Source organism: Marinobacter sp. UBA3607, from assembly GCF_002375525.1.
In the GTDB taxonomy this organism is placed as follows: domain Bacteria; phylum Pseudomonadota; class Gammaproteobacteria; order Pseudomonadales; family Oleiphilaceae; genus Marinobacter; species Marinobacter vinifirmus.
Window position 1 is genome coordinate 1 of the sequence record NZ_DFLY01000015.1, and the last position, 57,671, is coordinate 57,671.

General features: G+C 60.7%; 52 protein-coding genes (1 of these 52 running past the window's edge). 25 read left to right on the forward strand and 27 right to left on the reverse strand.

The annotated features are described in order from the left end of the window. Positions 1-92: 92 nt before the first annotated feature. Positions 93-440 carry a DUF503 domain-containing protein gene (locus B2589_RS05240; RefSeq protein WP_058341978.1) on the forward strand — a complete coding sequence of 116 codons (348 nt, stop codon included), beginning with the start codon at positions 93-95 and terminating at the stop codon, positions 438-440. 182 nt (positions 441-622) lie between these two features. Beyond that, a complete protein-coding gene (gene panP, locus B2589_RS05245; RefSeq protein ID WP_286815850.1) occupies positions 623-2,317 on the forward strand; it encodes a pyridoxal-dependent aspartate 1-decarboxylase PanP in 1,695 nt (564 codons plus the stop codon). A gap of 202 nt (positions 2,318-2,519) precedes the next feature. On the opposite strand, the gene B2589_RS05250 is transcribed toward panP, so the two are convergent. Together B2589_RS05250 and B2589_RS05255 are read right to left on the reverse strand one after the other, a co-directional pair. Further along, a complete protein-coding gene (locus tag B2589_RS05250; protein WP_286815851.1) occupies positions 2,520-2,786 on the reverse strand; it encodes a hypothetical protein in 267 nt (88 codons plus the stop codon). A gap of 102 nt (positions 2,787-2,888) precedes the next feature. After that, positions 2,889-4,454: an inorganic phosphate transporter gene (locus B2589_RS05255; RefSeq protein ID WP_286815852.1), complete on the reverse strand. Its 1,566-nt coding sequence runs from the start codon at positions 4,452-4,454 to the stop codon at positions 2,889-2,891. Positions 4,455-4,648: 194 nt separating this feature from the next. Between B2589_RS05255 and B2589_RS05260 the strand changes: the two genes are divergently transcribed. The 3 genes from B2589_RS05260 (at position 4,649) to B2589_RS05270 (ending at position 8,931) form a co-directional block, all read left to right on the forward strand. Beyond that, on the forward strand, positions 4,649-5,752 hold the full coding sequence (locus tag B2589_RS05260; RefSeq protein ID WP_286815853.1) for a GGDEF domain-containing protein: 1,104 nt from the start codon (positions 4,649-4,651) through the stop codon (positions 5,750-5,752). A 69-nt stretch (positions 5,753-5,821) separates the two neighbouring features. Next, a complete protein-coding gene (locus B2589_RS05265) occupies positions 5,822-6,268 on the forward strand; it encodes a flavodoxin (protein WP_199452926.1) in 447 nt (148 codons plus the stop codon). 107 nt (positions 6,269-6,375) lie between these two features. Beyond that, a complete protein-coding gene (locus B2589_RS05270; RefSeq protein ID WP_286815854.1) occupies positions 6,376-8,931 on the forward strand; it encodes an EAL domain-containing protein in 2,556 nt (851 codons plus the stop codon). Here the strand turns inward: B2589_RS05270 and tesB are convergent. The 3 genes from tesB to rubA all read right to left on the reverse strand — a co-directional run bounded on the left by tesB (position 8,898) and on the right by rubA (position 11,190). Continuing rightward, positions 8,898-9,758 (reverse strand): acyl-CoA thioesterase II, encoded by an 861-nt coding sequence (gene tesB / locus B2589_RS05275; RefSeq protein WP_286815855.1) that lies wholly within the window; start codon positions 9,756-9,758, stop codon positions 8,898-8,900. The genes B2589_RS05270 and tesB overlap by 34 nt on opposite strands. A 90-nt stretch (positions 9,759-9,848) precedes the next feature. Next, positions 9,849-11,006: an NAD(P)/FAD-dependent oxidoreductase gene (locus B2589_RS05280; protein WP_286815856.1), complete on the reverse strand. Its 1,158-nt coding sequence runs from the start codon at positions 11,004-11,006 to the stop codon at positions 9,849-9,851. A 16-nt stretch (positions 11,007-11,022) separates the two neighbouring features. Further along, the gene (gene rubA, locus B2589_RS05285) at positions 11,023-11,190 is read right to left on the reverse strand and encodes a rubredoxin RubA (RefSeq protein WP_022988488.1); all 168 of its coding nucleotides are present in this window, start codon (positions 11,188-11,190) and stop codon (positions 11,023-11,025) included. Between the two features lie 191 nt (positions 11,191-11,381). On the opposite strand from rubA, the gene B2589_RS05290 reads away from it, so the two are divergent. From B2589_RS05290 to B2589_RS05325, 8 genes are all read left to right on the forward strand, one after another. Then, positions 11,382-11,939 (forward strand): hypoxanthine-guanine phosphoribosyltransferase, encoded by a 558-nt coding sequence (locus B2589_RS05290; RefSeq protein ID WP_094624938.1) that lies wholly within the window; start codon positions 11,382-11,384, stop codon positions 11,937-11,939. Then, entirely contained in the window at positions 11,920-12,471 is a 552-nt protein-coding gene (locus B2589_RS05295) for a chorismate--pyruvate lyase family protein (RefSeq protein ID WP_286815857.1), read from the forward strand. The genes B2589_RS05290 and B2589_RS05295 overlap by 20 nt, the downstream gene beginning before the upstream one ends. Before the next feature lie 77 nt (positions 12,472-12,548). Continuing rightward, positions 12,549-13,433 (forward strand): 4-hydroxybenzoate octaprenyltransferase, encoded by an 885-nt coding sequence (ubiA, locus tag B2589_RS05300; protein WP_286815858.1) that lies wholly within the window; start codon positions 12,549-12,551, stop codon positions 13,431-13,433. 134 nt (positions 13,434-13,567) lie between these two features. Continuing rightward, positions 13,568-14,260, forward strand: a complete 693-nt coding sequence (phoB, locus tag B2589_RS05305; protein ID WP_286815859.1) for a phosphate regulon transcriptional regulator PhoB — start codon at positions 13,568-13,570, stop codon at positions 14,258-14,260. Between the two features lie 50 nt (positions 14,261-14,310). After that, a complete protein-coding gene (gene phoR / locus B2589_RS05310; protein ID WP_022988493.1) occupies positions 14,311-15,627 on the forward strand; it encodes a phosphate regulon sensor histidine kinase PhoR in 1,317 nt (438 codons plus the stop codon). A 114-nt stretch (positions 15,628-15,741) separates the two neighbouring features. Continuing rightward, positions 15,742-16,968 carry a lytic murein transglycosylase gene (locus B2589_RS05315; protein WP_414673931.1) on the forward strand — a complete coding sequence of 409 codons (1,227 nt, stop codon included), beginning with the start codon at positions 15,742-15,744 and terminating at the stop codon, positions 16,966-16,968. A gap of 3 nt (positions 16,969-16,971) precedes the next feature. Then, positions 16,972-18,000, forward strand: coding sequence for a metal-dependent hydrolase (locus B2589_RS05320; RefSeq protein WP_286815860.1), 1,029 nt, complete (start codon positions 16,972-16,974; stop codon positions 17,998-18,000). Continuing rightward, positions 18,000-18,689, forward strand: coding sequence for a pseudouridine synthase (locus B2589_RS05325; protein WP_286815861.1), 690 nt, complete (start codon positions 18,000-18,002; stop codon positions 18,687-18,689). Before B2589_RS05320 ends, B2589_RS05325 begins: the two co-directional genes overlap by 1 nt. A gap of 6 nt (positions 18,690-18,695) precedes the next feature. Here B2589_RS05325 and B2589_RS05330 read toward each other — a convergent pair whose 3' ends face one another. Further along, a complete protein-coding gene (locus tag B2589_RS05330) occupies positions 18,696-19,193 on the reverse strand; it encodes an asparaginase domain-containing protein (RefSeq protein WP_232901176.1) in 498 nt (165 codons plus the stop codon). Between the two features lie 182 nt (positions 19,194-19,375). Here B2589_RS05330 and B2589_RS05335 point away from each other — a divergent pair, with 182 nt between their 5' ends. Further along, entirely contained in the window at positions 19,376-21,574 is a 2,199-nt protein-coding gene (locus B2589_RS05335) for an EAL domain-containing protein (RefSeq protein ID WP_286815862.1), read from the forward strand. Positions 21,575-21,673: 99 nt separating this feature from the next. Next, on the forward strand, positions 21,674-24,094 hold the full coding sequence (locus B2589_RS05340) for a xylulose 5-phosphate 3-epimerase (protein WP_286815863.1): 2,421 nt from the start codon (positions 21,674-21,676) through the stop codon (positions 24,092-24,094). Here B2589_RS05340 and B2589_RS05345 read toward each other — a convergent pair. Further along, a complete protein-coding gene (locus tag B2589_RS05345) occupies positions 24,075-26,810 on the reverse strand; it encodes a cation-translocating P-type ATPase (RefSeq protein ID WP_286815864.1) in 2,736 nt (911 codons plus the stop codon). The genes B2589_RS05340 and B2589_RS05345 overlap by 20 nt on opposite strands. Before the next feature lie 125 nt (positions 26,811-26,935). Continuing rightward, positions 26,936-27,547, reverse strand: a complete 612-nt coding sequence (locus B2589_RS05350; RefSeq protein ID WP_058341994.1) for a Yip1 family protein — start codon at positions 27,545-27,547, stop codon at positions 26,936-26,938. A gap of 191 nt (positions 27,548-27,738) precedes the next feature. On the opposite strand from B2589_RS05350, the gene B2589_RS05355 reads away from it, so the two are divergent. Beyond that, positions 27,739-28,542 (forward strand): dienelactone hydrolase family protein, encoded by an 804-nt coding sequence (locus tag B2589_RS05355; RefSeq protein ID WP_286815865.1) that lies wholly within the window; start codon positions 27,739-27,741, stop codon positions 28,540-28,542. 73 nt (positions 28,543-28,615) lie between these two features. Here B2589_RS05355 and B2589_RS05360 read toward each other — a convergent pair whose 3' ends face one another. The 5 genes from B2589_RS05360 to cysZ all read right to left on the reverse strand — a co-directional run bounded on the left by B2589_RS05360 (position 28,616) and on the right by cysZ (position 35,702). Further along, on the reverse strand, positions 28,616-28,822 hold the full coding sequence (locus B2589_RS05360; RefSeq protein ID WP_008939715.1) for a cold-shock protein: 207 nt from the start codon (positions 28,820-28,822) through the stop codon (positions 28,616-28,618). 263 nt (positions 28,823-29,085) lie between these two features. After that, positions 29,086-29,466 (reverse strand): fluoride efflux transporter CrcB, encoded by a 381-nt coding sequence (gene crcB, locus B2589_RS05365; RefSeq protein WP_094624925.1) that lies wholly within the window; start codon positions 29,464-29,466, stop codon positions 29,086-29,088. Positions 29,467-29,480: 14 nt separating this feature from the next. After that, a complete protein-coding gene (locus tag B2589_RS05370; RefSeq protein ID WP_286815866.1) occupies positions 29,481-31,928 on the reverse strand; it encodes an acyl-CoA dehydrogenase in 2,448 nt (815 codons plus the stop codon). A gap of 140 nt (positions 31,929-32,068) precedes the next feature. After that, positions 32,069-34,933 (reverse strand): RNA polymerase-associated protein RapA, encoded by a 2,865-nt coding sequence (gene rapA, locus B2589_RS05375; RefSeq protein ID WP_286815867.1) that lies wholly within the window; start codon positions 34,931-34,933, stop codon positions 32,069-32,071. A gap of 19 nt (positions 34,934-34,952) precedes the next feature. Beyond that, positions 34,953-35,702: a sulfate transporter CysZ gene (gene cysZ / locus B2589_RS05380; RefSeq protein WP_286815868.1), complete on the reverse strand. Its 750-nt coding sequence runs from the start codon at positions 35,700-35,702 to the stop codon at positions 34,953-34,955. A gap of 95 nt (positions 35,703-35,797) precedes the next feature. Here cysZ and B2589_RS05385 point away from each other — a divergent pair, with 95 nt between their 5' ends. After that, positions 35,798-36,202, forward strand: a complete 405-nt coding sequence (locus B2589_RS05385; protein WP_036219163.1) for a VanZ family protein — start codon at positions 35,798-35,800, stop codon at positions 36,200-36,202. Between the two features lie 466 nt (positions 36,203-36,668). Here B2589_RS05385 and B2589_RS05390 read toward each other — a convergent pair whose 3' ends face one another. Further along, positions 36,669-37,328, reverse strand: a complete 660-nt coding sequence (locus B2589_RS05390; protein WP_094624920.1) for a 50S ribosomal protein L11 methyltransferase — start codon at positions 37,326-37,328, stop codon at positions 36,669-36,671. Positions 37,329-37,703: 375 nt separating this feature from the next. Here B2589_RS05390 and mnmH point away from each other — a divergent pair, with 375 nt between their 5' ends. The 5 genes from mnmH to B2589_RS05415 all read left to right on the forward strand — a co-directional run bounded on the left by mnmH (position 37,704) and on the right by B2589_RS05415 (position 42,265). Beyond that, on the forward strand, positions 37,704-38,813 hold the full coding sequence (gene mnmH, locus B2589_RS05395; RefSeq protein ID WP_286815869.1) for a tRNA 2-selenouridine(34) synthase MnmH: 1,110 nt from the start codon (positions 37,704-37,706) through the stop codon (positions 38,811-38,813). A gap of 136 nt (positions 38,814-38,949) precedes the next feature. Continuing rightward, positions 38,950-39,780, forward strand: a complete 831-nt coding sequence (locus B2589_RS05400) for a mechanosensitive ion channel family protein (RefSeq protein ID WP_286815870.1) — start codon at positions 38,950-38,952, stop codon at positions 39,778-39,780. A 158-nt stretch (positions 39,781-39,938) separates the two neighbouring features. Further along, positions 39,939-40,487 (forward strand): aminoacyl-tRNA deacylase, encoded by a 549-nt coding sequence (locus B2589_RS05405; protein WP_058342002.1) that lies wholly within the window; start codon positions 39,939-39,941, stop codon positions 40,485-40,487. Between the two features lie 77 nt (positions 40,488-40,564). Next, positions 40,565-41,860: an FAD-dependent monooxygenase gene (locus tag B2589_RS05410; protein ID WP_286815871.1), complete on the forward strand. Its 1,296-nt coding sequence runs from the start codon at positions 40,565-40,567 to the stop codon at positions 41,858-41,860. Positions 41,861-41,899: 39 nt separating this feature from the next. Further along, positions 41,900-42,265, forward strand: coding sequence for a histidine triad nucleotide-binding protein (locus B2589_RS05415; protein ID WP_022988513.1), 366 nt, complete (start codon positions 41,900-41,902; stop codon positions 42,263-42,265). 50 nt (positions 42,266-42,315) lie between these two features. Here the strand turns inward: B2589_RS05415 and phoU are convergent, their stop codons facing one another. From phoU to B2589_RS05440, 5 genes are all read right to left on the reverse strand, one after another. Next, positions 42,316-43,038, reverse strand: coding sequence for a phosphate signaling complex protein PhoU (phoU, locus tag B2589_RS05420; protein WP_058342005.1), 723 nt, complete (start codon positions 43,036-43,038; stop codon positions 42,316-42,318). A gap of 30 nt (positions 43,039-43,068) precedes the next feature. After that, positions 43,069-43,956: a phosphate ABC transporter ATP-binding protein PstB gene (pstB, locus tag B2589_RS05425; RefSeq protein WP_286815872.1), complete on the reverse strand. Its 888-nt coding sequence runs from the start codon at positions 43,954-43,956 to the stop codon at positions 43,069-43,071. An 11-nt stretch (positions 43,957-43,967) separates the two neighbouring features. Beyond that, positions 43,968-45,245, reverse strand: a complete 1,278-nt coding sequence (gene pstA / locus B2589_RS05430; protein ID WP_232901161.1) for a phosphate ABC transporter permease PstA — start codon at positions 45,243-45,245, stop codon at positions 43,968-43,970. Then, entirely contained in the window at positions 45,238-46,626 is a 1,389-nt protein-coding gene (pstC, locus tag B2589_RS05435) for a phosphate ABC transporter permease subunit PstC (protein ID WP_286815873.1), read from the reverse strand. The genes pstA and pstC overlap by 8 nt, the downstream gene beginning before the upstream one ends. Before the next feature lie 158 nt (positions 46,627-46,784). Then, on the reverse strand, positions 46,785-47,831 hold the full coding sequence (locus B2589_RS05440; protein ID WP_414673932.1) for a substrate-binding domain-containing protein: 1,047 nt from the start codon (positions 47,829-47,831) through the stop codon (positions 46,785-46,787). A gap of 197 nt (positions 47,832-48,028) precedes the next feature. On the opposite strand from B2589_RS05440, the gene B2589_RS05445 reads away from it, so the two are divergent. Beyond that, positions 48,029-48,433: an acyl-CoA thioesterase gene (locus B2589_RS05445; protein WP_094624912.1), complete on the forward strand. Its 405-nt coding sequence runs from the start codon at positions 48,029-48,031 to the stop codon at positions 48,431-48,433. Here the strand turns inward: B2589_RS05445 and B2589_RS05450 are convergent. From B2589_RS05450 to B2589_RS05485, 8 genes are all read right to left on the reverse strand, one after another. Then, on the reverse strand, positions 48,427-49,521 hold the full coding sequence (locus tag B2589_RS05450; RefSeq protein WP_273133333.1) for a tRNA-queuosine alpha-mannosyltransferase domain-containing protein: 1,095 nt from the start codon (positions 49,519-49,521) through the stop codon (positions 48,427-48,429). The genes B2589_RS05445 and B2589_RS05450 overlap by 7 nt on opposite strands. A 40-nt stretch (positions 49,522-49,561) precedes the next feature. Beyond that, the gene (locus B2589_RS05455) at positions 49,562-50,737 is read right to left on the reverse strand and encodes an MFS transporter (protein ID WP_286815875.1); all 1,176 of its coding nucleotides are present in this window, start codon (positions 50,735-50,737) and stop codon (positions 49,562-49,564) included. Positions 50,738-50,815: 78 nt separating this feature from the next. Then, positions 50,816-51,613, reverse strand: a complete 798-nt coding sequence (locus B2589_RS05460; RefSeq protein ID WP_286815876.1) for an ABC transporter permease — start codon at positions 51,611-51,613, stop codon at positions 50,816-50,818. Beyond that, a complete protein-coding gene (locus B2589_RS05465) occupies positions 51,600-52,172 on the reverse strand; it encodes an ABC transporter ATP-binding protein (protein ID WP_414673928.1) in 573 nt (190 codons plus the stop codon). Before B2589_RS05465 ends, B2589_RS05460 begins: the two co-directional genes overlap by 14 nt. Before the next feature lie 43 nt (positions 52,173-52,215). Beyond that, a complete protein-coding gene (locus B2589_RS05470; RefSeq protein WP_286815878.1) occupies positions 52,216-52,887 on the reverse strand; it encodes an SDR family oxidoreductase in 672 nt (223 codons plus the stop codon). Next, entirely contained in the window at positions 52,880-54,091 is a 1,212-nt protein-coding gene (arsJ, locus tag B2589_RS05475; protein ID WP_286815879.1) for an organoarsenical effux MFS transporter ArsJ, read from the reverse strand. Before arsJ ends, B2589_RS05470 begins: the two co-directional genes overlap by 8 nt. Before the next feature lies 1 nt (position 54,092). After that, positions 54,093-55,097, reverse strand: coding sequence for an ArsJ-associated glyceraldehyde-3-phosphate dehydrogenase (locus B2589_RS05480; protein ID WP_286815880.1), 1,005 nt, complete (start codon positions 55,095-55,097; stop codon positions 54,093-54,095). A gap of 42 nt (positions 55,098-55,139) precedes the next feature. Then, on the reverse strand, positions 55,140-55,904 hold the full coding sequence (locus B2589_RS05485) for a metalloregulator ArsR/SmtB family transcription factor (protein ID WP_286815881.1): 765 nt from the start codon (positions 55,902-55,904) through the stop codon (positions 55,140-55,142). A gap of 93 nt (positions 55,905-55,997) precedes the next feature. Here B2589_RS05485 and arsH point away from each other — a divergent pair, with 93 nt between their 5' ends. Both arsH and arsB read left to right on the forward strand, forming a co-directional pair. Next, the gene (gene arsH, locus B2589_RS05490; protein ID WP_286815949.1) at positions 55,998-56,714 is read left to right on the forward strand and encodes an arsenical resistance protein ArsH; all 717 of its coding nucleotides are present in this window, start codon (positions 55,998-56,000) and stop codon (positions 56,712-56,714) included. A 10-nt stretch (positions 56,715-56,724) separates the two neighbouring features. Beyond that, on the forward strand, positions 56,725-57,671 hold the 5' portion of the coding sequence (gene arsB / locus B2589_RS05495; protein ID WP_286815882.1) for an ACR3 family arsenite efflux transporter. 124 nt of this gene lie beyond the right edge of the window; the window shows 947 of its 1,071 coding nt (coding positions 1-947); it begins with the start codon at positions 56,725-56,727; the stop codon falls past the right edge of the window.

The window sequence follows — 57,671 nt, forward strand, 5'->3', positions numbered from 1 at the left end:
GCGGAGCAGAAGCGCCACATGGAAGTGCCGAAGGAGCGGTTTTTGGAAAGCCATCCCCCGCCGGTTCCTGCACCAACACGCGGAACCAGACCATGTCAGAAGCCCTGAGAAAACTGCTGAAAGAAGGCAAAACCCCACAACAGCACCAGGACATCACCCCCCACGTAGGCGTCCTGACCCTGCACTTCCAGCTCTACGGCTGCGAAGACATAAAAGCCAAACGCAAAGCCTTCACCGCCATGAAAGCCATCTGGGGCAAAGAACCCGACCTGGCTGTGGCTGAAACCGCCGACCACGAAGCCCTCGACTGCGCCACCTGGACCATCGCCGCCCTCGGCGCCAGCGCCCAGCAAATCACCCAGCGCCTCGACCAGGTCGAAAAAGACATACAGGAGCGCATAGACGCCCCCATCCTCGACATCCACCGGGAAATCCTCTGAGCCACGCCCCGAAAGCCCCGGGGCATAGCGTCAAACCCGCACAGGCCTTATACTACGGCCCCTCAAGGAGTAGATGACCTGCCTGCCGGCGGGCCACCAAATTCAATGTCGGGCCCAGCCCGGCCCCGTCCGCCGGGTTTCCGGAACCGACCCGCGGACAACCCCTGAGTGTGTGTGGTGCTATGACCGGAAAGAAAAAATCCGCCCAGGCCTCGGTCGAGGCAATGTATCGCGTGTTCACGGTGCCCGAAGCCCCGGAATCCACGCTCAGCCGTATCGACCAGAATATCTCCAGCAACCTGGCCGGGTTCCTGCAGGAGCACATCGTTGCCGTTGAACGGGATCTCTCGGAAGTCGAAAAAGACTTCTCCGACTATGTGATCCCGGAAAAACCCGTGTTCGTCTCAGAACAGGCCCAGTTCCTGCTCGACAAACTGGTCGCCAACTCCGTACACACCGCCTCACCGGCCTTTATCGGTCATATGACATCGGCACTGCCTTACTTCATGCTGCCGCTGTCAAAAATCATGATTGCCCTGAACCAGAACCTGGTCAAAACCGAAACCTCCAAGGCCTTCACCCCCATGGAGCGCCAGGTACTGGGCATGATCCACCGGCTGGTGTACCAGCAGGACGGCTCCTTCTACCGGAAATGGATGCACGACCCCCGGCACGCCCTGGGCGCCATGTGCTCCGGCGGCACCATCGCCAACCTGACAGCCCTGTGGGTGGCCCGCAACCGCGCCTTCCCCGCCGAAGGCAGCTTCCGCGGCCTGCACGAAGAAGGCCTGTTCCGGGCCCTGAAATACTACGGCTACGAAGGCGCCGCCATCGTGGTGTCCAAGCGTGGCCACTACTCCTTGCGCAAAGCCGCTGACGTCCTCGGCCTGGGCCGCGACGCCCTGGTGCCGGTCGCAACCGACGAATACAACCGCATCCTGCCCGACGCCCTGCGCGACAAGTGTCTGGAACTGCAGAAACAGAAAATCAAGGTCATGGCCATCTGCGGCGTGGCCGGCACCACCGAAACCGGCAACGTAGACCCGCTCGACAGCATGGCCGACATCGCCCGCGAATTCGGTGCCCACTTCCACGTAGACGCCGCCTGGGGTGGCCCGACCCTGTTCTCCCGCACCTACAAACACCTGCTGCGGGGTATCGAACAGGCCGACTCCGTCACCTTCGACGCCCACAAACAGCTGTACGTACCCATGGGTGCCGGCCTGGTCGTCTTCAAAGACCCCAGCCTGGCCAGCGCGGTAGAACACCACGCCCAGTACATCATCCGTAAAGGCTCAAGAGACCTCGGCAGCACCACCCTCGAAGGCTCCCGCCCGGGCATGGCCATGCTGATCCACTCCGGCCTGAAAATCCTGGCCCGGGAAGGCTACGAAATCCTGATCAACCAGGGCATCGAAAAAGCCAGGACCTTCGCCGGCATGATCGACGAACAACCGGACTTCGAACTCATCACCCGTCCGGAACTCAACATCCTGACCTATCGCTACTGCCCGGAACCGGTCCAGCAGGCCCTGGCCATGGCCGACGAACTGCAGGCCGAAAAGCTCAACACCTGCCTGAACCGCATCACCAAGTTCATCCAGAAAACCCAGCGGGAACGCGGCAAAGCATTTGTGTCCCGAACCCGACTGGAACCGGCCCGTTACTACCACTTCCCGTGCATCGTGTTCCGGGTAGTGCTGGCTAACCCGTTAACAACGCCGGAGATCCTGGCAGACATCCTGGAAGAACAGCGGGAATTATCAAAGGATGAGGGTATTGCAGACGAAATGGCCATCCTGCATCAGATGGCGGAAGCGGTATTGAGCCCCAGGCCATCAAAGGCAAAGAACAGGCTTAAGTCAGCCCAGGGATAACACCGGCCAGAAAGAACGAGGCCAATTCCTTAAGGTGACATTGAAAACTGGCGGCATGACGTATGCCCGGGGCGGGGTGTGCGAGGAGCTGTTCAAAAATTTGCGGAGCCAGGGATGGCGGAGCAGAAGCGCCACAGGGATGTGCCGAAGGAGCGGTTTTTGAACAGCTCCTCGCACACCCTGCCCTGCACCTGGCTAAGCTTTAATACAGGGCCTCTTCGTCATCCAGCACCTCGTGCAGGATCTCCAGGAACATCTTGTCCGCCTCACTCCAGTTCTCCGGAATCCGGATCGTGGTGTTGGCACTGATCTCGCGGGCGATCAATTCATCGGAGTTCGGCTGCCCCTTATACTTACGGGCAATCTCCATGGATTTGACGGCAATCGTCGGCTCGCTCATGACCTTCTTGATAAACACCCGTAACTCTTCAATCATTCTGGCCTGACGGCTCTCGGAAGATGAACTCATTCCTGACTCCCTGAAAAATAGCGTTGAAGCAAAACGGCCCGCACAGGGCCTGATGCTCATAGTATGGCCAAACCGCGGGGCACTAACCAGCCCCGCCCGGCATTAAACCATCAAACCCCGCAGGGCGAAGAACAGGAATGCAGCCATCAGGGCAGACGCCGGCACGGTGATAATCCAGGCCGCGGCAATCTTCACCAAGTGGGAGCGCTTGACCATCTCTTCCTTGTAAATCTTCTTCAGGCGCTTGCGCTCGGACTTGGACAGCGGCACCTGTTCCTTTTTCTTCTTCGCTTGCTTGAGCAGCTTTTCCATTTCCTCCACAGAGGCGTTGCGGAAATCGTCCAGGAACGGCTTCAGGCGTTCCTGGTCCGCCGGGTCATGGTGCTCGATCATCTTGTGCAGCTGGCTGGCGTAGTTGGACTTCAGATACTCCCGCAGGAAGCCCACACCGAACACGCCACCGATAGCGATATGGGTTGAACTGACCGGCAGGCCCAGCTGGGACGCCAGGATTACCGTCAGTGCCGCAGACAGGGCGATACAGAAGGCCCGGGTCTTGTCCAGCTCGGTAATCTCGCTGCCCACGGTCTTGATCAGGCGCGGGCCGAACAACATCAAGCCAACGGCCAGGCCAAGCGCACCCACCATCATGACCCACAGCGGAATGCTGGCAGAGGTCACCACGCCACCACCGGCGCGAATAGCATCGTTGATCGCAGCCAGCGGCCCGATGGCATTGGCGACGTCGTTCGCCCCGTGGGCAAAGCTGAGCAACGCGGCGGCAAAGATCAGTGGCCAGGTGAACAGCGTGTTCACGCCCTTGGAACTGTTTTCCATGGTCGCGGCACGACGGCTCACCAGGTTGCGCATGATGAACCACACCACGGCAGCCACCACCAGGCCTATGATCGACGCCGACAGGAAATCCACCTTTACGATTTTCTTCACGCCCTTGAGCATCAGATAGGTTGTGAACGCCCAGGCCATGATCGATACCAGGACGGGCACAAAGGTACGGGCCGACGACACCAGGTTCTGCCGGTACAACACGGTTTTCTTGATGGCAAACAGGAACAGCGCCGCCAGGGCACCACCCAGTACCGGGGAAATCACCCAGCTGGCGGCAATCTTGCCCATCACGCCCCAGTCGGCAATAGCCCAGCCACCGGCCGCAATGCCGGCACCCAGCACGCCACCGACAATCGAATGGGTGGTGGACACCGGGGCACCCATCCAGGTGGCCAGGTTCAGCCACAGGGCGCCAGCCAGCAGGGCCGCGGTCATCAGCCAGACAAAGGCGCGCGGATCATCCAGGGTTGTCGGGTCAATAATGCCGCCTTTGATGGTCGACACCACGTCGCCACCGGCAATCAATGCGCCGGCCGCTTCAAACACCGCCGCCAGCAGCACCGCAGCTCCCAGCGACAGGGCACCGGAGCCCACTGCCGGGCCCACGTTGTTGGCGACGTCGTTGGCGCCGATATTGATGGCCATGTAACCGCCGATCACGGCAGCGGCCATCAACAACATGCTGTTGGGCAAGCCCTGGCTGAAGGAACCGACAATTAGCCAGACGCAGAGCAGGAAAAGTACGCTGAAACCGACCCTGTACCGTTCCGTGGAGGGGCTGCTGAGAAGGTTATCCAGAAAGCTGCTGGAACGGGCCATAAAAGAACATATCTCTTGTGAACAGAATAATGGAATCCGGCAATCTTGCCGCGCGCAAACTATAAAATTTTTATCATGAAATTGAAACCGGACTGTCATGAAGGCGAAAGGTCACAAATCGGACAGACATCACTCCAAAGTCGCGATTTTTTGGCGCATACTTCGCAAAAACCTGTCAAAAAGAACAACACAAGATGACGGATACACCCAGCGCCAGCCAGATCATATCCACAGACCATGAAGACCGGCAGATCTCCCGGCTACTGAACGGGTTGTCGGGCATGGCCCTGCTGTTCCTGACCGGCATCGGCCTGAAGGCCTGGTTTGCCGACCATCACAGCCACGCCATCGTGCTGTGGCTGTTCAATGTACCGGTGCTGGCCAATATGCTCTGGTATGCCCGGACCGGCAACCGGCTGACACAGAAGGTCGGGCTACTGACAACCGTTGCCCTGCTGTTCGCCTACCTGATTGCCTCGGGCGGAGAGGGCAACACCGGGCCCTTGTGGTTCTATGTATTCCCGCCCCTGCTGTTTTTCCTGACCAGCCTGAAAGCCGGCACAGCTATCCTGCTGTTCTGCTACCTGCTGGCGATCATTGTGTTCCAGTTCCCCGACCTGCCCGGGGTAACCGGCGAATACTCGACCGACTTCAAAATCCGGTTTTTCGCCACCCTGACCTTCGAATCCATTTTCTGCTTCGTCCTCGAAGCGGGCCGGCTCCAGACCCGAAACAAACTGGTCAAGCTGGCACAAAGCCACGAACAGGCCGCCCGCACCGACGAACTCACCGGCCTGGCCAACCGCCGGTATATGCACAGCCGCCTGACCGCGGAATTCTCGCGTTACCAGCGCTCGGGGCACCACTTCTCCGTGGTCCTGATCGACCTGGACCTGTTCAAGCGGATTAACGATAACTACGGGCACGATGCCGGCGACACTGCCCTCCAGCACTTTGCCAGGCTGGTGCGCCAGGTGATCCGGCAAACCGACGTCGCTGCGCGCTGGGGCGGCGAAGAATTCCTGATCCTGCTGCCAGACACCACGCTGCTGCAGGCCCTCAGCCTGGCCGAGCGACTGCGTACAGAAGTCGCCAGCGCAAAGTTCCAGCATCAGGGCCAGGAGCTTCCGGTCACCATCAGCGCCGGGGTTTGCTCCATTTCCAAGGCCGGTTCGGTGAACGAACTGCTCAAGCAGGCCGACCTCAACCTGTACAGTGCCAAGGGTGACGGCCGCAACCGGATTGCCCCAAGGGTACGCAGCCAGGACAGCCAGGTGCCAGAAGAAAGCCCGGCTTGAGCCCTGCCGCGGGCACCGCTAACATCGCCGCCAGTATTCCATGCACATTCACCAACATCAGGCAGTAACATGGCAGCAATTCGCATACTTACCGGCAGTGTTTACGGGGGCGCCCTGCTGACAGCGCGCCGTATCAAGCAGGAACTGGAACCCGAAGGGCACACCGTCACGGTTCTGGAAAATCCAACCCTGGCCGATATCACCGACAACCAGGACGCGTTGCTGGTGTGTACCTCCACCACTGGCCAGGGTGAAATCCCCGACAACCTGTTGCCGTTTTATCTGGACTTGCGCGAACAATTGCCTCAGCAGCCTGGCCGCCCCTTTGGCGTGATCGTGCTGGGCGACAGCTCCTATGGCGACACCTTTTGCGGTGCCGGAGACCTGATGGAAGAGGCGCTGTATGAAACCGGCGCCCGCAAGGTCGGTGACACCCTGCGGATTGATGCACTGGAAACCATGGAGCCGGAGGCCGAAGCCCTGCCCTGGGTCCGGGATTGGATTAACGGGATTTGACCAATAATTACACAAGTTACCAAAAGTCTGCAGGTTACGGCTTGAGCCGCCCCAGACGACAGGCCATACTCAGGCCATAACGACAAGAACGGTAACCTGTGATTCTGATGCAACTGGCCCGACCCCTGGCAGCCCTGCTGATTCTTCTGGCGCTTTCGCTTCCCGCCATGGCGGCCAGTGATGGCTATATTCCGGCCATTGAGTACCTGAGACTGGCGCCGGACGACCAACGCAGCCCGCAACAGGCCCTGGAATCCGGCGACTGGCAAATCCTGAACGGACAAACGCCCAATTTCGGTTACACCCGGGACCAGGTCTGGCTGCAGTTTCCGATCAGCCAGCCCGGAACCACCAATCTCCTGGAGATCGCCTACCCGCATCTGGATCGAATCGATTTCTATCTGTTGCGGGACGGCGAAATCCAGCTGAGCTATCAGACCGGCGACCGCATGCCGTTCTCGGAGCGCCCGGTGGAACACCCCCATTTCCTGTTCCCGTTCCAGCTTGAAGCTGATCACAACTACCGCATTTTGCTGAGAATCGACACCGACGGCGCCATGCAGGTGCCGCTCCGGCTCTGGAACAATCGCAGCTTTTTTGAGAAGAGCTCCGTTGAAAGCCAGGTTCACGCCCTGTACTACGGCATCCTGATTACCGCCATCTGCTTCAACCTGTTTGTGTTCCTGGCACTCAGGGAATCCATCTATCTTTATTACGTGCTCTCGACCCTGGGCTACCTGATCCTGATCGGCACCCTGAACGGTACTACCTACCAGTTCCTGTGGCCGACACTCCCTGCAGTTCAGAGCAACGCCATGGTGCTGTCGATACCATTGGCCATGCTGTTCACCCTCATGTTCTCACGGTCGTTCCTCAAGCTGCGCGAGTGCAGCCCCCGGCTCGACCGTCTCATGCTCGCCACTATCTTGCTGAACGGAGCACTGGCGCTGTCGACCATGGTGATTGATTACGGCACTGGTATCCGGCTAACCGTGGCCCTGGCAATTCCCAGTTGCCTGCTGCTTACTGTCGTCGGCCCCCTGCAATGGGCCCGAGGCAACCCACAGGCGGTGTACTACACCCTGGCCTGGGGGGCTGTGACCCTGGGCAGTGCCATTACCGCCGCCAACAAGTATGGCCTGATTCCCACCAGTTTCTTCTCGGTCTATGGCATGCAGCTGGGTTCTGCCTTCCAGGCGATCCTGCTCAGCCTGGCTCTGGCCATCCGGATCTATCACGAGCGCCAGCAGAAAGTGCTGGCCCAGGAGGCGGAACTCAAGGCACTCGAAGCTCGGCGCACAGCCGAACTCCGGCTGATGGACCAGGCCTTGCACCATCCGCTCACTGGCCTGCCCAATCGCAGCAGCTACGAAATGCGCCTGAACGAACTGATCCGGAGTCAGCGTGGTAAACGCTTTGGTGTCGTAATCATCCACCTGAACAACCTGTACCCGGTGACCAAAACTCTGGGCCACCGCAACACCGACCGCATTCTGGAGCTGGCCTCCAAACACTACAACGCGGTGATCAAGGATGTACCTGGGGCCATCTCTCTGGAGCAGACCGACAACCGAACCTTCTTCCTGGCCAGCCTCGACCCGCAAACCTTTGCCTTTGTGGTGGATGCTGACCAGGCGCTGTCGGTGCCCAGAATCGTGCTGCGCAGCATTGAAGAGATCCGCTACCCGGTAGATTTCCTTGGCATGCAGGTTCCCCTGAACCCACAGCTGGGCGTGGCTTTCTACCCAACTCACGGAAACGATGCCAACACCCTGATTCGCCGGGCGGTGATCGCCGAAGGTTCTGACCGCGCCCGAGACCGCGGAATTGCCTACTACAAATCCTCCCGGGACTCCTACAGCGCCGACCGACTGACTCTGGTCTCCGACCTGCGCCACGCCATCGATCACAATGAGTTGACTCTTTACCTGCAGCCCAAGCTGTGCCTGCGCACCCGCGCCATTACCGGACTTGAGGCACTGATTCGCTGGCCAAGGCGGGAACAGCCGGTTCGGCCCGATGAAATCATCGCGGTGGCCGAACAGACCGGGCTGATCAAACCCCTGACCCGATGGGTGCTGAAAGAGGCCCTGGAAATGCGGGGGCGGCTGCTGGAGATCGGCTGGGATGCCGGAATCGCCGTCAACATCTCGCCCAACAATCTACGGGAACCGGATTTTGCCGTGTTCGTGCAACGGTTGATGCAAAGCTACCAGATCCACTCCGGGGCCATCACCTTCGAGGTCACGGAGACCTCCATGATGCAGGACCCCACCAATTCCCTGCGGGCGCTGAACGCGCTTGATGCCGCGGGCATTCCGCTCTCCATTGACGACTTCGGGTCCGGCTATTCGTCGCTGTCCTACATCAAGCAGTTGCCGGCCGGCGAAATCAAAATCGACCGTTCACTGATTACCGATATAGTGGAACGGGAGCAGGATAGAGTGATCGTGCGCACCACCATCGACATGTGCCACAGCCTCGGCTACACCGTCGTGGCCGAGGGGGTGGAGGATGATAAAACCCTGTCGCTGTTGAAAGACATGGGGTGTGATATGGTGCAGGGCTACTTCCTCACCCGGCCGCTACCCTTTGATGACATGGTCGACTGGCTAAGGGGTTACAACCCTCAGGCCTTACGTTCCCGGATCAGTGCTTCCTGAGTGGTCGAAGCCACCAGCACGCCATCCCGGGTGAAGAAGTTACCGCGATTAAAACCGCGACCGCCGGAGGCGCTGGGGCTATCCTTATCGTACAGCAGCCATTCGTCCATGCGGAAATCCCGGTGGAACCAGATGGCGTGGTCCAGGCTGGCCACCTGCATGTTCCGGTTCATAAAGCTGCGGCCGTGGGGTGCCATGGAGGTGCCCAGGAACGAGAAATCCGAGGCGTAGGTCAGCAGGCAGCGGTGCAAGGCAGGATCATCCGGCAGGGGCCCCAGGGCACGGAACCAGTCCTGGCGGTAGGGCGGTTGCTTCTCCGGCTTGAGCGGGTTACCGGGGTTCACCGGGCGAATTTCGATGGGCCGCTCGCGGGTAAGCACCTCCCGAAGTTTCTCCGGCACCTGGTCAACCAGCAGCTGGCCCAGTTCCTGTTCGGATTTCAGGGTTTCCGGCGCCGGTGCCTCAGGCATCGGAAACTGGTGGCTGAGGCCTGCCTCGGCCTCCTGGAACGACATAGAACCGGTCAGGATTTCCTTGCCATCCTGGCGGGCAATCACCCGCCGCACAGAAAAAGAACCGCCGTCACGAACCCGCTGAACCTCGTAATCAATCGGCATGCTGTGATTGCCGGGGCGCAGGAAGTAGGCGTGCAATGAATGGCACAACCGGCCTTCAACGGTGCGGCTGGCCGCCATCAACGCCTGGCCTAGTACCTGGCCGCCAAACACATGGGGAAAGCCGAGATTCTCACTGTCACCCTGAAAATGGTCATCTCCGATGGGCGACAAATCCAGCAAATCAATCAGCTTCCGGGTTATTTCCAGCATGCACGCTCCTGTTGTTTTGGTCAGGAGCCAGCGACCAGCTCCTTAGCTTACGAAAGAATTTCTACCTCAGGTGAAACAATTTCGCAACGCTCAGTCACTGTGGATGGGCGGCACTTCCCGCGACAACGCCTGTTTTTCCACGGCAAACCGACCGGTCACCGCAAAGCCGAGCACCTCGCCCGATGGCGACAGGAAACGGGCCTTCACGTCTGAACCCTCCTGCTCGATGTCCCATTCGCCTTCGGCGCCGGCCGGTGCCGGACACACCGCTGTGGGACAACAGGGGGTTTTGATCATCACCGGCATGGCACCATAGCTCACCTGGGTGCGTTCACCGGTGAGGGTTTTCGCCAGGGCGCGGGCACAGGCCATCAGCGGCAACACATACAGCAGCACCTGGCCATCTACCTCGGCACAGTCACCCAGGGCATAGACATCCGGCGCGGAGGTCTCCAGGGCCCGGTTAACCAGGATGCCGCGACCGGTTTCAATACCGGCCGCCCGGGCAAGCTCGGTGCGCGGCCGCAGGCCGACCGCCGAGACTACCAGGTCCGCTGCCAGGGTATCGTCATTGGCGAGCAACAGCTTTACGCCCTGCCCGTCACGATCAACCCTCTGCACTACCGTGCCCAGATGGAAGTTCACGCCCAGGGCCTGCAACTCCTGCTGCACGGCGTTGGCGGCAGCTTCCGGCAACAGGCTTGGCATCACTTGGGTATCGGGGGCAATCACATCAACCTCGTAGCCGCCATTGCGCAGGTCGTTGGCGAACTCGCAGCCGATCAGCCCGGCCCCCATGATGGCCACCCGCTTGCCACCTTCCAGGGCCTTGCGAAACGCCCGGTAATCCAGCAGGTCGTTGATGGAATAGACCCGGTCCAGACCATCACCGTCCAGGCCCAGGCGGATCACATCCGCACCCCAGGCCAGCACCAGTTTGCTGTAGGCCAGCCGCTCGTCGCCCAGCACCAGTTCGCGGGCACCGGTATCAATACCGGTAACGGTGGTGAACGTGCGAATGTCCACCGACAGCTGTTCGGCCATTGCCCCGGTGTCGCCCTGGGCCAGCCCCTCGGCATCCTTACCCTTGGTAAAGCCGGTGGACAGCATCGGCTTGGAGTAATTCACGCCATCGTCTGCGGTTACCATCACCACCGGAGTGGTTTTATCCAGCTTGCGCAGCTCCCGCACCAGCGAGTATCCGGACAATCCGGTACCTACTATTACAATCGGTGCCTGGTCGGTCATAGTCCTGCTCCGTTAATCAGCCGATTTCGATCATCTCGAAGTCTTCCTTGCCCACGCCACAGTCCGGGCACACCCAGTCATCCGGCACATCTTCCCACTTCGTGCCCGGCTCGATGCCGTCTTCCGGCCAGCCTTCGGCTTCGTCGTAAATCAGACCACACACTACACACTGCCACTTCTTCATACTTGCTCTCCGTTAAAATCCCGGGCGCCATAATACCCTCCGCCCGGCCTGTGACCAATGCCGCGCGAGACGCCGGTTGCCCGGGTTTTGTGCCAATAGGCATGATTACAGATAGTCCGTTCACCATCAGCCCCTCCCTTCAGGGCAACCGGTTCGGTATAATCGCCGGTTTTACGACAGGACCGACCGTTATGACCGATACCGTCGCGGAAATGAACCAGGTCATGGCTGAAGCCGACTGCCTGGTGGACGAACAACAGGTAAGTGCTGCCATCGACACCATGGCCTCGGCCATCACCGATCGCCTGAAAGATAGTAACCCGCTGTTGTTCTGCGTTATGAACGGTGGCCTGATCACTACCGGCCAGCTGTTGCCCCGCCTCAAATTCCCGGTGCAGGCGGAATACCTGCACGCCACCCGCTACCGCCAGGAAACCACCGGCGGTATCCTCGAGTGGAAACTCCAGCCGGAATCCGACATGAAAGACCGCACGGTGCTGATTGTCGACGACATCCTGGATGAAGGCACCACCCTGTGCGCCATCGCTGACTACTGCCTGGCCCACGGCGCCCGGGAAGTGCTGACAGCGGTACTGGTCGACAAGATTCACGAACGCAAGGCCCGTCCGGGCCTGAAAGCCGACTTCACAGGCCTCTACGTTGAAGACCGCTTCCTGTTCGGCTACGGCATGGACTACAAAGGTTACTGGCGTAACGCCCCCGGCATCTATGCTGTCAAAGGACTCTGACCGGGAAAACAGCCTGAAGATCCCGCCTACCCGCTGGTACCGGTCGCTGGCTGCGGCCGGGCTGCGCAACCCGGAGGTTCACGGCCCGGCCCGCTACTGGCTGCAGGTGGAAGGGTCTTTCACCCAGGCCATGAAGCACCGGTGCCTCGAGAGCTTCCATGTGGAAGTCGCGCGCGAAGGCTACGCCACGCCGTTCCCGGAAGAGGTTCGCCGGCTCGGGCTGCAGCCCCGACAACAGGCCTGGATCCGCGAAGTCCGCCTGTGCGGCGATGGCCAGCCCTGGGTCCTGGCCCGCACCGTCATCCCCCACCACTGTTTTGAAGGCAAGGGCAGGCAACTGCGCCACCTGGGCAACAAGCCCCTGGGTGCCTTTCTGTTCAGCAGTCCGGACTGGTCACGGGGGCCGCTGGAAACCGGCCTGTGCCAGCCCGATCATCCGCTTCAGCCCCGGCTGGCCCGGCGCTCCCTGTTCCACCACGGCAAAAACGCCCTGATGGTGGGCGAATACCTGTTGCCGGTGCTGTACCGGTAAGCTTCGGTTTAACCCCCGGGCCCTGGCTGGCTATAATTCGGTGTTTGCCACGCACCTGACCCACGGAAGAGCGCACCATGTTGCAGAATGCCCTGCCAGACCCTGTCCAGGCACGCCTGGCCGACTACGCCCGCCTGCTTCGCATTGACCGGCCTATCGGCAGCCTGCTGTTGCTCTGGCCCACCTTCTGGGCACTCTGGCTGGCCGGCGACGGCAGCCCGTCTATTGCCAACGTCATTATCTTCACCCTGGGCGTGTTCTTTATGCGGGCCGCCGGCTGCGCCATCAACGACTTTGCCGACCGGGACTGGGATCGCCACGTAAAACGCACCCAGGACCGCCCCCTGACCACCGGCCGCATCCAGTCCTGGGAAGCCGTTGCCCTGTTTCTGGGCCTGTGCCTGGTTTCCTTCCTGATGGTAGTACTGTTCACCAACCGGCTGACCCTGTACCTGTCCTTCGGCGGCGCCCTGCTGGCGTTTATCTATCCGTTCATGAAGCGCTACACCCACCTGCCCCAGCTGTTTCTGGGGGCCGCATTCTCCTGGGCCATCCCCATGGCCTGGGCCGCCCAGGCCAACGAGCTGAGCCAGCTTACCTGGCTGCTGTTCACCGCCAACGTGTTGTGGACCGTGGCCTACGATACGCTCTATGCCATGGTGGACCGGGATGACGACCTGAAAATCGGCATTAAATCCACCGCCATCCTGTTCGGCGAAGCCGACCGGGCGATCATCGGCATACTGCAGGCGCTGGTGGTGCTGATCCTGGTAATTGTAGGAGGCCAGGCAGAACTGGGCGCGTTCTGGTATCTGGGCGTGGCGGTAATGGCAGGCCTGTTTGCCTATCACCAGTACCTGGCCCGCGACCGTGCCCGGGAAGGTTGCTTCAAGGCCTTCCTGAACAACAACTGGGCCGGGTTTGCGGTATTTGCCGGGCTGGTGATCGACCAGCTTCTCTGAGTTGCCAGCAGGCACGGAACCGCCGCCAACTCAACCGTGTCATATACTTGTAACAAAGACGCGTTGTAATGAGCCAGCAACATTACTGGGGAGCGCAAACCCTGCTCCCGGGGTTCTGACACAGGTTGAAGCACATGAATGGAAAAACTGTCCTGATCGTCGATGACGAGCCAGCCATCCGCGAAATGATCGCCGTGGCCCTCGAAATGGCTGATTACGACTACCTCGAGGCAGAGGATGCCCGCCAGGCCCACGCCCTGGTAGTTGACCGGCAGCCAGACCTGATCCTGCTGGACTGGATGCTCCCGGGCACCAGTGGTGTCGAGCTGGCACGGCGGCTGAAAAAGGAAGAGGCAACCGCCGACATCCCGATTATCATGCTGACCGCCAAGGTTGAGGAAGACAACAAGATCCAGGGCCTGGAAGTCGGCGCCGATGATTACATCACCAAGCCCTTCAGCCCGCGGGAACTGGTTGCCCGGCTGAAAGCGGTACTGCGCCGGGCAACGCCGGCCGGCGTCGACAGCCCGATCGAAGTGGACGGGCTGACCCTGGACCCGGTCGGCCACCGGGTAACCACGCCGGCAGGTGCCCTGACCATGGGCCCCACCGAGTACCGGTTGCTGCAGTTTTTCATGACCCACCAGGAACGGGTCTATACCCGGTCGCAGTTGCTGGACCAGGTCTGGGGTGGCAATGTCTATGTTGAAGAGCGTACGGTAGACGTACATATCCGGCGCCTGCGCAAGGCCCTTGGCGACCGCTACGACCACCTGGTCCAGACCGTCCGGGGCACCGGCTACAGGTTCTCCACCAGGGTCGCATAACCGCTTCGGCCCCTGGCCTGATACCAGAACACAGAACAAGGCTGCGCCCGATGCAACACAAGTGGTCACGATATCTGCGCCTGATCCTGGCCATCCTGGCCAGTACCACGCTGGTTGGCCTGTATTTTGGTGAACCGGTATACGGCTTGCTGGTTGGCCTGGTGGGTTACCTCTGGTGGACCCTGATCCAGGCCCGCCGCCTGTACCAGTGGCTGGACAACCCGGACGCCAGCGAAGAAGCGCCCCAGAGTATCGGCATGTGGGGCAGCATCTTTGATGGCCTGAACAAGCTGCACCAGAGCCACCTGCGCACACAGGACCGCCTCCGGGCCCGCATCAACCGGGTTCAGGAATCCACCAATGCCATGCGCGACGGTGTGATCATGACCGACGCCCGGGGCACCATGGAATGGTGGAACGGCTCTGCCGAACACCTGCTGGGGTTCCGGCGCAGTACCGACCGGGGCCAGTACATCCACAACCTGATCCGAAACCCGGCCTTCAAGGCCTACTTCGACTCCCGGGACTACCGGGAACCGCTGGAACTGAACTCCCCGGCCAAGCCCCATCTCCACCTGCAAATCCAGATCAGCCTGTTCGGCGACGACGACCGCCTGATCGTGGCCAAGGACGTTACCCGGTTGTACCAGCTGGAACAGATGCGCCGGGACTTCGTGGGCAACGTTTCCCATGAAATGCGCACCCCGCTAACGGTAATCAGCGGCTACCTCGAAACCCTCGTTGACCATGCCGACGAACTGCCACCCAAGTGGCGCCGGGCCATCAACACCATGGCCGCCCAGTCATCCCGGATGGAAGCACTGATTACCGACCTGATCCTGCTGTCGCGTATTGAAACCGGTGAACACACGGTAGATGACACCCTTGCCGACATGGATGCCCTGCTGAACCAGATCTGTCACGACGCCCAGGCCCTGAGCGGCAGCAAACAGCACCGCATTACCGTCAATATTTCAGACCACCGGCTGCTGCAGGGCGATGAAAGCCAGCTGCGCAGCGCCTTCTCCAACCTGGTGTTCAACGCCGTGAAGTACACGCCGGCGGAAGGCGAAGTGACCGTGTCCTGGACGGCCAACCGCGACGGCGCCCATTTGTCCGTCAAAGACAGCGGTATCGGCATCGACCCGGTTCACATTCCCCGCCTGACCGAGCGCTTCTACCGCGCCGACCCGAGCCGGCACAAAGACACCGGTGGCACCGGCCTGGGACTGGCCATCGTCAAACACGTGCTGATTAACCACGATGGCAACCTGGAAATCCGCAGCAAACCCGGCGAAGGCAGCGAATTCATCTGCCACTTCCCCCGCGAGCGGCTGGTAGAACGGGTACCGGAACTCCGGGATTAAAGAATTGTCACTCCCGGGCCGGTTCAGCGGTATTTCCGAACCGTAAAAACGCGCTAACATGGCATTCATACCCGCCCATTCATCTTGCGAGGTTTTACTGTGGCCAATCAGCCGATGCCGGGGCCAGTACGTCACGCCCTGACTGCCCTTTTCCTGCCAGCCCTGCTCTTTACCAGCCAGGCTTCGATGGCAGAACTACCCACCATGACCGACGCCGCCTTTGCAGAGTGCAAGGCAGTCCTGCAAGACAAAGCAGTCCAGGCCGGTGTCAGTGCCGACACCGCCAGCCGGGTGATGGCCGATGTCAGCTACCTGGAGCGGGTCATCGAACTGGACCGCCGGCAACCGGAGTTCACCACCACCTTTGCCGACTACCTGAACCGCCGGGTTAACGAAAGCCGGATCAGCAAGGGCCGGGAAATGCTGGCCGAACACAAGGACCTGCTGGCCCGGGTGACCCGGGAAACCGGTGTGCCTGCGCCCTACCTGGTGGCGTTCTGGGGCCTGGAAACCAACTACGGCAGCTACTTCGGCAAGATGCAGGTGCCCAGTGCCCTGACCACCCTGGCCTGTGACCCGCGCCGCACGACCTTCTTCACCGAACAGCTGATTGCCGCCCTGCGCATTATCGACGAGGGCGCCATTCCGGCAGAACAGATGGAAGGCTCCTGGGCCGGCGCCATGGGCCACGTCCAGTTCATGCCCACGGTGTTCCTGAAACACGCCGTAGACGCCGATGGCGATGGCCGCCGGGACCTGTGGAACAGCCTGCCCGATGCCATGATGTCGGCCGGCAAGTTCCTGGAATCCATGGGCTGGGACGGCGACTACCGCTGGGGCCGGGAAGTGTTACTGCCCGAAAACTTTGACTTCAGCCAGGCCGATGGTCGCCGGCTGCCCCTGGCCGAGTGGCGGAAACTGGGCATTACCGATGCCTTCGGTAACGCCCTGGCCCAGGAGCCCATTAAAGCCGCACTGGTGGTGCCCAGCGGCCACCAGGGCCCGGCCTTCCTGGCTTACAGCAACTTCCGGGTCATCATGGGCTGGAACCGCTCAGAGTTCTACGCCATCGCCGTTGGCCACCTGGCCGACCGGGTGGCCGGTGCCGGCGGCTTGCAGAACCCACCACCGGAAGACCAGCCTGCCTTATCCCGGGATCAGATCATGCAGCTGCAGGAAAGCCTGAACGCCAAGGGCTACAGCAGCGGCGAGCCTGACGGCATTCTGGGTTCCAACACCCGCAAGGCCATCCGCCAGTACCAGAAAGCCGAAGGCCTTATTGCCGACGGCTTTCCGTCCGGGCAACTGCTGCAGGCGCTGGATATCCAGGCCGGTAGCTGAACCATGGACTCCATTACCCAGGCCGCCCTTGGCGCCACCCTGGCCGGAGCCGTGGCCGGCAAAACCCTGGGGCGGTCGGCACTGCTGACCGGCGCCTTGCTGGGCACCCTGCCGGACCTCGACGTAGTCATCGACTATGGCACCGCGGTCGCCAACTTTACCCAGCACCGGGGCTTCAGCCATTCCCTGCTGATTCTCGCGCCCCTGTCGCTGCTGATCGCCTGGGGCCTGTGGCGCTGGAAGCCGGTTATCAGCTACCGGCGATGGCTGGCGCTGGTAGCGCTTATCCTGATCACCCACCCCCTGCTGGACGCGTTCACCACCTACGGCACCCAGCTGTTCTGGCCGTTCGGCACACCGGTGGCCATCAACAGCATTTTCATTATTGACCCGCTCTACACCCTGCCGCTGCTGGCCGGCTGCCTGGCGTTTCTGGTGCGCCCGCCGGCCCGCACGGCGCTGAGCCTGGCACTGGGGCTATCCACCCTGTATCTGGGCTGGACGCTGGTTGCACAGCAGATCATCACCGACAGGGTTCAACCGGCACTGGCCCGGGCCGGGCTGGAACAGCCGGCCCTGATGGTACAACCCATGCCGTTCAATACCCTGTTATGGCGAGCCACGGCCATCACCGACGACACCCGGGTAGAAATTGTCACAGGGTTTCTGGACCAGACTCCGGAACTGACACTGGAGTACTTCCCCCGCAATCCGGTGCTCCGGGCCCGGGTAGCTGGCTTGCCGGAAGCCCGGCGCCTTGAGTGGTTCACCCGGGGCTTCCTGCATTATGAGCAGGCCGGCCAACAGATTACCGCCACCGACATCCGCCTGGGCATTCCCGGCGCGCATCCGTTTACCTTTACCCTGGCGAACCTCTCGGATCAGGGTTTAGCCCCGATCCCCAGCGGCCGGCTGGACAGGCCGGCCATCAATCCGGACGCCCTGCCGCTGCTCTGGGCCCGGCTGACCGGAGAACTGCCGGTGCTGTGCCTGGCCACACTGGCCCCGCCGGCTCAGGGGCATACTTGCTGATGCGCCTGGACCAATACCTTGCCAGCGGCACCGGGTTGTCCCGCAAAGACGCCAAACGGGCCATCACCGGCAAGCGGGTTCAGGTGAACGGCCAGTTGTGCCGCAGCACCAGCGCCAACATCAACACCGGCGACAGCGTGCTGCTCGACGGCGAGCCGGTGACCCTGCCCGGCGAGCAGTACCTGATGCTGCACAAACCCGCCGGTGTGATCAGCGCCACCACCGACAGTAGCCAGCCCACCGCGCTGGACCTGCTGCCACCGGAACTGGCGCGGCAGGTGCACATTGCCGGACGGCTCGACAAAGACACCACCGGACTCCTGCTGCTCACAAGCGATGGCCAGTGGTCGCACCGGGTTACCTCGCCCCGGCGGGACTGCCCGAAAACCTATCGGGTACAGCTGGCCGAGCCCTTAACGGCAGAAGCCCGACAGGCCCTGGAACAAGGCATTCAGCTCAACGGAGAAGACACGGCCACGCGACCGGCGCAGGTGGTGGCCTGTTCCGAACAGGAGATAGAGCTGACCATCAGCGAAGGCCGTTACCACCAGGTCAAACGCATGCTGGCGGCGGTGGGAAACCATGTCACGACACTGCACAGACAACGCATCGGCGCGATTGAACTGGATGCAGGGCTGGCACCGGGCCAGTTTCGGGAACTGACCCGGTCAGAAATCGATTCGGTTTAACGAGCGCTACCGGGCTGCGTCATCGATACGTTCGAACTTCTGGGCCTCCAGGTTCTTGCGCACCGCTCCCGCCTCGAACACCTCGCCATTCATCGCAATGTAGACCCCCGGCGGCAGTAGCCGGGCCGCCGCCCAGGCAAAGCCGATATTGAAGATGGCATCGGTACGACGCATCCGGGCCGGTTGCATGGCCCCGGTCAGCACAATGGTGCGATCGGGCAGGGTTTTCAGGACCTGGGCCGTCTGGGCCATGGTGTCGGTGCCATGGGTGATAATAATGCGGGAATGTTCGGTCTGCTTTACCGCCTCGAGAATACTGTCGCGGTCGTCATCGGTCAGTTCCAGGCTATCTTTACGCATCAGCTCCCGGATGGCATAGCCCTCATGGATATTCGACTCTGCCAGCAATTCCGGCAACAGGCTGTCGCCGATCTCGAACTTGCTGTTGGCATCAAAGTACACCTTGTCGATGGTGCCGCCGGTGGTCAGTATCTGGATGGTCACGGGGTATCCTCTGTTGGAATGGAGCTATCGGGAACAGGTCTCATTTTAACCATCCCCATGAAACTCCAAATGTAAAATATCTTTAAATGCATTAAAATTTGTTCAAATTCATAATGTTGCAAGATGTTATATCGAGTAACATTATGTATCAAAGCCTTTGCACCAACCAGGATTGCTACGGAATGGGCGCAGCCTCCACAAACCAACACAGCCCAGAGCAAGCCCCGGGGCGGCGCGCCGGTGGCAACGGGCTGCAGCGCTGGTTTCCGTTTGTGGTGCTGCTGGTAGTGGCAATCTATGGTTTGCTGGCGGCATTTCTGGGCCAACAAGCTTCGTCGCTGGTTGGCGACACAGCCATCGCCGAGCCTGACCTGCCGGTCATGGTCTGGAAGTCCTTCGTCACCGGCATGCTGGTGTTTGCCCTGCTGCTGAACCTGAGCATTGTCATCAGGCTTCGCCGGCCCGGGCTGGCCTGGCTCAGTGTGCTGATGGTGGGCGTTATCTACAGCCAGCTGGTGATGGATGGCCTGGGGCTCTGGCTGATCTGGCCCGGCATACCGGAGCTCAACGCCCTGCTGTCCGTCAGCCTGCCACTATGCCTGATTGCCCTGTGTGAATTCACCCCCCACTTTATTGCCGTGGGCCGGCAAGGCGCCCGGCTACTCCGGGGCTTCAGCCTGGCCGCCGGCCTGCACCTGCTGGCGGCCCCCTTCGCCATCGGCCCGCTGGGGCAGGATGTGTTCCTGATAGTTGCCGCCACCGGTGGCGTGTTCATCTTCGGACTGGTGCTGGGGCAGATCCGCAAGCACGTCTACGCCCGTTATTTCGCCCTGTCGGTACTGGCCATTCTGGTCGGCGCACTCACCACGTCCCTGACAACCATCGGCTGGCTGCCGGTCAGTCCACTGACGGACTCCGCGTTTTTTCTGGGGGCAGCCGCCGGCTCCCTGATCCTCACCAGCGGTGTCGGCCGGCTGTTACTGGAAGAGCGCAAACGCCGGCTGAGCGCCGACATCCGCGCCCGGGAAGAACAGGCACTGCGCGCGCGCATCGAACAGGATTACGACCGGGTCCTGAAAACCCACCGGGTAACCGGCAAACCCAACCGCCCCATGCTGGAAGAGGCACTGACCGCCATCGACAGCCGGCAAACCCCTTACACGCTGTGCATGGTGCGGCTGACCCGCTTCAATGAACTGGAGCAGGCGCTGGGTTACCGCTCTGCCGAAGAGCTGTTGAGGCAGTACCTGCGGAAGATGAACCGGTTCTTGAAACAGGCATTAGGCGAGCAGATGATTCCCATCAACGGCTATGCCATTGCCACACTGGATACCGTCAACCATGCCTTTGCCCTGCGCCGCAGCCCGAACCAGCCGGAGCTCGAAACCCGCGCCCTGAGTGCCATTGCCGACTGGTTATCGGGCAACTTCATGGAAGGCCGGTTTTCGTTCTCCTGGGCTGCGTCACTGGGCATTGCCCACGCCCCGGAGCATGGCACCGCCGCCGGCAGCTTGCTGTCGGCGGCGGGCTTTGCCTCCCTGAACAGCGACAATGCCCTGAGTGTTTATGACCCGTCTATTGCCGAGTGGCAGTACCGCCAGCAGATCCTGATGCTGGACGTTGAAGATGCCCTGAACTCCGGCAACATGTGGCTGGAATACCAGCCGAAAGTGAGTATCCGCGACGGCCGGATCAGCTCGGTGGAAGCCCTGCTGCGCTGGGAACACAGCGAATTCGGACGAATCCCCCCGGACCAGTGGATTCCGCTGGCCGAGGAAGTGGGCATTATCCACCAGGTTACCCGCTGGGTGCTGGACCGGGCCTGCCGTGATGCCAGCGGCCTGCGGGCAAGGTACGGCGACCACATCGCCATCAGCGTCAATATTTCCGCCAAGGACCTGGCTCACCCGCTGTTCCACGAACAGGCTCGGGCGATCCTGCGCCGGCACCACCTGCTGCCCCGGAATATCATCCTGGAGATCACCGAAACCGCCATGATGACCGACCCGGAGCTGGCCCGGCATACCATCGAAATCCTCAGCGACATGGGTTTCCGGATTGCCCTGGATGACTTCGGTTCCGGCCATTCCTCCCTGGGCACCCTGGCCCTGTTCCGGCTGGATGAACTGAAGATAGACCGCAGCTTCCTGCACAATGTGCTGGACTATCCGGCCCGCCAGAAAATCCTGAAAGCGGCACTGGAACTGGGCACCGCCCTGGACCTGGACGTTGTCGTGGAAGGTGTGGAAGAAGAAGCCATCGCCGTCTGGCTGCAACAGTTCCCCGGCCTGCAGGGGCAGGGTTATTACTGGGGTCAGCCCGCCCGGGCCAGCCTCGAATCAACAGGCGCACCCCTGCCCTCTCACGTAAGCGATCATTAGCCCGTCAATAGATGCAGACTCCAATGACCTGCATCAAGGGCCCCTCCCGGCACTGCCATTAAACTGCTCTGACAATTATCAATGTCATGGAGGCCGACTATGTCTTCGCCCATTAAACAGGTTCCAACGCCGGATGCGACCGCGGCGAGCCCGGTGTTCCAGTGCTGGCAACAGGGCTATGGCATAATCCGGCACTCTGAGGCCACCGCTCGCCAGGTACAGGCGCTGGCACAGAAACTGGTGGCAGCAGGCCAACAGCCGGACGCCGACAGCGTATACCGCAAACTGATCGCCCTGGACCGGCTGACCAGCGCCGGCCTGTGGCTGGTGGTGCACATGACCTACTGCAACCGGGTGGATATTACCGGTGCCCCGCTGCAACCCAAGGACTTCAAAACCGCCCCGGAAGGCCATACCGGTGGCGCGCTCAACATGGTGCCGGCCTATGCCGCCTACCTGGCCCTGAACAACCTGACCGGACAAACCCGAAGCTGGCTGATGGGCCAGGGCCACTGCGTTGCTGCCGTAGACGCCATCAACGTTCTGACCGGTAACCTGCACCCGGAACAGAAAACCCGGTACCAGGCCGCAGACGGCCTGTCCCGCCTGGCCTCGGATTTTTACAGCTACCGGCAAAAGCCCGACGGCTCCATGGCATCGCCTCTGGGCAGCCACGTTAATCCGCACACCGCCGGCGGCATTATTGAAGGCGGCTATCTGGGGTTCGCTGAGCTGCAGTACGCCCACATGCCGCTGCCCGGTGAGTCCCTGGTCGCCTTCCTGTCTGACGGCGCAGCTGAAGAACAGCGCGGCAGTGACTGGATACCCCGCTGGTGGCGGGCGGAAGACTGCGGGCAGGTGCTGCCGGTGATGATCGCCAATGGTCGCCGCATTGAACAGCGCACCGAACTGGGTACCCGGGAAGGCCTGGAGCGCTTCGAACAGCACCTGGAAGCCCGTGGCTTTGCGCCTTTCCGCTTTGACGGCAAAGACCCGGCTGCCTTTGTCTGCGCCCTGTACGAGATGGAAACCGCACTGGCCGCCAACGGCGAGGCAGCCAAAAAAGGCGAAACCGCGTATCCGGTGCAGATTCCCTACGGCATTGCTGAAACCGTCAAAGGCTTCGGCTTTTACGGCGCCGGCCAGAACAGCGCCCATAACCTGCCACTGCCGGGCAACCCCCGGCTGGATACCCGGGCCAGGGATCTGTTCCAAGAGCACATTGTGCCCCTGTGGGTTGAACCAACCCATCTCCAGCAAGCCGTTGCCGAACTGAACGAACACGCACTGCAACAGCGCCCGCTGGAGCGGGACCACGCCCTGGCCACCCGAAACCCGCCGGAACCTTCCATACCGGCCCTGCCCTGGGGCCAGAACCAGAGTTCGCCCATGTCGGCCGTCGACGAATTCTTCCGGGCACTGGTGGAGGACAACCCCGGGTTACGCCCCCGGGTGGGCAATCCTGACGAACTGGCCAGTAACCGCCTGACCGGTATCCTGGCTGACCTGAAACACCGGGTTAATGACCCGGAAAGCCGCCAGGAATCGATCCACGGCAAGGTTATCACCGCCCTGAATGAAGAGGCCGTGGTGTCTGCCTGCCTGGCCAACAAGGCCGGCCTGAACCTGGTCGCCAGCTACGAAGCCTTCTGCGTGAAAATGCTCGGCGCCATTCGCCAGGAGCTGATCTTTGCCCGGCACCAGAAAGAAGTGGGCCGGCCGGCCCGCTGGCTGGGCTTTCCGGTGATAGCCACCTCCCACACCTGGGAGAACGGCAAGAACGAACAGTCACACCAGGACACTACCTTCTGCGAAGCCATGCTGGGCGAGATGAGCGATGTTTCCCGGGTTCTGTTCCCGGCGGATTACAACAGCACCCTCGCAGTTCTGCCTTCGGTCTTTACTGAACGGGGCCGGATCAGCTGCATGGTGATCCCGAAGCGGGAGCGGCCCTGCGTGTTCAATGCCGGTGAGGCAGAAACCCTGGCCCGCCACGGCGCGCTGGTGGTCGACGAAGACACCTCCACCGGAGAAGAACCGATTCTGCTGATTGCCAGCGGGGCCTACCAGCTGTCTGAAGCCATCCGGGCCTGCGAGCGCCTGCGGGAAACCGGCACCGCGTTCCGGCTGGTGTACCTGCAGGAGCCCGGGCGCTTCCGCCAGCCCCGGGACCCGCACGAAGCCGCCTTCTGCCTGAACGAATTCGAGCGGGAGCGGTTGTTCCCCCATCGCCTGCAGCGGCGGGTTGCGCTCACCCATATGCGCCCGGAAGTATTCCGGGGCCATCTGCACAACCTGTTCCCCCAGCCGTCCCACACCCGGGTGCTGGGTTACGTCAACCGTGGCGGCACCCTGAACGAAAGCGGCATGCTGTTTGCCAATCACTGCTCCTGGGGCCACACCCTGGCAGCCTGCGCCGAGGTGCTGGACAAGCCCCCCGGAGCCTGGCTCTCCAGTGCCGAGCTGGCCGCCGTGGAAGGCCGGGGTGACCCCTCCGTGATTACCCGCGGGCTGCCCTGAAGCGCCGGCGGATTGCCGTTTCCAGCTCCAGCAGCACCAACACCGCGACACCGGCCAGTACCGCAAATCCCAATGCTTCAGGGGAGAGCGCGGTACTGGCAAAGGTGCCCTGAAACCAGGGCACCCAGGTGAACAGGGACTGCAGGACAATCACCGCGAGCACTGCCAGCAGTACCACCGGAGTACCCAGCACACCCCGCAAGGTGATCGACGGCGTATCCAGGTAACGGACCGCAAACAGGTAGAACACCTCCATGGCCACCAGGGTATTCACCGCCAGGGTACTGGCCACCACCGCATCGTCATAGTTGTACATGGCCCAGAACCAGGCGCCGAAGATACCCGCCAGGAACAGCAGGGAGACAAACACGACCCGCCAGACTACAAAGCCCCGGAGCAGGGATTCGTCCCGTGGCCGCGGCGGCTGGGCCATCACGCCCGGCTCCGGCGGCTCGAAGGCCAGGGTCATGGCCAGCACCACCGAACTCACCATATTCACCCAGAGAATCTGCAGGGCGGATATGGGCAGCGCCAGCCCCAGCAGCAAGGCCGTGATCAGACTGATCGACTCGCCGCCGTTAATCGGCAGCATAAAGGCAATGCCCTTGCGCAAATTGGTGTAGACCGTACGTCCTTCCCGCACCGCGGCCACAATGCTGGCAAAGTTGTCGTCCAGCAAGACCACCGACGAAGCCTCGCGGGCCGCTTCCGAGCCTTTCACGCCCATGGCGATACCCACATCCGCCCGCTTCAGGGCCGGGGCATCGTTCACCCCGTCACCGGTCATGGCCACAACGCCATGCAGGGCCTGCAGGGCTGCCACCAGCCTCAGCTTGTGTTCTGGGCTGGTGCGGGCGAAAACATCCACTTCACCGGCCGCCTGCTGCAGCTGTTGCTCGTCCATGGCGTCCAGGTCCTTGCCGGTGAGCACTTTGTCGGTATTCCGCAACCCCAGCTTGCGGGCGATGGCTCCGGCGGTCAGGGCGTGGTCGCCGGTGATCATTTTTACCCGGATACCGGCACTGTGGCATTCTTCGATAGCCCGGATGGCTTCCTGCCGGGGCGGGTCCAGCAGGCCCACCACACCCAGCAGTTCAGCCCCCTGCTCCAGCTCTTCCACAACCAGCTCACGGCTGCCGGCTGTCACGGGCCGGCGGGCAATCGCCAGCACCCGCAGGCCTTCGGACGCCATCCCCGCAATGATTCCGTCCCATGCCGGGTGGTCAAGTTCAACCGGCTCACCGGTGTCCGATAACTGGTGCGAACACATCCGCAGAATCCGCTCTGGCGCGCCTTTCAGGTAGGCCACCTCATGACCATGATGATCATGGTGCAGGGTCGCCATAAAGCGGATATTGGTATCAAAGGGTACTTCATCGACCCTTGGCCAATCCCGGGCACTGGCTTCTACATCGAACTCCGCCTTGCTGGCGAACACCTTCAGCGCGGCTTCCATGGGGTCGCCATGAATCACGGCCCGGCCATCCCGGTGGCTGATACTGGCATCGTTGCACAGGGCCGCGGCCCGCGCCATTTCCGCCAGCACAGGGCTGGCATCTGCCGGAGCATCGTTGCGGCAAACTGCACCCTCAAAACTGTAGCCCTCGCCGGTGACATCGAAGCGCTGGCCACCGGCCACTGCGGCGGTCACCATCATTTCGTTACGGGTCAGGGTTCCGGTCTTGTCGGAACAGATCACCGACACCGCACCCAGGGTTTCGATGACCGGCATACGCCGGACCACGGCCTTGCGGCGAGCCATCTGGCGCACACCAATGGCCAGGGTAATGGTCAGAATCGCGGGCAAGCCCTCGGGAATGGCCGCAACGGTGAGCCCCACCACCGCCATGAACAGCTCCCGGAACTCCAGGCCGCTGAACGCCAGGCCGCCGAAGAAAATCGCCACCCCGGTCAGGATGACAATAATCGACAACACCCGGGCAAACCGGTCCATCTGCTCCAGCAAGGGCGTTTTCAGGGTGGTCGTGCTGGCCAGAAGGCCGGAAATCCGGCCAATCTCGGTACTGGCGCCGGTACGCACCACCACACCCCGGCCGGTTCCGGTGGCCACCATGGTGCCGGAAAAGGCCATGCCGGTCTGGTCACCCAGGGCAGCCTCGGCCTCGACCGGCTCGGGGGTTTTATCCACCGCCTCGGATTCGCCGGTCAGGATGGCTTCTTCAATTTTCAGGTTGTGGCACTTTTCCAGGCGGATATCCGCCGGTACACGGTCACCCGGTTCCAGCAAAATGGTATCGCCCGGCACCAGTTCTGCTGCATCCACCTGGTGCTGGCCATCGTTCCGGACAACCCGGGCTTTCGGCGCCAGCATGTGCCGGATAGCCGACAGCGCCTGTTCGGCCCGCCCCTCCTGCAGAAAGCCGACCAGGGTCTGGATGACCACCACTGCCAGGATGACCCCGGCATCGACCCAGTGGCCGAGGGCACCGGTAATCACCACCGCGGTCATCAGCACATAGATCAGGAAATTCTTCAGTTGCCGGCCAAGGCGGGCAAGCGGGCCGGATGCGGCCGCTTCCGGCAAACGGTTGTAGCCCAGGGTGGCCAGGCGTTCAGCGGCTTCGGCGTTGGATAATGGATGTTCGGCCTTCAGGCGTTCACGAGCCTCGGCGGCCGGCACAGCCTGCCAGTGCTCAGAAAGCAGGGACTCAGGCTCCAGCGCTGCGGAGTCGGAAGATGGGGGAGATCCGGTCATTACTGATTCCTTGTAGTGGACTCAACCATACTACAAGGCCGGCACAGGCCTTTGCCATTGGCACAGGTCAAATAAAAACGGGAGCCGAAGCTCCCGTAAACGATCCGAACACAGGTGACATCCGGTTATCCGCTGATAAAGACCGGGCCAGCCCCCAGGTTCCACAGGATCACCGAACCCACGCGGGTGGATACCAGGATCACCAGTGCGACCGTCAGCAAAGCGCCACCGTACATCACAGCACGCTCTTTCTCTATGCCCATCACAATGGGCAGACCGTCATACATTAACCAGGCGCCGTAGCAGGCCGCAGCCAGGAACACCGCAGCGTTGAACCAGGGCACCGGATACAACAGGGCAAAGCCCGCCAGGAACAGGGGCGTACAGGAATAAGCCGCCAGGGCAATACCATTGGAAGGCACGTGCTCTTCCTTGGCCCCGTAAGTCTTCGCCATCCAGTTGATGGCATAGCCGAGGGCAAACACCCCCACCAGCATTGCCACGTAGGTCAGGACACTCAGTTGAACCGCACTGATTTCCGTAAGCTTGATCAGCCGCTCGCTACCCACAGACCAGCCGAAGTGTGCTGTTGAAATATAGGCGCAGATGGGAGCAATAGCCGCCAGAATGGCGATGTAAGCGATATAGAGCCTGGTTGGATTTTCGTGTTCCTTTCTGATGGATACCCACTCCTGGTCAGGGTGAGTAAAGAGACCGAACGCATGTGACAGGAGCATAGACCACCCCGCATTGTTGCTGTTGTTGGTATGGGGATATACGGCGCCTGAACCAGTTCAGACTTACAACCGTTCCTGTACTTAACTATAGTCAAGAATACCGGTGGTAAAAGCCGGCTTTGATGCTATTTTGTTCAAAGCCCGCCGTTATCATACCCTTTAGTTCTTGATGAACAGGAGCAGGAACAGCCATGAAACCACGTTTGAACAAGCACTCACTCGCCGCCCTTACCCTGGCCATTGCCAGCCTCAACGCACAGGCCGAGCTTCGCACCGAGACCGTGGAATACACGCTCGATGGCCAGGTCTTCAGCGGCTATCTGGCCTGGGATGATGAAGCCGAAGGCAAAAGGCCCGGAATCCTGCTGGTACACGAATGGTGGGGCCACAACGACTTTGTCCGGGAACAGGCAGAACAGCTGGCGGCCGCCGGTTACACCGCCTTTGCCCTGGACATGTATGGCGAAGGCAAGCTGGCCGAGCATCCGGATACCGCCCAGGAGTTCATGAAACAGGCCACCCGGGATATGGAGCAGGTAAAAGCCCGCTTTATCAAAGCAAAGGAGCTATTGCAGAACCACGAATCGGTGGATGCTGGCAAGATTGCCGCCCAGGGCTACTGCTTTGGCGGTGCCGTGGTACTCAATATGGCACGGATGGGCGTCGACCTTGATGGCGTGGTGAGCTATCACGGTGCCCTGGCCAGCCCGCTGCAGGCCGAAGCCGGCAAAGTGACCGCACGGGTCCAGGTGTATACCGGCGGCGCCGACCCGATGGTGCCCTCAGAACAGGTGGCCGGCCTGGTTCAGGAAATGCAGGATGCCGAGGTGGACCTGACGCTGGTGAGCTTCCCGAGGGTCAAGCACTCCTTCACCAATCCGGGTGCGGATGCCTTTGCCGAAAAGTTCGGTATGCCGGTCGGCTACGACGAGGATGCCGCCCGCCGTTCCTGGGATGGCACCCTGCTGTTCTACCAGGAGCTGTTCGGCAGCTGATCCGACAAACCGGTCAGGCACAAAAAAAGGCAGCCTTGGCTGCCTTTTTTTGATGTTGCTGAATCCTCAAGGATTACAGGGCAACAACGTTCTCCGCCTGAGGACCTTTCTGGCCCTGAGTTACGGTGAACTCGACCTGCTGACCTTCGGCCAGGGTCTTGAAACCAGAGCCTTGGATGGCGCTGTAGTGAACAAATACGTCCGGGCCGCCTTCACGAGTGATAAAGCCAAAGCCTTTTGCTTCGTTGAAGAACTTAACAGTACCGGTAACAGTAGACATACGTAAACTTCCTGAAATCAATCATTTTATCTGCTGCCACACACCATTCTGGTGCTGGTCAGCGTGTTACGGAAAAACTGAACTCGCGGGATCAAAAACAGGACGGCACTACTAACTGCGGAGGTACGTCTTATTCATGAACTGCTTTGCTAATCTTTCCTTCAGGATTCACTCTACTCCTGAATTTCCGGCTTGCCAAGGGTAAATTCAATAATTTATGTAGGTAGTGATACCAAGGCCGGAGCGGTCATCCGCAACCGTCTTTATCCCCTGAACAGGGTGAAGGTCCAGAAGCCCAGGGCGGTCATCAGGATGGAACCAATCACGTGGGCCAGGATGCCGGTGAGGGCCACCGCCCACTTGCCTTCCTGCATGGCGGCAAACATTTCCAGGGAAAAGGCCGAGAAGGTCGTCAGCGCACCGCACAGGCCCGTTACGGCGAACAGCCGCCACTCCGGAGCCAGCGAACTGCTGTGGGTAAAGAAGCCCATCAGCAGTCCGATCAGCCAGCCACCACTGAGGTTGGCCACCAGGGTACCCCAGGGAATGGCATGGTAACTGGCATTCAGCCACAGGCTCAGGGCCCAACGCAGGTTGGCGCCGATCACGGCGCCAACACTGACAGCAACTACCGACAGCCACATATCAGCGGCCTGCTTCAGGCCGGATTGTGGTCAATGAGGGTGTCCTTGTTGCGGGCGAACTCGTCGAACGGGAAATCGTCGACGGTCAGCATTTCCAGCACCAGCGCCTCATACTCGCGCATGAAATCGGCCTCTTCCTGGCTGAAAATACCCGCTTCCAGGGCCGCCTCGAACCGTTCTTCCGGATGCAGGGCAGTCATGGGCAACTCGCCCTTGGCGTAGGCCTTGGTAGCTTTGCGGTACAACTGCTCTGCCTTGCCATAGTCCTTGAGCAGGCTGTTGTACTGAGCCAGCGGATTGGCCACATCACCCTCACCTGCCGTTGTCCACGCACTTTCTGTCAGCTTGCTGCGCACCGGCGTATCCGTGCTGATGCTGTTGGCCAGTTTGCGGGTAAGCTCGTCGCCCGGCTCAGCCCAGCGACGGCCCAGCGGCAGGGTTACCGCCCGCAACGCCATGGCGGCCGGCCGGTTGGGCAGGTTCTTCAGGAATTCGTCCAGGGCTTTCTCAGTACGATGCAGCAGCAGGGTCATGCTGTATTGCATCAGTTCCTTCTCGCCATCCACCGGCTGGGTTTCATACCAGTTCTTGAGCACCATGGAGGCCAGGTACAGGTTGGCCAGCATGTCGCCGAGGCGCGCGGAAATCAGCTCACGCATTTTCAGCTCTCCGCCAAGGGTGGTCATGGCCGCGTCGGCACACAGGCCGAAGGCAGAACTGAAGCGGGCAAGGGCCTGGGCATAGGGCCGCGACGCGCTGTCAAACGGCACGTCCGCCTTGCCGATACCCAGGGCCTGGGTGAAAGCGCGGGCAGCGTTGCCGAAGATCAGGCCGGCGTGGCCGAAGAAGGCTTCATCGAAGGCCTTGATGTCATCGTTATCCTTGGCCGCCAGCTCCTTGAGTACATAGGGATGGCAGCGAATTGCGCCCTGACCGAAGATCATCAGGCTGCGGGTCATGATATTCGCGCCTTCCACGGTGATCGACACCGCGGCACCACTGTAACCGATACCCAGATAGTTGCGCGGCCCCAGGGTAACCGTTTTGCCGCCGTGCACATCCATGGCATCGGTGAGGATGTCACGCTGGAACTCGGTCAGGTGGTACTTGAGAATGGCCGACGGCACCGCCGGCTTTTCGCCCTGGTCGATCATGTTGGCGGTATGGTTGACCGCAGACTGGGCAATGTAGGTCTTGGCAGCAATCCGCGCCAGCGGGGCCTGGACACCTTCCATCTCTGCCACCGGGGTGTTGAACTGGCGACGGATACGGGTGAAGCCACCGGCCGTGCCCACGGCATAGGCAGCCGCACCGGCAGCACCGGACGGCAGGGTGATACAGCGGCCAACCGACAGGCACTCAACCAGCATACGCCAGCCCTGACCGGCCATTTCCTGGCCACCGATGATGTAATCCAGCGGGATGAACACATCCTTGCCCTTGATCGGGCCGTTCATGAACGGCGAGCCGATGGGGCAATGGCGACGGCCGATGTCCATGCCGTCTGTATCCCGGGGAATCAGCGCACAGGTAATGCCGTGATCCCTGGTATCGCCCAGCAGGCCGTCCGGGTCGAACATCCGGAACGCCAGGCCCACCACTGTGGCCACCGGCGCCAGGGTAATCCAGCGCTTCTCGAAGTTCAGGCGGATGCCCAACACTTCCTTGCCGTCCACTTCCTGTTTGCACACGATACCGGTGTCCGGCAGGGAGGTGGCGTCGGAGCCCGCGCGCGGGCCGGTCAGGCCGAAACAGGGCACTTCCCGGCCATCCGCCAGGCGCGGCAGATAATAGTCTTTCTGCTCCTGGGTGCCGTATTTGACCAGCAGCTCGCCCGGGCCGAGGGAGTTGGGCACGCCCACGGTCACCATCAGCATTTCATTGGCGGCCAGTTTCTGCAGTACCGCCGTCTGGGCCTTGGCCGAGAAACCCAGGCCACCGTATTCCTTCGGAATGATCATGCCGAAGAATTTTTCCTGCTTCAGGAAATCCCACAGTTCCTTGGGCAGGTCAGCCCGCTCTACCGCCAGGTCCCAGGCATTGCACATGGAAATCGCCTGGGTGCACTGGTTATCCACAAAGGCCTGTTCCTCATCGCTCAGGCCGGTATGACGGTTGATCAGCAGGTTGTGCCAGTCCGGGCGGCCGGTGAACAGCTCGCCGTCCCAGCCTACGGTGCCAGCCTCCAGGGCCACCTTTTCAGTGTCGGAAACCTTCGGCGCCACCTTCTTGAACATGGCGAACACCCGGGGGGTCAGCCAGTTCATGCGGAACTGGGGCAAACCGGCAGCGGCCGTGGCTGCCGCACCCAGGAACAGAAGCAGGGTCAGCCAGCCGGAAGCCATAAACAGGGACAGCACACCCACCACCAGCATCACGCCGATGGCCGGTTTGGCACCGGACTCCCGGCGCATCACAAACAGCAGGCCGGCCAGTGCTACCAGAAACAGAATCAAAGTCATCGCAAGTTCTCTCTGTCTTCCATGGATTAGAGCCTCCGGCACGCAGCCGGAGCCACTTCGCTAACACTTCGTTACGTTCAACTTACCCTAACAGATGCCTGTATTCCAGATAACACACCGGATTCAGACAGTTAGGGGCCTCAGGATGTGACAATCACCCGGATTCCCTCCAGCGCCAGGCTGGCATGGCCCACCGCCTCGCGGGCGGCTTCCAGCTGTTTGCGCAGGAAGTCGATTTCCTCATCGCGAATAGCCGGGTTTACTTTCTGCAGGGCTTCAAGGCGGCGGATTTCCGGTACAAAGCCGGCTTCCACCTGCGCCAGCGCCTTTTCCTGCAGTGGTTCGAGGTTCGGTTCGGCCAGCCGCTCGGCATGGTCCACCATGGTTTCCACTTCTGCCCGGATCTTGGGCACGATGGCCTGGGCCGTCCGGCGGCGGATGTTGGAACACAGCTCGTTCAGCCGGTCATGGGGCAGGGCCTTGGACAGGTCCCGGCCGTTGACGTCTACCACCAGGCGCAGCGGCGAAACCGGCAGGTAGCGGGTCAGCTGCAGGGCTTCCGGCGCCGGACAATGCACGGCGAAAACAGCTTCCAGCAACAGGGTACCCGGCGGCAAGGCCTTGACCGACAGATTGGCCAGTGCCGCCTTGCCCAGGCCGGAACTGGTTACCGAATCCATCACCCCGGTCACGATCGGGTGCTCCCAGCTCATGAACGCCATGTCTTCCCGCTGCAGGGCCTGCTCCCGCTCCCAGGTGACGGTCAGCCCGTCTTCCGGCAACTCCGCCACATGGCCGGCCTGGTATTGCTCTCCGGGCTTGAGGACATCGGCGTGTTCGCTGTGGTCTTCCACATCAACACCCAGGATGTCGAACGCCTGCACCAGGTAATCCCGGACCCGGGCAGAGCCCTCTTCTTTCTCGATCTCGGCGATCAGCGCATTGGCTTCTTCGCGGCGACAGGAGTTCAGCTCGATCAAGGCATCCCGGCCGTTATGCAGCAGGGTTTTCAGGCGCCGGGTCTCTGCGGCGCTGTCCGCCAGCAGCGGCTCGATGACACTGTCATCGCCGTCCAGGGCTTTCTGCCAGTTATCGGCCACGTGTTCGTGCACCGCGACACCCACGGCGCAGCTCTCGGCAAAGGCGTTCAGGCCTTCATGGAACCAGCGGTACTGCAGCTCCTGGCTGGTGCCCTGCAGGTACGGGATATGAATCCGGATGGCTTCGGTCTGGCCGATACGATCCAGCCGGCCAATGCGCTGCTCCAGCAGGTCCGGGTTTTCCGGCAGGTCAAACAGCACCAGGTGATGGGCGAACTGGAAGTTGCGGCCCTCGCTGCCAATCTCGGAACAGATCAGCGCCTGGGCGCCCTGCTCGGTGTCGGCGAAGTAGGCGGCAGCCCGGTCCCGCTCCAGCAGGCTCAGGTGCTCGTGGAAGGCGGCACTGCGGATACCGGCGCGCAGCTGCAGGTAATGCTCCAGCGCCATGGCGGTGTCGGCCCGGGCACAGATGACCACCACCTTGGCCGGGCGCAGGCTGGCCAGTTTCTTTTCCAGCCAGGCCACGCGGGGGTCCTCGGCCAGCCATTGCTCTTCCGGGGCCGACTGCTCCGGCGCCAGGCCGGTTTTGCCGTGACGCACCTCTTCATAGAGTTCCGGGCACGGCAAAGGCTCCGGCAGCGGCTGGCGTTCGGGGAAGCCCTGAATGGCCGCGCGGGTATTGCGGAACAGTACCCGGCCGGTGCCGTGGCGATCCAGCAGGGCATCAATCACGGCATGGTGGGCGTTGTCCCGGGCCAGCAGCTCGCCCAGTTCACTACCAAGCCAGTCAGACAAGGCGGCCTTGTCGTCCTCGGCGATGGTGTCCGGGTTTTCCTGAAGCCGGCGCACCACCTGGTTGATACGCTCATACTGCTGCTCTTCCTGCCGGAAAGTGCCCAGGTTATGGAACCGGGCCGGGTCCAGCAGGCGCAGCCGGGCAAAGTGACTGGCAATCCCGACCTGTTCCGGGGTGGCCGTCAGCAACAGCAAGCCCTTGCTGGCCTCAGACAGGCTTTCTACCACTTCATACTCGGGGCTGGCCTGCTCCGGCGACCAGGCCAGGTGGTGCGCTTCATCCACTACCATCAGGTCCCAGCCGGCGGCGAGGGCATGGTTCCTGGCCTTTTCGCTGCGCACCAGGAAGTCCAGGCTGCACAGCACCAGCTGGTCCGCCTCGAACGGGTTAACACCGTCATCGTCGTCACCGAAGATGTGGTTTACCAGGGCATCGACATCATCTTCCTGGGCCTTGAGGTCGTCGTAGCGGCCCTGGTCGACGATGGAGAAACGCAGGTTGAAGCGGCGCAGCATTTCCACCAGCCACTGGTGAATCAGCGAATCCGGCACCACAATCAGGGCCCGGCGGGCGCGGCCGGTGTGCAGCTGGTAATGCAGGATCAGGCCGGCTTCGATGGTTTTGCCCAGGCCCACCTCATCGGCCAGCAGTACCCGGGGCGCGTGGCGGCGGGCCACTTCGTGGGCAATATAGAGCTGGTGCGGCAAATGCTGGGTACGGGCGCCAATCAGCCCCTGGGCCGGCGAGGCCCGCAGGCGATCCATGTGTTCCAGGGTCGACACCCGCAACCGGAAGGCTCCGTTACGGTCGAACTGGCCGGCAAACAGGCGTTGGTGCGGGGCAGAAAAATTCACCGAACCGGCCAGCTTCACTTCCGAAACCTGGTGGATATTTTCGCCATCGTCGGCGTGGTACAGCAGAACGCCGTTCAGGTCCTCCACGGCGCGCACAATGTATTTCTCGCCTTCGAAAGTCTCTATTTCCTCACCCATCTGGTACACAATCCTCGACAGGGGAGCATTATCGATGGCGTAGGTGCGCTCCTCATCGGCCGCGGGAAAGCCCAATGTGACCCTGCGCCCGGAAATGTCGGTAACAATTCCCAGACCCAAAGCGGTATCGCTGTGGCTTACCCAACGCTGACCAATGACAAATTCCGATGTTTCCAAGAAACCTCCGCTGACTGAATTACTGTTGGTTTGAATCGTTTTCACGCACCCAGAACGCGGTCGCACCGCACACGGCCGCCGGCACCACCACCAGGTTGAGCACCGGCACCATGGCCGCAAGGGCCACCGGCAGGCCGAAGCCCAGGGCCGAAAGCCGGCTGGCTGCCAGGTCTTTTCTTAATGTCGGGAAGCTGACCCGGTGGTTATCGGCCGGGAAATCCACATATTGCAGGGCCATCATCCAGCTGTTGAACAGGAACCAGAGCACCGCTGCCACCAGGTTAACGACCGGAATCAGGCCGATAATAAACAGGCCCAGCGCCCGGGGCAGGTAATAGGCAATTTTCTGGACTTCCCGCCACAGCGCCCGGGGAATGTCCTTGATGATGGCGGCCCAGCTGCCATCCGTGCTGACTTCCTGGCCGGTGAGGTGTTTTTCGGTCAACTCGGCCAGGTAACCATAAAAAGGAGAGCCGATCAGGTTGGCAACGATCACGAAGCCGTAGGCCAGCATCAGCAGGATAACCACGCCGTAGAGCAGCCAGAACAACCAATCGAGCGCTTGCAGCCAGGCCCAGTCGGGCAGCCAGGCCATGGCACCGGCGATCATCAGGGAGAACATCTCGGCCAGGAAATAGAACATCAGCCCGAACAGGATGACGTTGATCACAACAGGAATGATCACGAACAGCCGCAAGCCGGGCTGGCGAATCAGCCTGAAGCCCTCCCCCAGGTAGCCCAGTCCGCGAAAAAAGTTTCCTTTGAGCATTGCTGGTGGTCCTCCGCTGCCATGACAATAACGGGGCGCAAAGCATATCATGTCAGCCTCGTTCCCACAGCACGCAACCACCTTCGGATTACCCTATGACGCGACTCTGGCCAACCATCCGGCATATTCTTCACATGCGCCGCCTGTGGCAGGCCGTGTTGCTGGTGTCGGTTGTCGCCATTCTGTACCTGGCCACCACCAGCAGCAGCTACCCGATTCCGTCGTCCGATAATGACAAGGTCAATCACCTGATTGCCTTTATCGAGCTGACCATCGTTACCCGGCTGGCCTGGCCGCGCCTGAGCGCCTTCTGGTATGCCCCGGCACTACTGGGTTTCGGGCTGCTGCTGGAGGTGGTCCAGGCCAATCTGCCCTACCGGGATTTTTCCCTGGCCGATGTGCTGGCAGACAGCCTGGGGATTGCCATCGGCATGCTGCCCTGGCCCGGCACACGCAGGCCGCGCGAAATGGATTTGAGAGATTCGCCTGAATCCTTGTAAGAGATATCTCACAAGCCTGTAGGAACTTTCAGTGTCTTCACGTACGAAGACGCAGCCCGGCCCATAGCCACTTCCCGCAGAGCCATGAATTCAAAGAAAAAACTATTAATGTGATAGTTGAAGCCCGCAAATGGTGTGCGCCGGTCACACGTTTGTCAGATTGGCCTTGGTATAGTGGGAACCGTCAAGGATGACAGGGAAAAGGACGACGCACTGGATGCACCCCTGCAGGGACTGTGGGGAGAGGCAAGGACACAGGGATGCCTCGCTTAAGGGATAACGATTTGGATTGCCGGCTCGGACGCTGGCCATCAGGGAAAGACGCAAGGATTACGGTAACATGGCGGTTGCCCCGAGTGCACGGACGCACCACTTGTTCCGACTGTGAACTGCCCGGGATGGCGGTTCAAACCTGTTAAAGGGCAGCCCTTGAGCTGCCCTTTGTTTTTTCTGCCGTAGAAAATTCTCAGCCTGCACCTTCCGCCAGGTAGATACGCACCCTGTTGAACTCCTCGAATTCGTTCAGGTCTGGCCAGGTCCTGGCTTCAATCACCGTTTGCAGCTGATAAGCCGGGTTACCGAGATCCCGAACCCGCGAATCTGCCAGCAAAACCCGGCTTGCTGCCGCCCGGAACGCCTCCAGCAACGGCCGGTTGTCAGGGTCATAAAGCACATCGGCCGCGGTGACCAGGTCCAGGGATTCCGGCCGCGCCGCCCAGTCGTCACAAAGCTCCACCTGCACACCGTTAAGCCGGGCATTGGCTGCGGCAGCATCCAGCGCTGCCGGATCGATATCGCAGGCAATGGCACGGGCCGCACCCGCCCGCGCCGCAGCCACGGCAACCACGCCGGAGCCTGAGCCGAAATCCAGTACCGCTTTGCCGGCCACCAGCTCCGGATGCTGCAAAATCCAGCTGGCCAGCACCTGGCCGCTGGCCCAGCAGAATGACCAGTACGCCGGCTCAGCTACCACGGCCTGGGCTTCATCATGGCTCAGGGGACCTTCCAGTACCGAGGGATCAAACAGGTACAAGGGGAGGTCCGGGCAACCTGCCGGTGCCGATGCGGCCACACGGCCACGGCTCAGGGTCTTGCGCAGGTGCTGGTTCAGGTGTTCCGGGGTCATTGCTGGCTCTCTCGGCAGTCCAAACCGCCATTGTACCCTAGTGTCCCGTCTGACTAATTCCTTAACCTACTGAGCATCTGCAAAGCCGAAGAGTTAGGCGTGCTGGTGAAAATTTGGTGGTTCCAAATCGAGACAGCAGAACGACACTATTCGGCTTTTCAGATGCTCCCGAAGGGCTTGCCTCTGAGGACTCTGAGCCTGTGTTGCCAGTCCTTGATGTGGAACCACCACACCTGCAGACTGTCGCCTTGGTCAGAGTCCTCAGAGGCAAGCAGTAGATTAAGGAATTAGTCAGACGGGACACTAGCCGGGATGCCCGGAAATCGGCACTCCGGTATACTGCCGCCCTACCCAGAACAACAGCGATCCGTTGACATGGCAAGCAGACCCGATACCAGCGATTACCTCAACCTGTTCCTGAACGACGTGCCCCTGATGGACGTTCGCGCCCCGGTGGAGTTCAGCAAAGGCAGTTTTCCCAACGCTGAGAACGCGCCCCTGATGAACGACGGGGAACGCCACCGGGTGGGCATCTGCTACAAGGAAAAAGGCCAGGACAAGGCCATCGAGCTGGGCCACCAACTGGTCGCCGGTGATGTAAAAGCCCAGCGTATCGAAGCCTGGAAGCGCTTCGTAGCCCGTCACCCGGACGGCTACCTGTTCTGTTTTCGGGGTGGGTTACGCTCCCGTCTGACCCAGCAATGGATCAAGGACGCCGGCATTGATTACCCGCTGGTGAAAGGTGGCTACAAGGCCTTGCGACGCTTTCTGATCGACAGCCTGGACCAGCTGATCGACAGCGAAGACTTCCGCATTCTCAGCGGCCGCACCGGCACCGGCAAAACCCGGGTGCTGATGGACCTGCCCAACCCGGTCGACCTGGAGGGCCTGGCCAACCACCGGGGCTCCAGCTTCGGCCGGCAAGTCACCCCGCAGCCGTCCCAGATCGATTTCGAAAACCACCTGGCGGTTGCCATGCTCAAGGCACACCACCTGGTAGGCGGGCCGGTGTACCTGGAAGACGAAAGCCGGCTGATCGGCCGCTGCGCGCTACCGGAACACTTCCGGGCCCGCATGAGCGAATCGCCGCTGCTGATCCTGGAACAGCCCATGGCAGAGCGTGTCGATATTATCCGCACCGACTATGTGGAACACATGCTGGCCGACTACATCGCCCGGGATGGCGAAGAAGCCGGCTGGCTGAACTTCCGGGACTACCTGCTGAACGCCATCGACCGCATCCGGAAACGCCTGGGCGGGGCGCGCCACCAGGAACTTCGCGCCTTGATGGAGCAGGCCCTGGAGCAACAGGAACGCACCGGCGACACCAGCGGCCACCATCTCTGGATCGAAGCCCTGCTCACCGATTACTACGACCCCATGTACGATTACCAGCTGAGCCAGAAACAGGGCCGGATCCTGGTGCGGGGCGGCCCCGATGAAATCACGGCATATGCCAGAGAGCATCACAATCCGTATAACTAACCGCTGCGTAGCAACATTTTCTGACGCTGACATTTAATATGTCTGCTATATACTCTTTGTCAGATAAATATTGCACTGGCAATCATTTGTCGGTTTTAGCCACCTCAGAAAATACTAACGATCAAGGAGCTTCTCTATGGAAGACATCTTAGGCAACGGACAAGCGTCCGAATGGATTGACCAGGGCATCGCCCTGGTTATGGCCTACGCCCCGAAAGTAGTACTGGCCATCATCACCCTCATTGTCGGCCTGTGGCTGATCAATCGCTTTGTCGGCGTGCTGGACAACAAACTGGGCAAGAAAGACCCGACCCTTAACAAATTCCTGTGCGGCCTGGTCGGCGCCATCCTCAAGATTCTGCTTCTTGTCTCCGTAGCCTCTATGGTCGGCATTGCCACCACCTCCTTCGTCGCCATTATCGGTGCCGCCGGCCTGGCCGTGGGCCTGGCCCTGCAAGGCAGCCTGGGCAACTTTGCCGGTGGCGTACTGATCCTGATCTTCAAGCCATTCAAGGTGGGCGATGCCATCGAAGCACAGGGTTTCCTGGGTTCGGTGCGTGAAATCAGCATCCTGTACACCATCATCGACACCTTCGATAACCGTCGCGTGGTGATCCCGAACGGCCAGCTATCCAACGCCAGCCTGACCAACATGAGCGTGTACGAAACCCGTCGTTGCGATATGACCTTCGGCATCGGCTACAGCGACGACATCGACAAGGCCAAGGCAATCTGCAAGCGCCTGATCGAAGAAGACGAGCGCGCCCTGAAAGACCCGGCTCCGCTGATTGTGGTGGGTGGCCTGGGCGAAAGCTCTGTCGACCTGACCGTACGGGCCTGGACCAAGGCCGGCGACCTGTGGCCGTTCTACTGGGACATGCAGGAGCGCGTGAAGAAAGCGTTCGACGCCGAGGGTATCTCCATCCCTTTCCCGCAGCGCGACGTGCATATGTACAAGGCTGACTGACCGGAAGCCTGTCACACAGACACAACCGGTTATTCGCAAACTGCAGATCCTGCGCTAAGCTGTCGGTAAGGCGGGAAGTCACCCCGCCTTACCGGAGCCTGGCCCGGGATTGGCAGACGGCTCTGCAACACTGTCCATGTTGTCAGGAGGTTGTGAACATGCCGGTACAGCAGTTAAAAGATTACCTGGACAAGGCCAATGTGGAATACATGTGCCTGTCCCACCCTCCCGCCTTTACTGCCCAACAACTCGCCCACCATGTGAAGATTGCCGGTGACCGTGTGGTTAAAACCGTGATCATCGAACTGGATGGCAAGATGGCCATGCTGGTGATGCCCGCCACCTGGCGCGTGCGCTGGGACAGACTGTCCCGCATTCTCGACACCGACTTTGTGGAACTGGCAGACGAACAGGAATTCCAGGACAGTTTCCCGGATTGCGAAGTGGGCGCCATGCCACCGTTCGGCAACCTGTTCGGGATGACCGTTTATTGCGCCGAAGTACTCACCGAACAGCCCGAGCTGGCCTTTGCCGCCGGTAGCCACACCGAGTCCATCCACATGAAAACCCGGGATTTCCTCAACCTGGTGCAACCCATGGTGATCAATCAAGGCTTCACCCGCCCGGGCACCCAGAAACCGGCCTGGCTACTGAAGAACCGCAAACGACCGGAACCCCGGGAGGAAACCCTGCTGGCCGGATACTGAAACCCGCCGGATTGACCCCGGTCGCTTGTCTGGCGCCCGGCATCGCGTAAACTGATGCCATCAGACAGGAACCGGATATGAACCAAGCATTTGACACCATTATCGTGGGCGCCGGCATGGTCGGCGCCGCACTTGCCACCGGCCTTGGTCAGCAAGGCATCCGTGTGGCCCTGATCGACAAAGCCGAACCCAGCGCCTTCGATGCCTCCAGTGCCCCGGACATCAGGGTGTCGGCCCTGAGTGCCGGCAGCGAACGCTACCTGGACAGCCTGGGAGCCTGGCATTCCATCCTGGCCATGCGCGCCACACCCTATCGCCGCCTTGCGGTGTGGGACGAAACCCCCAACCCCCTGAGCCGACTACTGCCACCCTCCCTGACCGAAGTGGAATTCAGTGCCGAACAGCTCGGTGCCCGCCACCTGGGCCACATTGTGGAAAACAGCATCACCCAGCAGGCGCTCTGGCAGAGCGCCGAAGCCGAGCCGGACGTAGCCCTGATAACCGGCCGCAGCGTGCAGGACCTGAAGCAGGATCAACAACTGGCCCGGGTCACCCTGGATGATGGCAGCCAACTGGAAGCACAGCTGGTCATTGGTGCAGACGGTGCCATGTCACGGGTTCGGGACCTGGCGGGCATCGGCGTTACCCGCGATCAATACGACCAGCAGGCCATGGTAATTTCTGTGCGTTACCGGGGCAGCGTAGAAGACATCACCTGGCAGGGTTTCTACCCCAGCGGTCCGCGGGCCTTTTTACCCCTGCACAGCGCCGGTGAACAGTTCCCCGGTGAATGCTGGGGCTCGCTGGTATGGTATGACCACCCGGCCCGGCTGGCGGAACTCAAGGCCATGGATGAACCGGCATTGATGGCCGAGATCCAGAAACGGTTCCCCGCCCGCCTGCCGGAGCTGACCCATATCGATGCCCGTGCCAGCTTCCCCATTGCCCGCCAGCACGCCAGGCACTATTACCTGAACCGGGTGGTACTGGCCGGCGATGCCGCCCACACCATCAACCCGCTGGCCGGCCAGGGCGTAAACCTGGGTTTCCAGGATGCCCAGTGCCTGCAAGGTTTGCTGAAAGAAGCCCGGCGCGGTGGTGACGACCTCGCCTGCGAGCGCTGGCTGGCCCTGTACGAACAGCAACGCAGGCCCGCCAACCAACGCATGATGCTGGCCATGGACCTGTTCTATCATCTGTTCAGCAACGCCATACCGCCGGTACACCTTGTCCGTAACCTGGGCCTGGGCGCCGCCCGTGCCCTGCCCTTCGCCCGCAACCGCGTCGCCCGCTACGCCATGGGGCTGGACGACAAACTGCCCGCACCGCTTCAACAAATGGTCAATCGTCTGCCGGGTCTCGGCGGTCTATAGTGGTCAACTTGCACGCTTAACAACGAACAGGGAGTTTTCATGTCGGAAACCATCTTCACCAAAATCATCAACCGGGAAATCCCGGCGGACATCGTCTATGAAGACGACCTCAGCCTCGCCTTCAGGGACATCAATCCCCAGGCACCGGTACACCTGCTGATCATCCCGAAAAAGGCGATCGCGACCATCAACGACATTGAGGAAGGCGACCGGGAAGTGGTGGGACACCTGTACTGGGTAGCCGGAAAACTGGCCAGAGACATGGGCTTTGCCGAAGACGGCTACCGGGTGGTGATGAACTGCGGAGAGAATGCCGGGCAGACCGTGTTCCACATCCATTTGCACCTGCTGGCCGGCAAGCCACTGGGCTGGCCGCCTTACACTGACAAGATGAAGCAAGCCTGATTGCAGGCATCACGGGCGGAACCCGATATCACCGGATTCCGCCCTGGGTATCAGCGGCCGACGACGCGCTCTGCTTCTTCCATCGGCGAATGGCGAATATCCTCACCCTTGGCCATGAAAATCACGTGCTCGGCGATGTTGCAGGCGTGGTCACCAATGCGCTCGAGTGCGCGCAGTACCCACATCACCATCATGCAACGGGTGATGTTGCGGGTATCTTCCATCATGAAGGTCAGCAAGGCCCGGGCCGCAGCCTGGTACTCTTCATCGACCTGCTTGTCTTCTTTCATGATGCGCAGGGCCTGCTCGGAATCCAGCCGGGCAAAGGCATCCAGAGCATCGTGCAGCATGCTGAGCACGTGGGTGCCGATGTGGCGGATTTCCACGTAACCCCGGGGAGCCTGGCCTTCTTCGGTCAGCTTGATGGCCATCTTGGCAATTTTCTTGGCTTCGTCACCCACACGTTCCAGGTCCGCCACCATCTTGATCACGGAAATCACCAGGCGCAGGTCCCGGGCTGTCGGTTGCCGGCGGGCGATGACCAGGATGGCTTCTTCATCCAGGTCCATTTCCATCTTGTCGACCAGCTTGTCGCCAAGGCGGACTTTTTCCGCCAGCTGGCCGTCACTGTCAACCAGTGACTGGATAGCCTGCTCCACCTGGCTTTCCACCATGCCCCCCATGTTCAGGAACTGGGTTTTCAGCTCGTTAAGTTCATCGTTGAACTTACCGGAGATGTGATCTCCGTATACATCATCCTTTCTGTTCGGCATTTTCTTTGTCTCCAAGGTTCCCGGGCCTGCTTAACCAAAACGACCGGTGATGTAGGATTCGGTCAGTTCGTGGTCCGGCGAAGTAAATACTTTGTCGGTTTCGTTCACTTCCACCAGGTGGCCCAGATGGAAGTACGCCGTGCGGTTGGATACCCGGGCGGCCTGCTGCATTGAGTGGGTTACGATCACAATAGTGTAGCTCTCGGACATTTCCGCGATCAGCTCTTCCACCTTGGCGGTAGCGATCGGGTCCAGGGCTGAACAGGGCTCGTCCATCAGGATCACTTCGGGGCTGACGGCAATGGCCCGGGCAATACACAGGCGCTGTTGCTGACCGCCGGACATACCGGTGGCAGTGGCATCCAGGCGGTCTTTTACCTCGTTCCACAGGCCAGCCTTGCGCAGGCTGTCTTCCACGATATCGTCCAGGTCGGACTTACGATTGGCCAGGCCGTGAATACGCGGGCCATAGGCCACGTTATCGTAGATCGACTTGGGGAACGGGTTCGGCTTCTGGAATACCATGCCAACCCGGGCCCGCAGCTCAACCACGTCACGCTTGGAGTCGTAGATGTTCTGGTCATCCAGCATCAACTCGCCTTTCACGCTACAGATATCGATGCTGTCGTTCATCCGGTTCAGGCAGCGCAGGAAGGTGGACTTGCCGCACCCGGACGGGCCGATAAAGGCAATCACTTCGTTGCGGGCAATATCCAGGCTGATCTTCTTGATGGCCCGGCTTTCGCCGTAAAACACCTCAACATCCCGCAGCTTGAACTTCGGGTCGTCGGCGTAGGGGCTGCCAACGGTGACCCCTTCCTGGATGATCGTCTCTGCCGGGCGCTCGTCCTGTACGGGAACAGCGGGCGCCGCGGTGGTTTCGGTGTTGCTGGTTACTGTCGAATTCATAGTGTTCATGGTTTAACTCCTTACCACCGGCGCTCAAGACGTTTACGGAGCCAGATGGCCAATGCATTCATGGTGATCATAAAGGTCAGCAGGATCATGATTCCGGCAGAGGCAAGTTCAACAAAGCCCTGCTCGGCACTGCTGGCCCAGAGGTAAATCTGTACCGGGAGCACAGTGGCGGAACTGAAGAAACCGTCAGGAATCTCCACGATAAATGCCACCATACCGATCAGCAGCAGCGGTGCTGTCTCCCCCAGTGCCTGGGCCATGCCGATGATCGAACCGGTCATCATGCCGGGCATGGCCAGGGGCACCACATGGTGCAGTACCACCTGCATTTTCGAGGCGCCGATGCCTTCCGCCGCTTCACGGATAGAGGGCGGCACACTCTTGATGGCCGCACGGCTGGAAATGATGATGGTGGGCAGGGTCATCAGCGCCAGCACCAGGCCACCCAATACCGGTACGGAGCGCGGCAAGCCGAACACCCCGATAAACACCGCCAGGCCCAACAGACCGAAGATGATCGACGGTACCGCCGCCAGGTTGTTGATGTTGACCTCGATAAAATCGGTGAACTTGTTCTGGGGCGCAAATTCCTCCAGGTACACCGCTGCCGCAACCCCCATCGGGAAGGCAATCACCAGGGTAACCACCATGGTCAGCAATGAGCCGACAATGGCGCCCAGAATACCGGCATTGGACGGCTCCCGGGAATCGCCCCGGCTGAAGAACACATCGTTGAAACCGGTGTCTACCACGCCCTTCTGAACCAGCTCATCCACCCAGCGCTGCTGCTGTTCCGACAAACGGATGCTGTAGGCAGGATTGTCGGCATGTTTCACATAGACCGACACCGTGTCGTGCACCAGGAACTCCATGGTCTGGGTAGTACCCAACAATTCCGGCTGCCGGGCCAGCAGGTCCTTGATCTGGTTGCTGGCATAGCTACCCGCCAACCGGCTCAGCTCCCGAAGGTCCTTACGCTCCTCCACCTCGGGAAAATGCTTCTGCAGAGCCGTTATGATGGGCGCCTGGAAGTCCGCCATGGACATCTGGTCTTTGTCAGACGCGTCATCCAGGTACATCTGCTCGCCATCAAGCACCACCTCAAGGGTCATGGTGGTCTTGATAAAGCCGGTGTAGCCCTTGCCGATGATGTCGGTAAACAGCACCACCAGGGACAACAAGGCGATGGCGATGGCGGTCATGCCGTAGAGCCGGAACCGGCGCTCCTTGCGGTACCGCCGCTTGAGTGACTGGCGGACAATCTCCGCCTGTGAACGTTGATCAGTCATACTGTTCCCTATACTTGCGGACAATCTTCAGGGCAACCACGTTGAGGGCCAGGGTTACGATGAACAGCATCATGCCCAGGGCAAACGCGGCCAGGGTCTTGGCGCTGTCGAATTCCTGGTCACCGGTCAGCAGGGTGACAATCTGCACCGTAACCGTGGTGACGGAATCCAGCGGATTGGCCGTCAGGTTGGCTGCCAGGCCTGCTGCCATCACCACAATCATGGTTTCACCGATGGCCCGGGAAGCCGCCAGCAGGATGCCGCCCATAATTCCCGGCAGGGCCGCGGGGAAAATTACGTTCTTCATGGTTTCTGACTGGGTGGCACCCAGTGCCAGGGAACCGTCCCGCAGGGTCTGGGGTACGGCGTTGATCACGTCGTCAGACAACGATGAAACAAACGGAATAATCATGACACCCATCACCAGGCCCGCCGCCAGCGCGCTCTGGGATGAGGCTTCAAGGCCGATACTTTCAGCCAGGTCCCGTATGAACGGGGCAACCGTAAGGGCCGCAAAAAAGCCGTATACCACGGTTGGGACACCTGCCAGCATTTCCAGCAGCGGCTTGATCACCGCCCGGGCCGGCCTGGTTGCGTACTCAGACAGGTACACCGCAGACAGCAACCCCACAGGTACCGCTACCAGCAGCGCAATGGCCGAAATCAGCAGGGTGCCGGTGAACAGCGGGATGATACCGAAAGCACCGTCTGAACCTACCTGGTCGGCACGCAGGGCAGTCTGGGGGCTCCAGGACGTGCCGAACAGAAACTCGGTAATGGGAACCTTGCCGAAGAACCGGAAGGTTTCAAAAATCACGGAAAAGACAATACCGACGGTGGTCAACACGGCAACCGCCGCACAGACAAAGAAAATCCACCGCAAGGTGCGCTCCACGTTTTCGCGGGCGTTGATGTGGGGTTGTACCCGGGTCCAGGCATAGGCAGCGCCCAGTACCGCAAGAAGAATCACCAGCGTGGCCTTGAAGCTGGCACTGCGCTGTTTGAGGGCGTCCAGAAGGTCCGCCGCACCCACCACTTCCGGGGGTACAAACTGCGGATCCAGCTTGTCGGCTGCCACGTTGTTGATCTGCGAAAGGATAAGGCTCGCCTGCCCGTCAGACTCAGGTGCAAGTTCTGCCGGCAACGAAGCCACCACATAGTTCTGGATAACCTTGCCTTCAAAACCCGCCCACAGCGCCAGGACAATCAGCGCAGGGATCGCGCACCACAAAGCGGCACGGGCCGCGTAGTAAAAGGGCAGCGCCTTCAGATTGCGAATACCGCCGATGGGCTCGGCTACCGCGCGCGAGCGCATGTAGGACAAACCATAGGCGATGACGGCAATCACCAGGATCAGAGGCAACAGATTGGCCGTTTGCATAACGTTCTCTGTGTCGTGTGAATGTTGAGTTAAAGCCAGCTCAACGTTTTTATTATTGTGCCAGTTTAGCGGCTGTTTTATTCATCTGGTTGTAACAAAAGAACGCGAACCTCCCCGGCCCGCGTTCTTTGTCGTCGTCCCTGACTACCCGGAGCTGCTTAGAGCTCGTTGCCGGTCATCGGCTTCAGGTTGCGCACATTCTTGGCCACGTCCATGCGAGTGTTGCGCGGGTTCGGAATCAGGCCTACGTCGACCAGGTAACCGTTGTCGCCCCAGGCGCCTTCAGTAGTGAATTCCTCGGCATATTCCTTGATGCCCGGAACCACGCCTACGTGGGCGTTCTTGATGTAGAAGAACAGGGAGCGGGCAACCGGGTAATCTTCATCAGCGATAGTTTCCGGAGTCGGCTCAACGCCACCGATGGTCGCGGCCTGGATCTGGCTGCTGTTTTCCATCAGGAAGCTGTAACCGAAGATACCCAGGGTGTCCTTGTCCTGCGCCAGGCGCTGAACGATCAGGTTGTCGTTTTCGCCAGCCTCAACAAACGGGCCGTCTTCACGCATGCTGTGGCAAACGCTCTTCATTTCTTTCTTCGGCATGGCCTTGATGAAATCGAAGGTCTTGCAGCCACCTTCCATTGCGATTTCAACGAAAGCATCACGGGTACCGGAAGTCGGAGGCGGGCCCATCACGCTGATTTCCAGGTTCGGCAGGCTGGAGTCGATCTCGCTCCACTTCTGGTAAGGGTTAGCGACCAGCTTGTCGCCGCCCTTGGGATCCGGAACTTCCTTGGCCAGGGCCAGGAACACCTGCTTCAGGCTCAGGTCCAGCTTGCCAGCATCTTTGGAGTTGGCGATAACGATACCGTCAGCACCGATTTTCACTTCGGTGATTTCCTTCACGCCATTGCTCTGGCACAGCTCGAACTCGCTCTTCTTCATGCGACGGGAAGCGTTAGTGATGTCCGGGTGCTGGGTACCGATACCGGCACAGAACAGCTTCAGACCACCGCCGGAACCGGTAGATTCCAGTTTCGGAGTCGGGAAGTCGGTGTTACGGCCAAAACGCTCGGCAACTACAGTGGCGAACGGATAAACAGTGGAAGAACCGACGACATTGACGGTATCACGGGCCATGGCCGGGGTGGACACGGCGGCAATGCTGCCCGCCAGGGCAACAGAAGCGATTGCAGCTTTCAATTTCATCACGTTATGTCTCCAGTATCGGTGGACGTTATGTTGGTATCTGCTTTACCGATGAGTGCATCCTAGGGAGACTCTGTGACAACTTTGTTACAGCTTTTGAAATATAGCCGTCATTAGCGAAATTTTCTTGCAGCGCGCGGCCAGCCCGTTACCATGCACGGAAAACAATTCATAAGCTTCCGTAAGGCAAATCATTCATGAAAGCATACGATGACGACAAACCCGCCCCCCGCGGGGAAATGATGCTGCAGGTGATTCCCCTGCCCTCAGACACCAATGCCAATGGCGATGTGTTCGCCGGCTGGCTAGTCAAACAGATGGATATTGCCGCCGCTGCCATGGCCGGGCGCATTTCCCGGGGCCGCAATGCCACCGTGGCCATGGATCGCATGGAGTTCCTGTCGCCGTTGCGGGTGGGTTCCCAGGTAGGTTGTTATTGCGAATTGGTGGACATTGGCCGCAGCTCCATGAAGATCCAGGTGGAAGTCTGGACCCTGGACCGCAGCTCAAAGACACCGCGCAAGGTAACGGAAGGCCTGTTTGTATACGTAGCCATAGACGAGCACGGCCGCATCCGGGAAGTGCCGGAGCAGAATCACTGACCTTTCGACATCAGCTGCTCGATGAGAGCCTGATACCGGGGCGCCAGCCTTGAAGCCCGCCATGGATTCGGCGGCTCTGCAACAGGCGGTTGTTCAAGCAACCTGGCCAGCCGGTCAGCCGCCGCCCGGGCTTCCGCCGCCGGGTCAGACTCAACGCTGGCGTACCGGCACTGCGGCGGCACATACTCCCGGTAGGCCAGCCGGTCCGGTGCCAGTGGCAAGCACCCGGCAGCCATGGCCTCCAGCATCGCCAGCCCCTGGAAATCGTGAAGCGCTGTCGTCAGCACAATATCGGCACGGCCCAGCAAGCGATCATAATCTGCGCGGCGCTCCAGAAAGCCCCAGTGTTCGATGTGTCCTGAATATAGCCGGTGAATCCGGTCAAATGCTTCCGGGCGACTGCGAAAGCCCTCGCCCACCACGCTGATACGGAAAGGCATTGCACGCTCTGTCAGCTGCTCCAGCAATGCCAACAATCGGTCCGGCCCCTTGTCGTATTCCCAGCGGTGATTCCACAGCAGGTGCGGACACGCCCGGTTCACAGGCCGGGGCTGGTCGATAAACAAGCGGTCTTCAATCGGAACCGGCAGCACCGAAGACCTTTCCCTGAGTTTTTCCATCACCCCATCGGGCACCGCATCCGGCATCTTGTTCAGAAAGCCTTCCACGCCTTGCAGAAAGCTGTCCCGGTTCCAGGCGCTGTTGAAGACCACCGCATCGGCCGCCAGGGCACTGTAGAGATTGACCATTTGCGGCTCTACCCGGCCCCGCTGCTGATCGCTGACCGGAAAGGCGAACTGGTTTTCATGCATATAAAGCAGGCACGGCGTGTTTGCCAGCGAGGGGTGCAACCCGCGCAATGTGGCCAGGTCGACCATGGAGGTGGCAATGACCAGGTCCCAGGATTCCTGCAGGCAGGGCTCGTCCAGCCAGCTCACCGGATTACCTCGTATCCGCCACTGGAAGAATCTGGGCGGAAGCGCCAGCGTCTGCCAGTGATAACCGGGCAGCAGGGTGACCAATTGCTCTCGCCAGCGCCGATGGCTGGCGGCATCGTAGCCTGACAATAGAAGAATGCGTTGGGTCATGGCGATCCATAGCTGGAGGACGAAGGAGTCGGCAAGTGTATCAGGCCTCGGGCTTTCCTCGGCTCAGGGACCACAGGCCAAACACCGGCCCGGGCAACAGCAAAAGCGCCACCCAGACACCCCAGGCGCTCCAGAACCCGCTGGTGAGCCAGATGGCAGGCAGTGTCAGGCCAAAGCCGACCGCATTCATCACCGCCAGCGACGAACCCACGGTTTCTTTCGGTGCGGTCGCAGCCGCCAGTGCAGAGAATTGCGGTGAATCGGCCACCACCGCCACGCCCCAAACCAGCAGCAAAGCCATTAATAACTCCGGCGGTAACCCGTTCATCCAGGGATAGAGCAGACACAAGGCCCCGGACACCATCAACGCCCGCCGGGCGACCCACTCGCTGCCCAAAGTCCGACTGAACCGGCCGCCGCCAATACACCCAGCCGCACCTATCCCGATCACCGCAAATGACAGCCAGGGTATCAAAGCCTCACCCTGCCCCAGCCGTTGAAGTTCTCGCCCGATCAACAGCGGCACCAGCGTCCAGAACGCGTAAAGCTCCCACATGTGACCAAAATAACCGCCCGCCACGGCGCGGAACCGGGGCAGGCGTAAAGCCGACAATCCCTGTCTCAGGGGAAGGCGCCCGCTGGCTTTGGGCAGGTGCGGCCCGTCACCTAACAGAAATACCAACAGCCCGCCCAGTAGCGCCAGACATGAGGATGCAAACAGTGGCCACTCCCAGGGCATACCTGATGTTGCCCCTCGCATCAGATGTGGCAAAGCGGTGCCCAGAGTCAGCATACCCACCAGCCAGGCCAGGGCGGCGCCGGCATATTTGGGCGTCCAGGCAATCACCAGTTTCATACCGAGGGGATAGATGCCGGCCAGGCACAAGCCCGTGGCGAATCGCAGCAGGCTGTCCAGCGGAAACACCCCGGCCACCGCTACAAAGCCTGCGTTCGCCAGTGCGCCCAGCAGGCTCGATACCAGGAAGATGCGGCTTGCGCCAAAACGATCTGCCAGGCCGGTCACTGCCAGGGCAAGCGTACCGGCAATAAAACCCGCCTGAACAGACAGCGTCAGCCGGCCCAGATCCGATTCCGCTAACCCGAGTTCGGCGGCCAGGGATAGCCAGACCCCGTTGATACTGAACCAGAGGGAGGTGCCGAACAATTGTGCGAGCACAATGACTGGCAAAGGATAACGTTGCAGTAGGCTGGTCATATTATTGTCTTTGTGGTTACCGGAAAGCCAAGCCTAGCTCGAAACCCGACTGAGACCCCATGCGACTTTGGTGCCCGGTCAGGGTTTGGTTAAACGATCCAGCCGCAGGCGCTCCCGGTCATCAAACAGCCGCCGGCCTCCCCAACTGACCGCCATCACCGCGCCAAACCCCGTGCCGACGGTAATAATCAGCATAACCAATATCTGGTACTTAACCGCGACCGCGGGCGGGCTGCCCGCCAGAATCTGACCGGTCATCATGCCGGGCAGGCTGACAATGCCAGCCGCCGCCATGGCGTTAATGGAGGGCATCATGCCACTGCGCATGGCTTCCCGACGGATGTCTTCCAGTGCCTGCTGCCAGGTCTGGCCCAGCATCAGCCGGTTCTCGATTACCGCCCGCTGGCGCCAGACCGAATCATTCAGACGATCCAGGGCCAGGCTGACCCCGGTCATGGTGTTGCCCAGCATCATACCCAGCAAAGGAATCGCATACTGAGGGGTATACCAGGGCTTCGGACCAATCACCACCGCCAGTGCCAGCACGGTCACGGTAAACGACGACACGAACATCGCGCCGGTGCCGATGCCGAACGCCCACCCGCCTTTCAGGCGCCGGCCCTGGCGCGCCACCACTTCCCGGCCAGCCACCAGCAGCATGACCGCCGCCAGAAGCGCAATCCAATAGAAGGCGGAAGAGGCAAACAGGGCTTCCAGTACCAGGCCAATCAAAGCCAGCTGAATAACCGTTCGTATGGCCGCCACCAACAGGCTGCGGGTGATATCCAGCCGCCCCAGGTAGGCTGTCGCTGCCAACGCCAGTACCAGCAAGGCCGCCAGGCCCAGCTTCCACCAGGCCAGGTCAATCACTTCCATGGACAGGCTCCAGTGCGGCTCCCCGAATCCGATAGTGAGCGTTGGCAACCCGGCGAATCTGGGCGGAATCATGGGCGACCCACAAGGTGGCGATCTGCCGCTGTTCAATCTCCTGCAACAGCCAGCGTTCGATCGCCTCTGTCGATTCGTTATCCAGGTTGGCGGTCGGTTCATCCAGCAGCAGCACGTCCGGTTCCAGAACCAGGGCCCGCCACAACGCGAGTCTTTGCCGCTCGCCGGAGGACAACCGGCTGACCGACCAGTCCATCACCTCGGCAGGGAAACCCAGAGCGGCAGGCAAACGCTCACCAGCCCCCTCGGGAAAGTGGGCGCTTACCTCATCAAACCACCACTGGCTTTCCGCCGGCACCATCACCACCTGGCGCCGCCACTGATGTGCCGGCACACTCTGTTGATCGAGGTTATCCAGCGAAATCCGGCCGCGATGGGGTTCCAGATCGGCCACCGCGCGCAGCAGCCAGCTCTTGCCACTGCCAGAGGGGCCCGACAGGCACACCACCTGTCCGCGGGGAACGGTCAGCGATGCCTCATTCAGCACACCAATGCTGACACCTTGAAGCAACAACCCTGTCAAAGCCGGCTCACCAGGGCAGTTCCTCACCGTTGCTGTGCCAGAACGACCCGGTATTCTCCAGGGTCAGATTAGCAATGCGTTCGGCCAGCCCCCTGGCAGACTCTTCCGGCGTGATCAGCCCGCCAAAGTTCACCATTCGCGTTTTGACATAACCGGGATGCAGCTGCGCCACGGCGATACCTTTAGGCTTCAAATCCACCGCCAGGGACTTACCGAAAGCGTTCAGCGCAGCCTTCGAGGCCCGATAGCCATAACGGCCGCCTGAGTCGTTGTCGGCGATAGAGCCCATTCGGCTGGTTATATTGGCGATCTTGCTGCCCTGCCCCATCAGAGGCGCCAGGGCTTCGGCCACCCGCAGCGGGGCGTAGGCGTTGATTTCCATCTGGGTACGGATGGAATCGAAGTCGATACTGCCCAGCTGCTCGTCCTGCAGCAGCCCGGCGTTGTTGATCAGCAGGCTGATACGCTTGCCCGCCAGACCGGATTTCAGCTTATCGATGCCGGCATCTGTGGCGACATCCACGCCGTCGATCACCTGGACCGCCACACTGGCCAGTTCGTCCGATGACTGCCGGCACACGCCAATCACTTCGCAGCCTTCAGCGGCATAGTGCCGGGCCAGTTCCAGACCAATACCACGATTGGCACCGGTAATGACCACCACATTGGAATCAGACATAGCCTTTTTCTCCTATTGGTTTCTCCGCTCGTTCCGGCAACCATACTGACAACGCTGCCGCTGTGGCTACCAGGGCTGCGGAAATCCACAAACAGGCTTCCAGCCCATAAGCCTGGTACACCCAGCCAGACAGGATGGTACCCAACAAGCGGCCGGCGGCATTGGACATATAGTAAAAACCCACATCCAGCGACACGCCATCACCCCGGGCATAGCTGACAATCAGGTAGCTGTGCAGGGAAGAGTTGATGGCAAACAGCACCCCGAACAGCAGCAAACCGCCAATCACCGCCACCTGTGCCGACCAACCGGCCATCAGAGCCCCGGCAATCGCGGCAGGAACCAGCGCCAGTACTGCCGCCCAACGCACGGCACCGGATTTACCGTTGGAGTGTCCGGTGATTCTGGGCGCAATGGTCTGGATAAAGCCGTAACCGATAATCCAGCTGGCCATAAAGCCGCCAACTTTCCAGTGGTCCCAGCCGAACACCGTGGCCATGTACACCGGCAACGCCACTACAAACCACACGTCCCGGGCGCCGAACAGGAACATCCGGGCCGCCGACAACACGTTGATGGCCCGGCTCTTGGACAGAATCTCACTGAATTTGGGTTTCGCCTTGCTCTTGCCCAGATCCTGCCCCAGCAGGAACAGGCTGGCCAGCCAAACCAGGCCCAGCGCCACTGCCATAAGGATCACCGCGCCGGTAAAGCCGGCGGCCATCAGCAGGACACCGCCCAGAAAGAAACCCACGCCCTTCAGGGTATTCTTGGAACCGGTCAGAATCGCCACCCACTTGTACAGGGTGCCCTGCTGCTCGTCCGGCACCAGCAACTTGATGCCGCTCTTGGCAGACATCTTGTTCAGGTCTTTGGCGATGCCGGACAGCGCCTGTGCTGCCATCACCCAGGGCACCGTGAGCATGGCCGCGGGCACCGCCAGCATGGCCAGCGCCACAATCTGCAGAAACAGCCCGATATTCATGGTGCGGTTCAGGCCCATGCGGGCCCCCAGATAGCCGCCCACCAGGTTGGTCACCACCCCGAAGAACTCGTAGAAGATGAACAACAGGGCAATTTCCAGCGGTGAGTATCCCAACTGATGGAAATGCAATACCACCAGCATCCGCAGGGCACCATCGGTCAGGGTGAAGGCCCAGTAGTTGCCGGTGATCACCAGGTACTGGCGGATGGCAGCGCTCATCTCAGGCCAGCCCTACCTTGCGGGCCAGTTCCGCGGTGCGGTTGGCGTAGCCCCATTCGTTGTCGTACCAGGCGTAGATTTTCACATGGGTGCCATTGACCACCAGGGTGGACAGGGCATCGACGATGGAAGACCGGGGGTCGGTTTTGTAGTCGATGGACACCAACGGCCGTTCTTCGTAGCCCAGGATGTCTTTCAGTTCACCCTCGGCCGCTGCTTTCAACAGTTGGTTGACCGTATCCCGGTCCGTCGGCGTTTCTACTTCAAACACGCAATCGGTTAACGACGCGTTGATCAGCGGAATCCGCACCGCATGGCCATCCAGCCTGCCTTTCAGCTCCGGGAAGATTTCGATGATCGCGGTGGCGGAGCCGGTGCTGGTGGGAATCAGCGAGCTGCCACAGGCCCGGGCCCGGCGCAGGTCCTTGTGGGGCGCGTCGATGATGGTCTGGGTGTTGGTCAGGCTGTGGATGGTGGTCAGGGAACCGTGTTTGATGCCCAGTTTCTCGTGGATGACTTTCACCACCGGCGCCAGGCAGTTGGTGGTGCAGGAGGCCGCGGTGATGATGCGGTCATTGGCCGGATCGAAAATGTGTTCGTTCACGCCCATGACAATATTCTTCGCGCCCGGCTCTTTCACCGGCGCGGTCACCACCACCCGCTTCACACCCTGGTCCAGGTAGCCCTGCAGCACGGAAACTTTCTTGTTCACACCACTGGCCTCAATCACGAGGTCGCAGCCGGACCAGTCGGTATCGGCAATGGCTTTGTTGTGGGTCACGCGGATGCGCTGGCCGTCAGTCACCATGTCATCGCCATCGGCCGTGGCTTCGTGGTTCCAGCGGCCATGCACGCTGTCAAAGTTCAGCAGGTGCGCCAGCGTGTTGGTGTCAGCCCCCGGGTCGTTGATGGCCACAAATTCCAGCTCCGGCCAACCCCAGGCGGCCCGCAGAGCCAAACGGCCAATGCGACCAAATCCGTTAATACCTACCTTGATCTTGCTCATGGTGTTCTCCTTGCGAGTTTCGCAATCCGTGTAAATTCGTGATCAGGGGCACTGCACTGCAGGGCGGTCCGCCATGGCCTGCAACCTGGCCAGGGGCTGCCCGATCAGTGCCGTATTGTTCCGGGCGGTTTCCTCCAGAACCCGCACCACCCAGTCTGGCAGATGCGGATGAAGGTAATAATAGACCCATTGGCCCCGTCGCTCTGTTTCCAGCAGGCCGGCATCCCGAAGTGAGGCCAGGTGGCGGCTGACTTTTGGCTGGGAGACTTCAAACGCTTCCGTCAGCTCACATACGCACAGCTTGCCCTGGTCTTTGATCAGCAGCAGGGCCGCCAGGCGCAGGTCGTCGGCCATGGCCTTGAACACAGTCACCGGGTTGTAGTCCGCCGGTTTCAGGCTAGTCTCTTTCTGATGAACCAGGGTGAACAGGCCGATACGCTCCCTGATCTCTTTCAGCGTCAAGGCAAAGGTGGCGTGCCGGTTGGCCTCGGCCGGGTCCGGAAAGTCCCAGGCAATCTGCTGGGCACCGGACGATACATTGGCGCACTCCCGGGCCGCTTTTTCACACAGGGTGATCACGTAATCCCAGTACTGGCCCTGCAACTCAGACAGCGACTTGCTGTAAAGCCCGTCCACCGGAATACCGGCTTCCTGCAGCACCTGTAGCGCGAGCGGGTGCGGTTCACCGGGCTCGGTACCGGCGCTGGCCACTTCAAACCGGTCGCCAGCCATGTGCCGGAGCAAGGCTTCTGCCATCAGGGAGCGGGCGCTGTTGGCGGTGCAGACAAACAGGACTCTTCTTTTCATGCGAGATTCCGTATATTCGAGTTGCCATATATTCAGTTTTTGCGATAATAGCCGTCAACTGTGACAGAGTAAAGACAGCAAACTGGCCCCATGATGAACTTCGACGACCTACCGAACATTGACACCAACCTGATCCAAACACCCACCAATGCGGACCTGTTCGCCGCAACACATTCAAGCCACCGCCCGCGGATTCTGCTGCTGTACGGCTCCCTGCGCGAGCGCTCTTTCAGCCGCCTGGCGGTGGAAGAAGCCGCCCGCTTGCTGGAAGCCATGGGTGCGGAAACCCGCGTCTTTAATCCGAAAGGACTGCCCCTGGCCGATGCCGAAGACGCCAGCCACCCCAAGGTTCAGGAACTGCGGGAGCTGGTGCAGTGGAGTGAAGGCATGGTGTGGTGCTCCCCGGAGCGGCACGGCGCCATGACCGGCATCATGAAAACCCAGATCGACTGGATACCGCTGTCCATGGGCGCCGTTCGGCCGACCCAGGGCAAAACCCTGGCGGTGATGCAGGTGTGCGGCGGCTCCCAGTCATTCAACGCAGTCAACCAGTTGCGGGTGCTGGGCCGCTGGATGCGCATGGTGACCATCCCGAACCAGTCGTCCGTACCCAAGGCGTTCATGGAATTTGACGACAACGACCGGATGAAGCCTTCGGCCTACTACGACCGTATCGTGGATGTCATGGAGGAGCTGGTAAAGTTCACCCTGCTGGTGCGGGACCGCAGCGATTACCTGACCGACCGCTATTCCGAACGCAAGGAAAGCGCCGAAGAACTGTCGAAGCGTGTGAACCAACGTTCCATCTGAGAGGCGACCCATGAGCAGTAACAGCGATGTGAACCCGGCTGAAGCCACCGAAGGCGGAATGGACCTGTTCGGGCGTTACCTTTCGGTTTGGGTGGCACTGGCTATTGTGGCCGGTGTAGCCCTCGGGCAGCTCGCCCCCTCGATTCCCGAGACCCTGTCCCGCTTTGAATACGCCCAGGTGTCCATCCCCATCGCCATCCTGATCTGGGCGATGATTTTTCCGATGATGGCGCAGATTGATTTCAGCGCCGTGGTCGGGGTGCGCAAGGAGCCGAAAGGCCTCGCCATCACCACCATCGTGAACTGGCTGATCAAGCCCTTCACCATGTTCGCCATCGCCTGGTTCTTCCTGATGGTGGTGTTCGAGCCCTGGATCGCCCCGCAACTGGCCAGCGAATACCTGGCCGGCGCCATTCTGCTGGGCGCCGCCCCCTGCACCGCCATGGTGTTTGTCTGGAGTCACCTGACCCGCGGCGATGCCGCCTACACCCTGGTGCAGGTATCCCTGAACGACATCATCATGCTGTTCGCCTTTGCGCCGATTGTGGTTTTCCTGCTGGGCATTTCCGACATCCAGGTGCCCTGGGATACGGTGATTCTGTCGGTGGTGCTGTACATCGTGATTCCGCTCACCGCCGGCTACCTGACCCGCCGCATCCTGATCGCCCGCAACGGCCAGCAGTGGTACGACGAGGTCTTTATGAAACGCCTCGGCCCGGTGACCCCGGCGGCGCTGATTGTCACCCTGGTTCTGCTGTTTGCCTTTCAGGGCGAAGTCATTCTGGAAAACCCGCTGCATATTGCCCTGATTGCCGTGCCGCTGATTATCCAGACCGTACTGATCTTCTTTATCGCCTACGGCTGGGCAAAATTATGGAAGGTACGCCATTGCATCGCCGCACCCGGTGCCATGATCGGTGCCAGCAACTTCTTTGAACTGGCGGTGGCCGCCGCCAT

Bases quoted from the DNA above. Each gene is read 5' to 3' on its own strand.
- B2589_RS05240 (WP_058341978.1), top strand. From the start codon at position 93: ATGTCAGAAGCCCTGAGAAAACTGCTGAAAGAAGGCAAAACCCCACAA.
- panP (WP_286815850.1), top strand. From the start codon at position 623: ATGACCGGAAAGAAAAAATCCGCCCAGGCCTCGGTCGAGGCAATGTAT.
- B2589_RS05250 (WP_286815851.1), bottom strand. From the start codon at position 2,786: ATGAGTTCATCTTCCGAGAGCCGTCAGGCCAGAATGATTGAAGAGTTA.
- B2589_RS05255 (WP_286815852.1), bottom strand. From the start codon at position 4,454: ATGGCCCGTTCCAGCAGCTTTCTGGATAACCTTCTCAGCAGCCCCTCC.
- B2589_RS05260 (WP_286815853.1), top strand. From the start codon at position 4,649: ATGACGGATACACCCAGCGCCAGCCAGATCATATCCACAGACCATGAA.
- B2589_RS05265 (WP_199452926.1), top strand. From the start codon at position 5,822: ATGGCAGCAATTCGCATACTTACCGGCAGTGTTTACGGGGGCGCCCTG.
- B2589_RS05270 (WP_286815854.1), top strand. From the start codon at position 6,376: ATGCAACTGGCCCGACCCCTGGCAGCCCTGCTGATTCTTCTGGCGCTT.
- tesB (WP_286815855.1), bottom strand. From the start codon at position 9,758: ATGCTGGAAATAACCCGGAAGCTGATTGATTTGCTGGATTTGTCGCCC.
- B2589_RS05280 (WP_286815856.1), bottom strand. From the start codon at position 11,006: ATGACCGACCAGGCACCGATTGTAATAGTAGGTACCGGATTGTCCGGA.
- rubA (WP_022988488.1), bottom strand. From the start codon at position 11,190: ATGAAGAAGTGGCAGTGTGTAGTGTGTGGTCTGATTTACGACGAAGCC.
- B2589_RS05290 (WP_094624938.1), top strand. From the start codon at position 11,382: ATGACCGATACCGTCGCGGAAATGAACCAGGTCATGGCTGAAGCCGAC.
- B2589_RS05295 (WP_286815857.1), top strand. From the start codon at position 11,920: ATGCTGTCAAAGGACTCTGACCGGGAAAACAGCCTGAAGATCCCGCCT.
- ubiA (WP_286815858.1), top strand. From the start codon at position 12,549: ATGTTGCAGAATGCCCTGCCAGACCCTGTCCAGGCACGCCTGGCCGAC.
- phoB (WP_286815859.1), top strand. From the start codon at position 13,568: ATGAATGGAAAAACTGTCCTGATCGTCGATGACGAGCCAGCCATCCGC.
- phoR (WP_022988493.1), top strand. From the start codon at position 14,311: ATGCAACACAAGTGGTCACGATATCTGCGCCTGATCCTGGCCATCCTG.
- B2589_RS05315 (WP_414673931.1), top strand. From the start codon at position 15,742: ATGCCGGGGCCAGTACGTCACGCCCTGACTGCCCTTTTCCTGCCAGCC.
- B2589_RS05320 (WP_286815860.1), top strand. From the start codon at position 16,972: ATGGACTCCATTACCCAGGCCGCCCTTGGCGCCACCCTGGCCGGAGCC.
- B2589_RS05325 (WP_286815861.1), top strand. From the start codon at position 18,000: ATGCGCCTGGACCAATACCTTGCCAGCGGCACCGGGTTGTCCCGCAAA.
- B2589_RS05335 (WP_286815862.1), top strand. From the start codon at position 19,376: ATGGGCGCAGCCTCCACAAACCAACACAGCCCAGAGCAAGCCCCGGGG.
- B2589_RS05340 (WP_286815863.1), top strand. From the start codon at position 21,674: ATGTCTTCGCCCATTAAACAGGTTCCAACGCCGGATGCGACCGCGGCG.
- B2589_RS05345 (WP_286815864.1), bottom strand. From the start codon at position 26,810: ATGACCGGATCTCCCCCATCTTCCGACTCCGCAGCGCTGGAGCCTGAG.
- B2589_RS05350 (WP_058341994.1), bottom strand. From the start codon at position 27,547: ATGCTCCTGTCACATGCGTTCGGTCTCTTTACTCACCCTGACCAGGAG.
- B2589_RS05355 (WP_286815865.1), top strand. From the start codon at position 27,739: ATGAAACCACGTTTGAACAAGCACTCACTCGCCGCCCTTACCCTGGCC.
- B2589_RS05360 (WP_008939715.1), bottom strand. From the start codon at position 28,822: ATGTCTACTGTTACCGGTACTGTTAAGTTCTTCAACGAAGCAAAAGGC.
- crcB (WP_094624925.1), bottom strand. From the start codon at position 29,466: ATGTGGCTGTCGGTAGTTGCTGTCAGTGTTGGCGCCGTGATCGGCGCC.
- B2589_RS05370 (WP_286815866.1), bottom strand. From the start codon at position 31,928: ATGACTTTGATTCTGTTTCTGGTAGCACTGGCCGGCCTGCTGTTTGTG.
- cysZ (WP_286815868.1), bottom strand. From the start codon at position 35,702: ATGCTCAAAGGAAACTTTTTTCGCGGACTGGGCTACCTGGGGGAGGGC.
- B2589_RS05385 (WP_036219163.1), top strand. From the start codon at position 35,798: ATGACGCGACTCTGGCCAACCATCCGGCATATTCTTCACATGCGCCGC.
- B2589_RS05390 (WP_094624920.1), bottom strand. From the start codon at position 37,328: ATGACCCCGGAACACCTGAACCAGCACCTGCGCAAGACCCTGAGCCGT.
- mnmH (WP_286815869.1), top strand. From the start codon at position 37,704: ATGGCAAGCAGACCCGATACCAGCGATTACCTCAACCTGTTCCTGAAC.
- B2589_RS05400 (WP_286815870.1), top strand. From the start codon at position 38,950: ATGGAAGACATCTTAGGCAACGGACAAGCGTCCGAATGGATTGACCAG.
- B2589_RS05405 (WP_058342002.1), top strand. From the start codon at position 39,939: ATGCCGGTACAGCAGTTAAAAGATTACCTGGACAAGGCCAATGTGGAA.
- B2589_RS05410 (WP_286815871.1), top strand. From the start codon at position 40,565: ATGAACCAAGCATTTGACACCATTATCGTGGGCGCCGGCATGGTCGGC.
- B2589_RS05415 (WP_022988513.1), top strand. From the start codon at position 41,900: ATGTCGGAAACCATCTTCACCAAAATCATCAACCGGGAAATCCCGGCG.
- phoU (WP_058342005.1), bottom strand. From the start codon at position 43,038: ATGCCGAACAGAAAGGATGATGTATACGGAGATCACATCTCCGGTAAG.
- pstB (WP_286815872.1), bottom strand. From the start codon at position 43,956: ATGAACACTATGAATTCGACAGTAACCAGCAACACCGAAACCACCGCG.
- pstA (WP_232901161.1), bottom strand. From the start codon at position 45,245: ATGACTGATCAACGTTCACAGGCGGAGATTGTCCGCCAGTCACTCAAG.
- pstC (WP_286815873.1), bottom strand. From the start codon at position 46,626: ATGCAAACGGCCAATCTGTTGCCTCTGATCCTGGTGATTGCCGTCATC.
- B2589_RS05440 (WP_414673932.1), bottom strand. From the start codon at position 47,831: ATGAAATTGAAAGCTGCAATCGCTTCTGTTGCCCTGGCGGGCAGCATT.
- B2589_RS05445 (WP_094624912.1), top strand. From the start codon at position 48,029: ATGAAAGCATACGATGACGACAAACCCGCCCCCCGCGGGGAAATGATG.
- B2589_RS05450 (WP_273133333.1), bottom strand. From the start codon at position 49,521: ATGACCCAACGCATTCTTCTATTGTCAGGCTACGATGCCGCCAGCCAT.
- B2589_RS05455 (WP_286815875.1), bottom strand. From the start codon at position 50,737: ATGACCAGCCTACTGCAACGTTATCCTTTGCCAGTCATTGTGCTCGCA.
- B2589_RS05460 (WP_286815876.1), bottom strand. From the start codon at position 51,613: ATGGAAGTGATTGACCTGGCCTGGTGGAAGCTGGGCCTGGCGGCCTTG.
- B2589_RS05470 (WP_286815878.1), bottom strand. From the start codon at position 52,887: ATGTCTGATTCCAATGTGGTGGTCATTACCGGTGCCAATCGTGGTATT.
- arsJ (WP_286815879.1), bottom strand. From the start codon at position 54,091: ATGAGCGCTGCCATCCGCCAGTACCTGGTGATCACCGGCAACTACTGG.
- B2589_RS05480 (WP_286815880.1), bottom strand. From the start codon at position 55,097: ATGAGCAAGATCAAGGTAGGTATTAACGGATTTGGTCGCATTGGCCGT.
- B2589_RS05485 (WP_286815881.1), bottom strand. From the start codon at position 55,904: ATGAAAAGAAGAGTCCTGTTTGTCTGCACCGCCAACAGCGCCCGCTCC.
- arsH (WP_286815949.1), top strand. From the start codon at position 55,998: ATGAACTTCGACGACCTACCGAACATTGACACCAACCTGATCCAAACA.